The sequence below is a fragment of the Bifidobacterium tibiigranuli genome (genome assembly GCF_022655035.1).
GTDB classification, from domain to species: Bacteria; Actinomycetota; Actinomycetes; order Actinomycetales; family Bifidobacteriaceae; genus Bifidobacterium; species Bifidobacterium tibiigranuli_A.
Window position 1 is genome coordinate 1 of record NZ_JALCUA010000007.1, and the last position, 57,671, is coordinate 57,671.

Below are 57,671 nucleotides of genomic sequence, written 5' to 3' on the forward strand. Positions count from 1 at the left end.
AGCTTGGGAAGCAGATCGGGGTGGCCCCATTTGGCGTCGCGCGCCTCGGCACCGTCGACGCTGCCAATGGTTTCCCAGAGCGCCGCAGCCTCGCGCATGCGCTTGGGCCGCAGCTGCATGCCAAGCAGCGATTCGAAAGTGCGCTCTGCCGGGCCGCCCACCGCGCGCTCGCGCCGCAGCATCTCGCGCAACTGCTCGATATGCGGGATATGGGCCATGCCGGCCTTCCACGTGACGCAGTCAACCCAGCCTTCGACCAGCGCGAGCAGATTCTCCAGGCTCGCCATGGCCTCCTGCTGCTCGGGCGTGTCGGGAATGCCGACCTTGGTAAGATTCACGGCACCCGCGATGGACTCGGGATTCATCGCGTCGGCGTCGCGCAGCTGCTCCTCCACAGCGTCCAAATCGATATCGACGCCCCGGGCGTACTTGCCGATCAGCGCCTCGAAGCGCGGCATCAGCCATGTGACATCGGCGAACAGACGGGCGTGCGCGACCTCCTGCAGCGCGAGGAATGCCAGCACTTCGTCCTGATCGATGTCCAGCTCATTGGCGTATTCCACGGCGTTCTGCGCGATGAGCGCACCCGCGGGGTTCTTCAGCAGGGCGATTCCCTGATCAAAGCTGCCGCGCACTTCGTGGGAGAGGTCGCCAGCCGCATGGCCCAGCTGCATCGCGTATGAGGTGTTGCCCAGCAGCTTGATGAGCTTGACCGGGTCCTTCATGCCCTCGGGAAGCGGAAGGGGCACCGGCCCCGCGAAGACTCCGGCGATCTCGCCGTCCAAGGCTCCGCCGAGCCGTTCGGAGAGAACGGCAGAGAGCGCGTCGCTCATCGACTGCGCGACAGGAGCGGCGAATTTCGCCCAGGCATCCACGGTGCCCTCCACCCAGCCGGCGCGCGTGAGCACCTGCGGCTCGCCCGGCGCTGGGTTGAAGGAGCAGGCCGTATCAAGCCAGAGGTTGGCCTCGCTCATGGCGCTGCGCACGGCCTGCCCATCCTGCGCGGCGACGGTGCGCTGCGAGCTGTCGTCATTGGCCTGCTGCAACGCAATCGACGTCGCCAGCTTGACGTTGATGGGCCCCTCAGCGACGGTGCGCTGCATATCGCTCACCGTGTTCAGCCCGCCGGCGGAGAAGGCCTGCATCAGGGCCTGCACCTCCTGTGGTTTGGGCAGATTGCTGGAATCCTGATTCATGAGCTGTGCGCGGACCTCTTCGGGAAGCTGGGAAATCTGGGTCCAGGCGACCTCGCCCTGAATCGGGCCGAAGCATTCAATCAGCCATTGGTGAATCGCGTTCTCGTCCATGCCCATCCATCCTTTGCTTGCGGCGGTGAGTCGTCGTTCTCCACCATATGTTACGCATTGTCCTTTACGCTTATTGTCCTCTACTTTAGACGTTTCGCTGAGGGAGACATGTGCAGAACCGGGAAAATCCGCCATTAGACGCGGCGGATGGTGTGGTCGCTGGCATGCGGCAAGCGCTTTCGGACGGCAATGCGCGAAATGAGGCGTACATTCGGCTGTTTGAATGAGGCATTTGGGCAGGGGAGCCATCATACTGATGCCTATGTCGGTTATGCATGCACACGAGGAGCAGCCGCAGTCGGGCGACGCGCGGACGCCGGAGCAGTCCCAGTCTCAGCCACGGGACGCAGCCCAAGAGCAGCCGGGGTTTCTCGGCCGTAGCATGCACGCCATGCGCTCGTATTTCGCATCGAGTTCCTTGCGCTATATGGCAGGCCTGATATGTCTGACGTTGTGCGTGATTGCGTTGGTGCTGCCCAGCCCCTACGTCGTGGAATCGCCGGGGCCGACACGCGATGTGCTCGGCACAAGCGGCGGCGAGCCGATCATTACGATGTCAGGCGTGCCGCATGGCTCCGGCGCGGCTGATGGCGACCAGCACCGCGACACAGGCAAGCTGCTGCTGGTGACCGTCAACGCTAACGGGATTCCCGGCTCGCCGGTCACTAATGCGCAGGCGTTGCTGGCGTGGCTGAATGCGCATAAGGAGATCACGCCGAGCGAAGCGGTGTTCCCGGTGGGCCAGGATGCCAAACAGTACAAGAAACATGCACAAGGCGAGATGACCGGGTCGCAGGATGCCGCCAAAACCGCGGCTTTGAACTACGCCAAAGGTCTCGGCATCGACGTCTCGGGAGTGAAGGTCTCGATGCATGTCGATAATATCGGCGGTCCTTCGGCGGGCATGATGTACAGCCTGGGACTGATCGACAAGCTCACTGCAGCGCAGGAGACCGGTGGCAAGACGATTGCCGGCACCGGTACCATCGACACCAAAGGCGAGGTCGGCGCGATAGGCGGCATTCGGCTCAAGATGCTTGGCGCGAAACGCGACGGGGCCACGTGGTTCCTCGCCCCGAAGGCGGACTGCAACGAGGTTGTGAGGCATGTGCCCAAGGGCCTGCGCGACGTGCAGGTGTCCACGCTGGACGAGGCGTACAAGGCCGTAGTCGCCATCGGCCAAGGCAAAGGCGACGCGCTGCCGCATTGCGTGGCGGTCGCCAAGCGATAACCGGGGTATGCGTGCGTCCAGAGTCCGGTCTGGGCCGATGTGGCATGCGAAATTCCATGCTGTACGGTGGCTTGGAAACGCGAGGGATGACCACATGGTGATATCTCGACTGGGCGTGTAACGCAACTGTTCGTAGCGTCTTGCTAAGATGCCTACTGTGAATGAAACGGCATCTCAAAACGCTGAAGAATTCGGTTTTCGCGCTGGCGACATCGTACAGGAATGGCTGTGGGACGATGACGTCAACGACGCGATTCGCACCAAGATCGAAGCCCTGACCGGCGAGGATCTGGTGGATGAGGATTACGATTCCGCCGTAGACGGAGTGATCATCTGGTGGCGCGATGGCGATGACGAAGACGGACTCGCCGATACTATCGTCGACGCCTATGGCGTCTTGGGTGAGGATGGCCCCTTGTGGGTGCTGACTCCCAAGCCCGGGCGGCCTGGCGCTGCCAACCCCAATATCGTGCTGTCCGCTGCAAAAACCGCTGGAATGAATGGCGCCACGCCCCTGACTGTCGCCCCCGACTGGAACGGGATACGCCTGCGTCCCTTCGGCAAAGGCCGTTGAGGCTTCGGGCGCTAAGACTTTGGACGCTGCGTATTCGGCGTCCATCGTTGCTGCCTCGATAGGGCTTATGGGGTCTGAACGGACGTACACGATATGCATTGCTGCGTCCGCAGTATTCATTAGGTGTTTTTTTTGGGAATCTATGGTTTCATACCTTGAGTCTCCTGTATGCAGATTCCTAAGAATGGCGTTATTCTGCCAAAATGCTACATATCACATTCATGGTCTACTTTGCGAAGGGCCTAATGAACGAAAAAAAGACCTAATGAATGGATGCAGCAGCTTTGCTGCTTCAACAGACGCATTCACTCGGTAGCCAGCAGCCGCGCGACCAAAATCAACATTCATTAGGTCTTTTTTTCGTTCATTAGGTTGATGCGAAAGTATGCGTTCACCATACTGTTTGCGAAAGCCTTGCAATTCCGCCGATTCTGAGTGTGTGACAATAGGCGACACAGCCTTGAATGCCCGTGCGCATGCGGAAATCCACCTAATGAACGGCGAGCTCCGTGAAAATGAGGGACCGAGGGGCCTGTCAAGTCCGAGTTACACTCAATGCAAGATAACAAACACGCGGCTCAGCTGCGGCAGAGAATAAACGACATAATGGGCACGTCACAATACGAAGACGCGGCCGCGCGCGCACCCGTGATTGTATGAATACTGGGTGCACACGCGGCTGCGTATATAGGCCACTCAGTCGATCTGATCGAGGCCGGGGTAGAGCGGGAAGTCTTCGGTCAGCTTGACGACGCGAGCGTGCAGCGCCTCGGTGTCGGCGGAAAGACCCTGCGCCAGTGCGGTGCCGATGATGTCGGCCACTTCGCGGTACTGTTCCTCACCGAAGCCGCGCGTTGCCAACGCCGACGTGCCGATGCGCAGGCCTGAGGCGACCGAGGCCGGGCGCGGGTCGAAGGGCACGGTGTTGCGGTTGACCGTGATGCCGCACTGCGCGAGCAGGTCCTCGCCCTGCTGGCCGTCCAGCTCGCTGTTGCGCAAGTCGGCCATGACCAGATGCACGTCGGTGCCGCCCGTGAGCACGCTGATGCCGTTGGCTTTCACATCGGCAGCGCGGAGCCGTTCCGCGAGAATCTTGGCACCATCAAGCGTGCGCTGCATGCGGTCCTTGAATGCGTCGCTGCCGGCGATGGCGAAGGCGACGGCCTTGGCGGCGATCACATGCATGAGCGGGCCGCCCTGCTGACCGGGGAATACGGCGGAATTGAGCTTCTTGGCATACTCCGAGCGCGCGAGAATGAACCCGGAGCGCGGGCCGCCCAAGGTCTTATGCGCGGTTGAGGAGACGACATCGGCGTACGGTACGGGACTGGGGTGCAGTCCGGTCGCCACCAGTCCGGCGAAGTGGGCCATATCCACCCAGAACTTCGCGCCGACCTCATCAGCGATTTCTTTCATCGCCGCGAAATCCTCGATGCGCGGGTAGGCGCTCCAACCGCCGATGATTAGGGCCGGATGGGTTTCCAGCGCGCGCTGGCGGATGGTGTCTGGGTCGATGCGGTAGGTCTCCGGGTTCACGCCATAGGATTCGGCATGATAGAAACGCCCGGAGAAGTTGATCTTCATGCCGTGCGTCAGATGACCGCCGTGGTCGAGCGCGAGGCCGAGCACCGTGTCGCCGGGCTTGATGAGCGCCTGATAGACGGCGGCGTTGGCCTGCGCGCCCGAATGCGGCTGCACGTTCGCGTATTCCGCGTTGAACAGCGCCTTGGCCCGGTCGCGGGCGAGCGTTTCGACCTGGTCGACGACCTCGCATCCGCCGTAGTAGCGCCGCCCCGGGTAGCCTTCCGCATACTTGTTCGTCAGCACCGAACCCTGCGCCTGCAGCACCGCGCGCGGCACGAAGTTTTCGGAGGCGATCATCTCAAGGCCCTCCTGCTGGCGGCGCAATTCGCCGTCGAGCAGCGCGGCGATCTCGGGATCGGCCTGCGCGATCGGGGCGTTGAATATGTCGCTCGGAGTCTGTGCTAGGGGACGCTCAACGAACTGAGCGGATTCGGCGGATCCAGCGGATTGTGTCACAGTGGATGTGGAAGTGGTTGCGGTCATACATGCTTCCTAACGTGCTAGCGGTTTGGACAGTGGTTTCAGTTGTGCTTCCGATATGCATTGTACCGGTTTCGCCGAGGAGGGGAAGGGCGTTGATGGGGCGCATCGGCTGCGGGGGAATCGGGCTAGAGGCGTGCATCCTGCCCTTCAGACAGTACAAACCCCGCACTAACTCGACCTTTATGGCGGGCGGAGGCGTTAGGCGCAGAGCCCTGTGGGCTCTGCGTAGCCGACGCCGAGGGCCCTCCAAGGGCCCGAGGAAACAACGGAGATCACTCTTGGACAGTCGTTGAGTCGGTCATACGTCACAAAACCGTATGAGGGCCAAACTAGTGCAGGAACTGTGACGCATAAACGCTACCCACCACCCAATCACGCAACAACCGGCTCGCGCTTCTTGACGCGCGACACCAGCCAGATGGATACGGCCGCAACCGCATAGAGCAGTGCGAGGATGGGAATTAGCGCGCTGTAGCGATGCGTCTGGTCGGAGGCGTGGCTGACGACGAAGGAGGCCAGCTGATTGCCCGACAGTCCGGCGATGGCCCACGCGCTCAGCGCCAGTCCGTGTGTGGTGGAGACTGCGGTGATGCCGAAGTGCTGGTCGAGCAGCACCGGCAGCGTGGAGAAGCCGCCGCCGTACCCGGCATTGACGAGGAAGAGCATGGCCAGCACGGCCCAGAGCAGCGCCCGGTCGATGCTGTGCGTGCCGATCTGCAGCAGGCACACCGCGATGGACATGGCGAAGATGATCAGATACACGGTTTCGCGCCGCTTGAGGTGGTCGGAAAGCGTGGAGAAGCCGATGCGTCCAAGCGTGTTGAACACGGCGTCGACCGCCAGCACCGTGCCGACGATGCCCGCAATGGCGACTGAGAGCTTGTCTGCGCTCAGGCCCGCGTACTTCGGCATCTGGCTGAGCACATCGTGCAGGATGTCCTTCTCTTGCGAGATCAGCGCCAGCCCGCAGGTGATATTGATGTAGAAGGCGAGCCAGATGCCCCAGAACACGGGCTTCTTCATGATGCTTCGGCGGCTGACCTGCGCCTCGGGATGGTAGACGTAGCCTTGCGGGCGCTTGATGAGCAGGAATCCGGCGAACATCATCACGGCGTAGACGGCTGCCAGAATGTAGAACATCGCGACCAGTCCGACCGAGGCGATGAGATACTCCATCACTGGGCTGGCGATGGCCTTGGCCAGACCGAAGCCCGCCACCGCGATGCCAGTAGCCAGGCCCTTGTTGTTCGAGAACCACAGCATGAGGTTCTTCACCGGCACGAGGTAGCCGATGCCAAGCCCCACGCCCATAATCGCGCCGTAGCAGATGAACACGCCCGGCAGGAAATTCAACGCGATGCTCAGGCCCGTGCCGGCGAACCCGACGACGAAGCAGACCATCGAGACCAGCGCGGACTTCTTGATATCGCGCTCCACCATAGGTCCGAGGAAGGCGGCCGACATGCCCAGGAAGAATATGGCGAGCGAAAAGCCCCATTCGATGGTGCTTGCGGGCGCGTGCATGCGGTCCGCGATGAGCTGCTTGAATACGCTCCAGCAGTACACGGTGCCTATCGAAACGTGAATCAGGAGTGCTGGCGCAATGGCCCGCGTCCAACGATTATCGGCGATACGTGACATGGAATCCTCTCTCTGTTTTCTCTTATTGTGCAGAGGGCGCGCAGCAGGACAGCCGAGCCACGCAGTTTCGCGCAGATTTATGGCGCGGTGATGTGCAGCTCGGTGGTGTGTGATGGTGTATGCGCGAGAGCAAGATTGTTGCTGTGCTCTGGAAACACTGTGTCGTTTGGGCGCAGTGTTTCTTGCTGCATTGTTGAGTGGATTGGCTGATGAATTGGTTGCTTGCGCTCTCTACACGAAACAAAATAACACGACGGCAGTGCGTTCTGCCAGGCCGTTGTTGCGACACGCTGGGGGCTAATCGCGCAGTGTGATGTGGGACACAGGTAAATGTTCGATTGTGTTAGTTTTTACTGTTCTGTTACTTGCTGTTGAGCGTGTGATGTTGTGTGAGAATATGCGTAAAAACATTGCAAATACAGAGTTTTACGTGTGCTATAACTTTTGCTGATAATATTTCCGTATTCTGTAAGCGAACAATGTGAAGGCGTGTCGTGTGAAGTTCTGTCGTGCGGCAGTGCTTCGGATTTTCCCAAATTTTTCCGCCAAATCGAATGTAATGCTTTTACGTATTGAATGGTACAATATTATGTACAAGTACTGTTTTGGAGGCAATCATGGTGCAGGCGGTCGCATACAGCAATTTCCGCAAGGATCTCAAATCGTATATGCGCAAGGTCAACGAGGATTCGGACATGCTGCTCGTGACCAATACGAATCCGGATGACGACGTCGTGGTGATGAGCGCCGCCGATTACGACTCGATGATGGAGACGCTGCGCGTCTATCAGAACCCCTACCTGCGCAACAAGATCACGCATGGACTTGAGCAGGTGCGTCAGGGGCGGGTTCGGGAGCATGTGTTGCTCGATGGTGACGGTTCCGGGGCGTCGGCATGATTATTGCGTGGACGCAGGATGCGTGGGGCGACTACCTGTTTTGGCAGTCGCAGGATCGCAAGACGCTCAAGCGAATCAACAGGCTCATCAACGATATGTGCAACCACCCATTCGAAGGCATCGGCAAACCGGAAGCGTTGCGATGGGGGCTACAAGGCGCATGGTCCCGGCGTATCGATTCGGCGAACCGCATCGTGTACACGGTTGTTGAGGGGCGGTTGTGCATTATTTCCGCGCGGGACCATTACGAGTGAGCGAGTCTGAATGATTTTGTATTTTGGATACTGTGGTAGTGCGAAGTGTTTCAGGAGAGCCGCAGTTCAGAACCTCAGAACTGCTTGAACTCGGGCTGCATGTGCTCGCCGGTTTCGAGCCAATGGGCAAGGTCATCGGGACCGGCGAACACCTCGCTCACTGACTGCGCGATCATGAGATTGATGGTGTCCGAAGGCTTGACGCCTTCGTAGTAGCCGTAGACCGGCATGCCGCGGCTGTAGGCATAGCCGATTTCGAACATGGTGCCGGTATCGCCGTCGATGAGGTTGGCGATGACCGCGTCGGAGTCGTGGATGCCGTCGATATCCTGTTCGAAGCAGAACCTGGGCCATGCGGCGTCGTGCTCGCGCTTGTCCGCCTCGCCGAACCTGGGCTTGAACAGTTTCCTGCCGCGTGATTCAAGGACGGCTTCCAACCGCTCCATGCTGTGGATCTCCTCGTCATTGAAGAATGGCCCTGCGACATAGAAATCGTAGTGTTCGTGGGCTTCTTGAGGTTCTTGGGGTTTGGCTTGTGCATCGAGGGTTTGGTCATCGGTTGGGACGGGTGCAGCGGCTGCGGTCATCGGCAGGCCTTTCGTAAATGCGGAAGATGAAATTACTAGCTGGGTATCAGTATGCCGCAGGGTCACGTCGGTTGCGTGAGCTGTAGCGGCGGTCGCGAAATGAATAATGCATCCTGAAATCACAGCAATTGGGAATCGCGTCAGATATTGTAGGCTGTGCTATGGGGTTCCATACTGGTCGGGGCAATCGTAGTCTGGTTGCCCTTATTGCTGCCTTCGTGCAAGACAGCATGCAGAACTCATTCGTGAGCGACCAGTATTCGACTCGATCGATTATCTACTAGCAAGGGGCATGAAATGAGCACTCTAGTCATTGTCGAGTCGCATTTCAGCAATACGTGGAGCATCGGCGAGGCCATCGCCGGTGCGCTTCCCGATGCGACGCTGCTCCGGGTTGATAATGCGCCCAAGCGGATTGACCCCAGTGTGGAGCTGCTGATTCTTGGGGCTCCGACGCACGCGTTCACGCTTTCCAGTAGCGCAAGCCGGACCTCGGCGCTGGAGCGGAAGACTGCCGGGGCGCAGGCGGCGAGAAGGGGTGGCTTCCATGCCAGCTCGATTGGGCTGCGCGAGTGGATTGCTGAGGCCTCCATCCCGGGTACGACCAAGGTGCTTACCTTCGACACGTGCGTTGCAGGGGCAGGAACGCTGTTCGGGCAGGCGGCCAAGAAAGCCGTCGCAAGACTCGTTGCGAACGGCGTGAATGCACAGTATGGGTCGACTTTCTGGGTCACTGGCGCCGACCAGCTGCGCGCAGAAGAGACGGAGCGCGCAGCCGCATGGGCGCGAGGCTTTAAGGCGGGGGAGTGAGACGGCTTGGCAGCGTACGTTTCATGTCACGCAAGCGTGTGCCGTATTGGAAAACGTACACTGAGCCGACGTTATCGTACGTTTTCCGATACGGCCTTCGTGAACGTGCGGGAAAACGTACGGTGAAGTTCGCTTGCTGACATAGGACCTTGTAGATGGTCGAAAATGATCGCCGTGCTGGGCTAGCGGGCTCATGAACTGCGCAGGCATGTGCTTAAGACAGCAGTCGGACAATGACCAAGCTGCACGCCAACTCCTGCAGCTCTTTAATGTCTGTAATGTTTCCAAGGTCCTCAGTGGCGTTGCCGTCTGCATCCGCTGACTTCCCATGTGGCTCCATGCCTACAGTGTATTTTCTAGAGTTCACTCTAGGTCAAGCCACTGCAGGAAGCGGGCCGAGCTCATTGGCCATGATTTGCTTGACAATCATTGGCGACACGCCGGTGCGCGGGCATGAGTCATTGAACTGCCGCGAATCACGGAGAGAGTCACGACAGTCGCAGTCGGGTGGTGAGTCGTGCCGCACAACATGCCGATTACCCATGCCTTGGTGCTGTGGACAGAAAGCTTTCTGACTGCGCCAATGCAGATATCCCCATCTGCATTATCTGCACTGCTTTGTGCCATTGGCATAACCGCATTCCAGATAACGCTACACAAAATGTAGTGCTATATTTTATGTAGCGCTACATAAGAAGTAGCGTTGTGACGAGTTTAGGAGGCATATCATGGCTGCTGTAACGAATGTTCAGTGGAAGACATGGCAAGATTGGGTCAATGTGGCTGCTGGCGTGGTGCTGGCATTGTCGCCAGTGTGGGCGTCGTTCAACTCAGCGTCGGCCTGGCCGATTGTCGCAGGCATTGTCATCGCTGTTGTGGGATTGTGGGCGCTGGGCACTTCGGCGTCGAAGACTGCTGAATGGGTACAGGTCGTAGTAGCGGTGATCACCTTCATCCTGCCGTGGATTGGCAAATTCGCGACGGCTACGGGAGCTTGGTGGACATGGATTCTTGCTGTGATCGTGCTCGCTCTCGCACTGTGGTCCATGTATCAATACAACAAAGAGGCGTAACTCTCTAACGAAATACTGTGTGATAACGCATGCACCGTTCCTGGAATCACAGGGGCGGTGCATTTGCGTATCTGCATCGGCGAATGTCCGTGTCGGTGATTATTCATAAGTATCATTATCACAACAGAAAATCGCGTCCAAAGAGGACAATGAAAATCATGACTGAACGGGGCCAGCGTATCCGCCACGAGACGGATGTCAAAATCAAGCGGGCTGCGCTGGATATTGCCCTGTCTATGGGCACCGATGCCATCACCATCAAGGAGATTTCCAGACGCTCCGGGGTGGCTACCACCACTATTTACCGACGTTACGCCAATACGAAGGATCTGCTGAATAATCTGTTCATGCCAGATGTTGTGGAATCGCCATCGTTTGGCGAGTCCACGCCGTCCAAGGCAAGCTTGCGCATGCTGATGGCCGGGCTAGCCGATTATCTCGAAGGCACCGTCGGTCTGAAAACCGTTGGCGCGGTGATGGCTACGGATTCCGTGCTCTTCCGCAGCATCCTGTCGAGCATCATCACGCCCGCCAGACATAAAGTAGAGGAATACCTGCAACGAGGTGTCGCCGAGGGTATTTTTCGTGACGGTCTCAATATGGAAATCGTCCTTGACCTGATCTGGGGATCCACTGTTGCCCATGCGCTGCTGCACGGCGACGTAACCGACAAGTGGACACGCGAGATCACCGATTGCATCTGGACCGCAATCGCTCACGTATAGGTCACGAATACGATGCGCCGTTACCGCGGCATGCCACGGCGGTACCGTCATCGCAGCCGGAACTAACTGACTTTCTTTGACTGATGTGAGCCCCATGCGGTCAAACGCCATGCAACTAATATGAAGGGGCTGTTATCTTGAGGGTTTCGATATCGGCTGGCTGGTGAGGCTGGGCACAATGAACAAAACGAGCGCTGGCAGACAAGCGGCAAGGATGCCGAGCGGCAGGTAGCTGCCGGTGATGCTGACGAGCAGGGCGGCGGCGGATGAGGCGGCGAACTGGGCGAGGTATTGAGCGGAGCCGTTCAGGGCCAGAATGGTGCCGCGGGCGCGGGGGTCGAGTGTGGCGGCCAGCGTGGTCAGGGCCGGCTGCCCGGCCACGATGTCAAGGCTCCACACGAAGTTGCCGATGATGGACAGCGGCAGTGCCGGGCTGAGGCTCATGAGTAGTACGCCGACTGCGGATACGGCAGCGCAGACGATGAGATGTGTGAATGTGCCCCAATAGGACAGGAGTCTGCCGCCGCCGACCGATCCTGCTACGCCGGCGATGCCAGCGGCGAGCATGATGCCGCTCATCGTGGCGGTCGTGACGCCGAATCTGGACTGGTAGAAGGCTCCTATCGAGGTGAACAGGATCGCAAGCCCCGTGTTCCACAGGAATGTCGCGGCCAGAACGAGCAGGGTTGGTCGGCTGGACAGAGCTGTATGCAGCAGCTGCAGCATGCCAGAGCCCGCACGTCCGAGGCTGGTCGATGCCGTGGCCTTGCTTGCGAAGATATTTGTGGCGGGCAGGAGGCAGCAAGCCCCCAGAATCGCGATGGCATGGAACACCCACGGCCAGCCGACCGCCGAGGCAAGTAGTGCGCCCAGCGGCACGCCAATGACGGTGGAGGCGGGCATCAGGCCCATGACCAGTCCGATGTTCGCGCCCCGCGTGGCATCGGTGGAACGCTCGGACACCTCAGCAAACACGCTCGGCATCACCGCGCCAGCCCCGGCGCCCGCCACCGCGCGACTTGCCAAGGCCAGAGCGAAACCGTGCGCGAAGCCCGTCAACGCCGTGCCCACAGCGAACAGCACGATACCGGCAACGGCTATCCGGCGGCGGCCGGACCGGTCAGCCAATGCGCCGAAGAACGGACTCGTCAGCGCATAGGCAAGCGCATACGCGGCCACCAGCAGGCTCGACAATCCGGTCGAGACGCTCCACTGATGAAGCATCATCGGAGCGATAGGCGCAACCACCATCGAATCGCTCCCCACGAGGAAGGCCAGAATGCCGCCGACGATGATCGCCGGTGTCGGCTGCCGGGAGGGAGCGTTTTCTTGAGTGGGAAGATTCACCATAATTGTCTGCTTTCTATCTACTACTTTCGCAATGCGAATCGGCTGCATAGATGTCGGCCGATGGCGTTGTTCGGTGCACGCTACCCAAAATGCGATATCCAATACTTTAAGTTCGATGTTCGACGAATATAGTTTATCTTGATACACTGGGACGACAACCACACAGGAGGTAATGAGCGATGGCGTTGCTCCCGCAACCGACAGCAGACGAACTGGACCTTTCGACGGTGCTTCATGCGCTGAGTGACCGGACGCGGCGTCGCATCCTTGCCGAGCTGGTTTCGGGTCCTCGCCGTTGCGGCAGCTTCGACTTGCCAATCGCGAAGTCCTCCGTGTCGCACCATTTCAAAGTGCTGCGAGATAGTGGACTGATCCGGGTCGAGGCGCAGGGCAATACTCGCACCGCCACATTGCGCCGAGACGATATCGAAGCACGCTTCCCAGGGCTGCTTGCCGTAACGGGCATTCTTGACACTGATCAAACGGCGGCGAATCTACGCAATCGTGATGCGCATTGAAAACGTTGAGGCCCTTGAATCTTTTGCGATTCAAGGGCCTCGTGGTTATTTGGATAGGAGCCACGCATGCATATGTATGTGTGGCTCCGTTAGGATTGGCTTGTTTCCGAACGTCTTAGCGACGGCTGGCTGCTGCTGATGGTGCTACTGCTGCCGGAGTCGTTGCCAAGTCTGCCGCTTATGCGCGCTGCAGCTTCAGGCTGATGGCGGTTCCCAGGCCTTGGACGTAGGCGAGCTGGATCTGCAATTCAGCCAGCGGCTCAAGCAGACGCGCGTTTTCCAGCGGGCCGACGGGCACGGCGTCGAAGCCGAGTGAAGTGAGGTATTCGACGACAGTCTTCACGGCCTCTTCGTCGTCGCCTGCGACCGGCGCGAAAATCGAGCCTGCGGGGAACGCGGCGGGGTCGTGGTTCGGGGCCAGCACGGTGTCGAGCGCCTTGACCACCTTGGCGCCGGCCAGATGCTTGGCGACCTCTTCGCCTCCGGAAGTGGTGAAGCCGACGGTCAGCGCGGTGAAGTCCGGGGTCAGCGGGTTGGTCGCGTCGATGACGACTTTGCCAGACAGCGCCTGTGCCCACTCCTCGGGCAATTCCAGAGCGGCTTGATACGGCAGCGCCAGCGCCACGACGTCGGCGGCGCCGATCGCGGCTACTGCGGTCTCGGCTTCGGTTTTGCTCGTGAGCGTGGTGACCTGGTGACCGGCCTGCTCGGACCGCCGTGCCAGAGGGCCGCCGACGTTTCCGGTTCCGATGATGACGATGTTTGCCATGATGATGCTCCTTGTTGATTGCTTGAACGTATTGCTTGCATTCGGCCCGAGTCGGTTGTTCTTCTCGGGCTGTCTTGGTGACAATGTCAATCCTTGTCGATGCTGCAAGTTTTATCGAGAGCCAAACTGCGAAGGTAATGATCGTGAACTACGATCAGAGCAACGCAATAATTGCAGATCGGTTATTGACAATCGTCGAAAACAGATAGAAACAACAGCTAGAAACAGATGGAGAGGGGCTAGGATGGCTGATTTTGAACTGCGGCAGGTGCGCATCTTCGTCACCGTTGCCGAGGAGCTGCATTTCCGGCGCGCGGCGGACCGCCTGTTCCTGCCGCAATCCGTGGTCAGCGAGCAGGTCAAGCGGCTCGAACATGCGCTCGGCGTGGAATTGTTCGACCGCTCGCGCAGAAACATCGTCCTCACTGCGGCCGGAATGAGCCTGCTGCCGCTTGCCCGCACGCTGTTGGATGATGCGGCCACGCTGAGTTCCGCAGCCAATGAATATCGGACCACGCGCGTGCTGCGGCTCGGCATCGGGTGCGGGATGGGCAGGCGGGTTCCGCTCGTCTTCAAGGATCTCGCCCGCAAAGGCTACACCGTGCGCGCCGTCGAGGTGGCGCCGGAGCAGCGGGCGGCCTCGCTGGCGGACGGCACGATTGACGCCGCGTTCTTCCGCGGGCGCGTCCGGGATATGACGCTGCGCAGCGAGCGCGTCTGGGAGGACAGGCTCATCGCCGCCATGCCCGAGCATCATCCGCTTGCAGGCAAGGACTCGGTGTCGATTCAAGAATTGGCTGGGTCGCCCGTGGCGTTGGCGTCGTATGACGTCAATCCGGCGCTTCACGACGTGCTGAACGAGGCTTACTCGGCTCAGGGGCTGAGACTGACCGTGGGCATGCCGTTCACCAGCGTCGAGGCCACATTCGCCGTCATGGCTGCCAATTCGACGCCGATGTGGACGCCAATCTACGAGACCTACGAGGCCGAGCACCAATATGAAGGCATTCGGGTTGTCAGCATCGAACCCGCAATCACGATTCCCACCTTCCTCGTCGCCGCACCCACCATGCAAAAACACTGGTACAGCGACCTGATAAGCACCTGCGAGACAGTTGCGATGTCGTGTGCCGAGCCAATTAGTGCGTGAATGCGTGAATGTCTTGAGTTGGAGTGTCTTCAATTGTTGAATTGATTTTCAGGGAGCCGGGCCAGGCGTATTCGTATTTCTTGATGAGCATGATATGGTCGAAGCGAGCTTTCGGGTTCAACAAATGGCGGGGATGATCCCCATCACCTTGACCACACCGCGTGGCGACACATGCAGGGGATGCGGTACAGTAGTGCGTCGCGGGCGATTAGCTCAGTTGGCTAGAGCGCCACCTTTACACGGTGGATGTCGGGGGTCCGAGTCCCTCATCGCCCACAGTGCATGTGTAGATAGTTAACCTCATTGCCGTAACGGGTTTCTATGGTATAGGGATTTGCCGGATACATACAAAATGTGTCATTTGTAAAGATTTCCTTCAGTCATGTGCCGCCGATACAGCACAAAATCGCCGATCCAGCCAGTCGAAGATGACCTGATGCGCGAGTTTCAGGTTCGTGACCTGGCAGTGCGCGTCGCCTTCGGCGTGCTCGAATTTGCGAACGGTGATATCCTGATGCCTTGCCTTCATCGCAGCGGCGAGTTCTTGGGTTTGGCGGGCCAACTCCTTGGCTTCGCCGGCTCCGAATATGAACAGGCTCGGGCAGGTGATTGACGATGTGTCGACGATGGGAGCTTCTTTGGGTGCTCTGGCGAGCACTTCGGCAAAGTCCTTGGTGCCGAACTGCCAGGCGTATTTTTCGAGACTGACTTGGAATGCTGAATTCGTTCTGCCGATGATTGCGGCGGCTAAATTCGTCAGCCAGCTCGGAGCCTTTTGCACGCCGCCCATTTCCGAAGAGAACACTTTGCCGATATCCGTGATTGGCGTACTTGCAATCCACGCCGCGACACGGGAATCGGTGGAAGCTGCCTGCGCGGTGAAGTATCCGCCGCCGCTGAGCCCGAACAGTGCGATTCGCGCATCCGGAGTCGAAGCGTTGGCTTCCAGCCAGTCCAGGCACGCCGCGATTGACGTCGAGGAATCATGACGGAAGGTGAATCCGCGATCCGGGGTTTTCCCTTGGCCGGGCAAGTCGACCATAAGTACGTTGTAGCCGTGCTGCCAGCCGGGATGTCCGCCGTAGTAAAAGAGATCTTCGCGGAAGGTGTCGCCGCCTCCGATGACAAGCAAGGTCGGTCTCGGCGCATCGTCGATTTCGAGGTAGTAGCCGGGGAGGCTGCTGCTCTCGAACGGGACTTCGATGGGTCGTATGGGCACATGACTCAGCGCGGCACCGCGCATAAATTCCTGTTCCATTTCGTGGACGATACTATTCCACGCCTTGGTATTGGGACTGGCGAAGCCCAGCGCGAATCTGCGGGCATATGCGGCTCCAAACGCGCTCTGGCCCGCCTGTTCGAGATGCCCCGACTGCACGCAGCTATCAGCTCGGCAAGAAAGAAAGCGCGCCTCGCGATAGAAGGACTCCCGCCAGCTCCTAGGGTCGCCATCCTTGACGGTAGCGACCGCCGCAAGCACCTCGCCGGGGTTCATGCCGACGATCTGGCTCACGCCCAAGGCCAGATTGAACGCGAGGTCCATGTCGGTGTTGTTGAATTTCGTGCGCTGTGACTGCCTGCGCAGTACCTCGTTCCGTCCGCCCATGTCTATTTCCTTTGTCGTATAACGATTCGTCTTGACTGGTGATTGCCGCCACAAGCGCTGTGGCAATATCGCTACTATTGTAGCGCTATAATAGTAGCGAATATATGAATATATGAAGGAGCGCCGTCATGCCGAGGCAAACCAACCGTCGCGAGCTGCTTGCCGATGCGATTATCCGCGTTCTCGCACGCTCCGGAGCGCACGGCCTGACGCATAGGGCGGTCGACAGCGCGGCGCATGTGCCAACGGGCACGACATCGCGCTATTTCCGGACTCGAGCCGCCCTGCTGCTGGCTGCCGCCCAGACCGTTCGCGACCGGCATCGCGCATATATGGAGCGTTTATCGGCAAGCAAACCGGGGCGCCAAGGCGACCTTGTAGGCGCGCTCGCCGAGCTGATTACCGACTCCACCCAGACCAACCGCGACCTCTACATTGCTCGAATCGAACTGTCTTTGGCATCGCTGCGCAATCCCGAGCTTCGCCCGATCCTCGAAGAAATCCGTGCTGCGAGCATCGCAACGGCCCGGAAACTCGCTCGCGAAGCAGGCATCGGACTGACCGAAAGCCAGACCGATGTGCTCGGCTCCCTGCTGTTTGGCCTCGCGCTTGAACGCGCAACCCTTGACCGGCCGCGCCTTACCGCGGATGACCTTGGCGCAGTGCTTGCGCGTGCGATTGCGTCGCCATCTGCTCGGCTCGTTTGATTTACGTGCCAGAGCGATGCTCCATCTCGCCCGCGAACGCATCCTCGCCCGCCCCGGAATCGGGTACAGGCCCCCATTGCGCTGATGACGACTGTTTCGATTGGATTGAACTCATAGCTTACGCGCCTATGCCGTGCGGCAGCGCGCAATCGTGCATAGCAAACTCGCAGCGGATGCGCGATAGCCGCGTGAAGGCTTCGTGCCGGGCGGAAATATCGCCGCGTCCCAATAATCGCGTAGTGTTAGGTTGTTGAATACTTATCCGTAGGAGGTCAATAGCCGATGGCTCAAGAACCTGAAACCGAGCGGGACTCGTCCGGCATCGCGCGTGCCGGCAAACGCAAGTGGGGTTACGACACCGCTCAGGTGGATGCCTTTCTGGAGCGTGCGCACTCACTGTATGAAGGCGAGTACGACAGCGAAGGCGTGCAGCTGACCCAACACGATATTCAGAACGTATCGTTTGATATGCGCAAGGGCGGGTATCTCTTCGAGCAGGTCGACGCGGCGCTTGACCGTCTCGAACGCGCAGTGGTCGACAAGCAGACCTCATGGGAGATCGGCCAGCAGGGCAGAGTGGCGTGGAAGGCGCGCAGCGAAGAGCTGTATCGGCAGATTGCGGAGCATGCCGAACGTGCGGATCGCGAACGCTTCGCGGACGGGGCGCACAAGAAGCCCTCCTATGATCGCAAACAGGTCGATCGTCTGATCGATCGCATCGTGGGCAAGGCGTCCGAAGAGCTGCAGATCGAAAACTCGTCTTTCGCGAATGACGCGAAGGGTGGCGAAGTCGACTCCAAAACCGTTTCGCGCGTGGTATTCACGCAGCGCAAAGGCGATGGCGGCTACGACGAGCGGCAAGTCGACTATTTCCTCAGTTCCTGCGTGCAGCTGCTGAGCCGCTTGGAATCCTATGATCGCATCTCGCAATATGACGACGAGCAGGCCGATTCCGCCCAGCCCGCACCGATTGCGAACAATGCGAGCAACACAAACAGCAATGCGGACAGCATTTTCAATCAGGATCGTGCAGCGTCAGGCGTGACGCCCCTGTTCGCAGCTGCGCCGCAGGAGGAGACGGCGTCGTACGCCCCCGTGCACGCAGGCGAGGAAACCGAATCCTTCGCCGCACTGAACAAGGCCGAGCAGGCTATTTATACGGCCTCGACGGCTCAGGAATCCGCGCCTTCATTCGCTCCTAGTACTCCCAGTGCGCCCAAGTCCGGTGCGCCCAGTGCCTACGGTTACGCCGCTCCGGAAAGTGCGAACGTGGGTGACGCTGCTACGTCCGTTGCTTCAACTTCGGATGCGAGCACGGCCGCACCGGAACCGGACTACGCGACCATTGCGCAGCATGGTGATGCCCATGTGGCATCGACCGAGTTTGCATATGCAGCTGGGTCCTCAAATGCGAATGCAAATGCGCCGGTGGATGCTGCCGAGACCATGTCGATTTTTTCCGGTACTGAGACCGCCGCAGAGACAACAGCCGCAGGATCAGCACAGGCCGAATGGTCCGGTGCGCCAGCAGCCGATGCCGTATCTGCCGCGCCTATTCCGTCCTTCCAGCCCGCGCGTCCGGCCCAATCCGCCGTGCAGAACGGCAATGGCCAGCACGCAGAGGCACACACAGTGGCACACGCAAAGGAAACGGATGCCACGCTTGCGGCGCTGGCTCATATGGCCGAGGTCTCCCAGGAACTGCCGAAGGTGAGTGCCACGGTGCCCGCCCCGAAGGTTCCTTCGCTGCAGACCTTCAGCATGCCGCATTTCGCAGCCGATCCTCTGCCTTCGCAACGTCACGCAGATGATGACGCAGACGATGCTGCGGATAAGAGCAGCATGTTTCCGAAGGCCGACGAGGACATGGATCTGGACATTCCCGATCTTTCTTTCCCCGGCTTTGATGGCGATTCGGGCGATTCCAACGGCACGGATGCAGTGCGCTGAGCCTGTTAATGTGCAGTGATGTCGGTGGTGTTGGGAAAGTCGATGATGCCGCGCAGCAGATGTATCGCTGGATAGGATGAAGCTCGTGTCTGATCAGAACCAAACGAACGCGCGTGAGCCGGACGCTTCACAGTCCCCGAAGATCCTGGCGAAGGCTCCGGAGAATACGGAAAATGCGGAGAGTACGGAAGGTACAGAGCGGTCACCGGCCTCGCAGATGCCGCAAACTGCGCAAATTCCGCAGGTGTGGGGCCGTGGCCGCCGGCTGATGGTGAGCGTGCCTATTTTCATTATTCTGATCGGCATCCTCGTCACGGTTTCGAATATCACCGCCGTGCCGTGGAACAAGGAACCCACCGGCCAGACCATCGAGACGCTTTCGCCGAACACCGCCGTCACCTTCCACAACCCGACCGGCACCCCGCTGCCTGGGCGCGGAAGCTACAAGGTCGTCAGTCACCACGTCACCATCAAGGCGAAGCGCCCTTCGACCGGTGAAATCCAGAACATTCGCGTACTGATCCGCGAGCCGCAGGGCGCTCCATCCGGCCGCCCCGGCGTGGTGTTCATGCACGGAGCAGGCTATGGCACCTGCGACAACTCCTTCGGCGATGTGGCCTTCGACCTGGCTTCGGCAGGGTTCGCCACCGCCGTGCCCGACAAGCCGGTGTGGTCGACCGGCAACGTGAACCGCGATTATCCCGGCTCCGCAGCCGCCTACGATCAGATCATCAATTATCTGCGCTCGCTGAGTTCGGTCGACGCCAGCAATATCGGCATCTATGCCACGTCGGAGAGCACGTGGATTTCTCCGTATCTGCTGCGTATGGACAGGCGCATCGCCTTCCAGGTGCTGCTCAGTCCTATGGTGTACTCGCCGCGCCAGTCGCTCGGGTTCATGGTCGCGCAGGACTTCGCGTTGACTGGGGCGCACGCCGGGTATCAGTCCATTGTGCGCAGGCTGTTCCACGTCGATTCCTCGATGCTTGGGCTGCAGAATCTCGATGTGCCCACGCAGTTCGACGTCGGCTACTCCATCCCGACCTTCGTGGCTTATGGTTCGAAGGACGTGATGACCGCGCAGGTTGACGGCGTGCGCAAGATCCTTGATATGGCCCACCACGCTGGCAATTGGGATATCACCGTGCGCAGCTATCCTGTGGCGAACCATGTGCTGCGGCTCGGTGATGAGGCTGACGAGGGCACGGCGCTTTCCGACAATTATGTCACCGACATGGTCAATTGGAGCCAGGGCACCGTGCGCGGGCTGAAGCAGACCAGCGAACGGGTGGCCGGCACGCGCATCTACCAATCCATCGTGGTGCCTTCCGAACTTGCGGGCGATAGGCCGCTGACGGTGTACGGCGTGGTGCTGCACATCGCTACGGTCGTGCTGCTGCTGGCAGCTGCGATTACCGCGCTCATCGCCCTGGGACTCAAGCTTCGGCATATGATTCGACGGCAGGAAGGGCGGACTCTGGGCTTCGCGCGCGGATTCGGCAATGCGCTGCTCATGCTCACCGTCACGACGATGGCCACCGTAGTGCTCTTCGTGGCAGGCTTGGGCCAGGTGATCATGGCCGTGGTCAAGCTCGGGTGGGGAGGGGCGCCGGTCGAGGATCCGGGCATGATGTATTGGAGCTGGCCCGTCATCCAGATTGTGTGCACGCTCGTGGTCTGGGCGTGGTCGCGCGTGCTGACCCGTGTGATCGAGGAGGCTTCGGCGCGCGGACTGGCGCAATTGCCGCCTCGCACCGGGGAGCTCAAGGCCGTGGTGACGGGCCGCAAGCCGGTCGTCGCCTCCACGCGGCTGGGTCGCGTGCTGTTCTGGATTACCACAGTGGCGATGCTGCATGTGCTGCTGTTCTTCGCCTTCTGGGGGCTGTTCATTTACTAATGGCTCACACTTTTTCGGCGGACCCAAAAAAGTGTGAGCCAAATGAACAGGCAAGATGGTAGCTTTCGGGTACCATAATGGCGGATTCTCAAGGTTTCATATGAATGGATACTGAACATGAAATGTTCGTTTCGCTCACACTTTTTCAGTAGCGCCGAAAAAGTGTGAGCCGTGTTCGCCGGGACAACGCGAAAACGACGTATAGTCGTGCATGATCGAGAGGAGCGCGCATGGCCTTATACCGTGATGAAGGCGTAGTGCTGCGCACCGTCAAGCTCGGCGAGGCCGACCGCATCATCACCGTGCTCACCAAGGAGCATGGCAAGATTCGCGCGGTGGCCAAGGGCGTGCGCCGCGTCAAATCGCGTTTCGGCGGGAGGCTTGAGCCCTTCATGCGCGTCGATCTGCTCATCGCCGAAGGCCGTTCGCTCGATGTCATCTCCCAAGCGGCGTCAATCGGCGCGTACGCCGCCGAGATATGCCTCGATTTCGAGGCCTACTCTGCCGCCAACGTCATCGTGGAGACGGTGGACAAGCTCGTATCCACCGAGCACGAACCCTCGCGCGGGCAGTACATGCTGCTTATCGGGGCGCTGAACGCGCTCGCCAGGCATGCGCACGATGCGCTGACGATAGGGGAGTCCTATGTCATGCGCGCTCTGGCCGAGGCTGGCTGGACGCCGCGCATGGAGTCCTGCGTGGTATGCGGTCGGCACGATGAGCTGGGCTTTTTCTCAGTGCGTTCAGGCGGCATAATGTGTGCCGCGGATCGCACGCCGGATGCGGTACGGCTCGATTCCGGCGCTCGCGAGCAGCTCTCAGCGCTTGTTGACGGCGCTTGGTCGGCTCTTGACGGCGAAGGTCTGCGGCCCGAAGTGAGCCGAATTGTTGAAGATTGGGGAGAATACTACTTGGAACGACCTATTCGTTCGTTGCGCTTGTTACATTCGTAGCTATGACTTTCGAACATGTCGACTACACGTCGCTGGACGTTCCCGCGGCCCCCTTCTCCGACCCTTCCATCGTCCCGGACTATCCCAAGGGCAAGGTGCCTCGGCATGTCGGCATCATCATGGACGGCAACGGGCGCTGGGCGCAGCAGCGCGGACTGGTGCGCACCAACGGACATCAGGCGGCGGAGCCGGTGGTGTTCGACACCATCGCCGGAGCCATCGAAGCGGGCGTGCGCTACCTGAGCCTGTACACCTTCTCCACGGAGAACTGGAAGCGCAGCCCCCAAGAAGTGCGCTTCCTCATGGGGTTCTCGCGCGACATCATCCACCGGCGAGTAGCGCAGATGGACGAGTGGGGCGTGCGCGTGCGCTGGTCCGGTCGGCGTCCGCGCCTGTGGAAATCGGTGATCGACGAGCTTGAAGTCGCGATGGAGCGCACCAAGAGCAACAAAACCATCGACGTGGTCTTCTGCATCAACTATGGCGGGCGCTCGGAGATTGCCGACGCCTGTGCGGCCATCGCCCAGGAGGTGCGCGACGGGGAGATCAGCGGCGACAGGGTCACCGAGAAGATGATTGCCCAGCATCTCTACAATCCCGACATCCCGGACTGCGATCTGGTGATTCGCACTTCGGGGGAGCAGCGCACCTCGAACTTCCTGCCGTGGGAGGCCGCCTACGCCGAACTCGATTTCGCGCCCGAACTGTTCCCCGACTACGGCCGCGAGGCCCTGTGGCGCTCCATCGACCACTACGTGCACCGCGACCGGCGCTTCGGTGGCGTGAAGAAGTAGGCGGGGGCCTAGCCCGGTATACACAAGTCGGGGGATAGCGATTTTCATGGGCGGAATTCCAACGCCGAAAATCGCTATCCCCCGACTTATGCGTGGGGTCTCGGGCGTGTCGCCGCGCGCGTGATTCCGCGCATGGGCGACGCGCCCGGACAATGCCGCCTACTCCAATCCAATGCTCTTAAGCTGGTGAATCTTAAGCGCATCGATGTGGGTCGTCCCTGACTCCGAGGTGAGCTCGATCGCGCGCGGTCCTTCGGACGGGTAGCTGTAGGAGCTGAGTACCTGTCGACCGTCATTGACGTAGACCTCGATGGAGCCGCGGTCGATGAAGATGCGTAGCTCGAGTTTGCCGCTGGCCAGCTCCGCGTCCGACAGCGGCGCAGTGCGGTAGCCACGATCGCCGCGCGCTGCGGCCTGCCGGTCGATGGCGACGCGCCCAAGCTGGTCGTCATAGGCCACATACGTATAGGAGCCATCGTTGGTGGCATGGAGCTTCAGCCCTGCGCGTTCTGCAGTGGATTGCGCAAGATCAATGGTCAGTTCGATTTCCACTGCTGCGGCGTCGTCAAGGATGACATGTTCCTCGTTATCATTGAGGTCAAGCGCACCCAGGTCGGTGGTATCCATACGCAACTCGTCGGTTTCCCTCACCGGCGCAGTGTGCAAATCGCCATCAGCGCCGAGCGTTATCTCGCGCGGCAGAGTCAGCTGGCCGCACCAGCCGTCCGACTGCATAGGCGCGGATTCACGGAATGGGCTCATCCAGCCATACATGATCTGGCGTCCGTCTGGCGCGGTGAATGATTGTGGAGCATAGAAATTGTGCCCGCAATCCCACAGACGAAATTCGGTTTCCGGTTTGAAGGGTTCGCCCGGTTTCCAGGTGCCGATCATATAGCCGGCGTTATCAGCGTTGCGGTTCATGAAACCGCGCGGCTTCGAACCCATGGCGGAGAATCCTATCACCCATTTCTCATTGCCGTCGCGGTCTGTGACCGGGAAGAAGTCAGGGCATTCAAGCATGAAGACATCCGGATCTGGATGCTCAAACAGCACGCGTTCAAAGGTCCATTCGACCATATCGGTGGAGTTGTAGAGCCACATCTGTCCGCGTTTTTGTGCCGAGGACACGCCGAAGGTCATATACCAAGTGCCCTCGGTCTTCCACACCTTAGGGTCGCGGAAGTGGGAATCTACCTTGTCTCGCGGGCAATCGACGACCATGCCACGCTTGGTGATATGGGTCAGCTCGTCGTTGTCCGGAGTGGCGAGCATCTGTACCTGCCATTCCCCTCCGGAGCCATCGCGGCCATTGGCCCAGCGGTGGCCGGTGTAATAGAAGCGCAGTTCGCCGTCGTCGCCGATAGCTGCGCAGCCGGAGAACACGCCGTTCTTGTCCTGTTCGAGGCTTGGAGCCATCGCAATCGGCTCACGTCGCCAAGCGACCATATCGGCGCTGGAGACATGAGCCCAGTGGCATTGGCCCCACTGGGTGCCGAAGGGGTGCAGCTGGTAGAACACATGCCATCGGCCCTTGTAAAAGCACAGTCCATTCGGGTCGTTGATCCACCCGCCGTTCGACGCGATATGGAACTTCGGATACCAGCGGTCATTGCGCGTCGCAGCCAGCCCCGTAACGCCAGCCTCAGCCTTGGCGAGCTCGACGTCATGGTCGCGGATAGGAGTAAGTGTCGGGTTGAAGTCGCTCATAGGTGAATCCTTCCGCCTCAGGACTGGAGTTGCGTCCGTTTTGTAGCGACAGCCTTGAGAAAATGGAACGAAAAGACCGCTGACGGCTGGTCAGCGGCGTTTTCGTACCAGAAGGCACGGGATACTGGAACGGAACGCCCGCTGACTGATTCTTAGTGGGCGTTCCGTTCCATTCTGGCTGTCTGGCGGTCAGTCTTGTTCGAGGATCTTGTCGACCAGCTCGGCTTTTGCGTGCAGCTGGCTGGTGAAGCCGGGGCGGATGTCGAGCTTGAGAGTGACGCCGGTGCGGTAGCCTTGCGAGGCGAGCTTGTAGGTGGCGTTGCGCACGACTTGCAGCACTTCGTCGAGGTCGCCCTCGATGTTGGTGAACATCGCGTTGGTCTCGTTCGGCAGCCCTGATTCGCGGATGACGCCGACGGCCTGGGCGACGTACTCGCTCAGCTCCGCACCGGTGCCGCTCGGCGCGATGGCGACGGCCGCAAGCGTGTTGATGTATGGCTTGCCGGTTTCGGGGTCCACGGGGACTTCCTGGCGGTCACTGTTGCGATCAATCATGATTCTCTTTCCTGTAATACGTGTTCCTGTAATAAGTGGTACATATAAAATGGTAGCGCCGCGATGCTGCTGCCTGAACGCCGGGAAACCGCGACGATGATGCGCATATATCGCATATATATTGTGCGCACTGGCGTCTGTGGATTCCCGGCGTTCAGGTGAATTCGTTCCTTATTGTGATTATGCCATCGCAGCGACCGCCTACTCCTTGCTGTTGGCGGCACCAGCGGCGGCTCCGCTGATTGCCTCGGTCACGGCGTGCGAGCCGGCGATGATCTGCTCGGCCTGCGAGACGACACGACGCTGCTGCGACGCGCTGCCGAACTGCTTGCGGATGTTCTGCGAGATGGCCATCGAGCAGAACTTCGGCCCGCACATCGAGCAGAAATGCGCCATTTTCGCCGGTTCGGCAGGCAGCGTCTCGTCGTGGAAGGCGATGGCGGTGTCCGGGTCGTACGACAGGTTGAACTGGTCGAGCCAGCGGAATTCGAAGCGCGCCTTGGAAATAGCCAGGTCGCGGTCCTGCGCGTGGGGGTGATGCTTGGCGATGTCGGCTGCGTGGCAGGCGATCTTGTAGGCGATGACGCCTTGCTTGACATCATCCTTGTCGGGCAGGCCCAGATGCTCCTTCGGCGTGACGTAGCACAGCATCGCCGTGCCGTAGCGCGCGATCTCCACCGCGCCGATGGCCGAAGTGATGTGGTCGTAGCCCGGCACCGTGTCGGTGGTCAGCGGCCCGAGCGTGTAGAACGGCGCGTTCTTGCAGATGGCCTTCTCCATCTCGATGTTCATGCGCACCGTGTCGAAGGGGATGTGGCCCGGCCCCTCGACCATCACCTGCACGTCGTGGTCCCAGGCGCGCTGCGTGAGCTCGCCCAGGGTCATGAGCTCAGAAAGCTGCGCGGCGTCGTTGGCGTCGGCCAGGCAGCCGGGGCGTAGTCCGTCGCCCAGCGAGAAAGCGACATCATAGCGGGCGAAGATCTCGCACAGCTCGTCGAAATGCGTGTACAGGAAGCTTTCCTGATGATGCTGCAGGCACCATTGCGCCATGATCGAGCCGCCGCGCGAGACGATGCCCGTCACTCGATCCGCCGTCAGCGGCACATAGCGCAGCAGCACGCCGGCATGAATCGTCATATAGTCCACGCCCTGCTCGCACTGCTCGATAACCGTGTCGCGGAACAGCTCCCACGAGAGCTTCGTGGCGTCATCGTCCACTTTCTCAAGCGCCTGATACATGGGGACCGTGCCGATCGGCACCGGCGAGTTGCGCAGAATCCATTCGCGCGTGGTGTGGATGTCGTTGCCGGTCGACAGATCCATCACCGTGTCCGCGCCCCACTTCGTGGCCCAGGTCAGCTTCTCGACCTCGTCGTCGATCGAGGAGGTCACGGCGGAATTGCCCATGTTGGCGTTGAGCTTGACGAGGAACCGTTCGCCAATGATCATCGGCTCGCTTTCAGGATGGTTGATATTGCACGGCATCACCGCACGGCCCGCAGCCAGCTCGCTGCGCACCAGCTCGACATCGCAGCGCTCGCGTTCGGCGACATAGCGCATCTCCGGCGTCACGATGCCATGCCGCGCGTACCACATCTGCGTCACCGGATGGTTGCTGCCCCGCATGGGCTCGTGATGGCGGCCGCGCCATTCCTTGGTGGCCTTGCCGCGTTTGATAGCGGTTTTGCCGTCATCGGCGAGGTTGCGGCTTCGCCCTGTGTACGTCACCGTGTCGTTGCGGTCATGAATCCAATCCAGGCGCAGCGGGTCGAGACCGACCTTCGGATCGCATGCGGGTCCTTCGGTGTTGTAGTCGCGGAAGGGCTCGTTCGGCCCCTGGCCCGGCGTGTCCTCCAATACGATTTCGGTGTATGGCACTTGCAAGTCATAAGTGCCGTGCTGGTTCTCGAAATGCACGTCCTTGATCTTTCGGACATGCACCTTGTCGCGCTGCTTCGAGCCGCGCGCGGCGATATCGACGGCCTGCTGCTTGGCAAGTCGGGCCGCATCCTTGGCCTCCTTTGCATTGAGGAAGCCGTGTGCCTCCTTGCGCTGCTCATGCACTTTGGGCGCGGCGGCCTGTGATGAGTCGTCGGCTGGTCGTGTGGCATAGCCGTGCTTGGCTTCCCCGCGCACGCCGCGCCATGCGTCGAACATCGCGCGGGTGGCGGCCTGCGGGTCGTCGGCGCCCGCGATGGCGGAGACGACGAACCAGCCGGCCGCCTTGGTGCTGGCGAGCGGGGCGATATCCTGCAACTTGACGCCGCCGCCCACGACCACCGGGTAGTCGCTGGCCTCGCAGATCGTGTTGATCAGGTCCAGGGTGAGCAGGTGCTTGCTGCCGTCATCCTCGACCACGATTGCCTCGGGCTTGGTCGTGGAGCGGTGCAGCGGGCCGGCGCCAATATAGTCAATGCATCCGGCGGGCAGTTCATTGATGAGGCTGACGAGGCTTTCGGTTTCGGCGGACAGGCCGATGATGGCGTCCGGGCCCAGCAGCGTGCGCACCTGGCGCGGCTCCATATCGGTCTGCCCGATATGCACGCCATCGACTTTGACGCCTTTGCTGCGGCACTGCCAGACCACGTCGGCGCGGTCGTCGATCACGAAGGCGACGGTATCGGCGCGGTCGTTGTCTTCGATGATCTGCGCGATGTCCTGCGCCATCGTCGTCAGTTCCTTCGCGTCGGCGTTCTTGGCGCGCAGCTGGATGAAGGTCGCGCCGCCGCGCAGCGCCTCCTCGACCACGTCGGCTATCGGGCGGCCTTTGGTGTCTTCGGGGCCGACGACGAAGTAGACGGAAAGATCGAAGTTGTCACGCATCGATGCGTAAGGGTATGGGGCACTCATGGTGTTTCTCCTTGGTGGCGGAGTTTCCGCCGGGTTGGTTTACATGAAGAGATGAATTGGGCTGGTTTGGGGAAAAGAGACGAATCGGGTTGCGATTGTGTACATTCCTGAGAATGTGCGATGCAGTATGTGTCCTGTTCCTGCATCGGGAGCACGCTGCCGCACTGCCTGTATACCTGTGTGTGATGAGCCGCAATTGCGCGCGGCCGCTTCGCGTAGGTTTAGCGGTCTGCAGAGGGCTCAGTAGGTTCAGCGGGCACGGCGACAATCGGCGATGCTGCCACTTCGTCGGCGTTGACGGCATACAAGGCGTCGAGGAAGGCGCTTTGGAAGGTTCCCGGACCGTCGCTGGTCCGTTCGGCGCGTTCGGAAGCCCGATTGTAAAGCAGGCTGGCTGCCAACGCGGCGGTCAGCGGGTCGCTGACCGCCAGATAGCAGGCGAGTACGCCGCCGAGCGAGCAGCCCGCACCGGTGATTCTGGTCATCATGGCGCTGCCGCCGGGCAGCCGGTAGGCATGCGTGCCGTCGGTCACCAGGTCGACAGCTCCCGACACAGCCACGGCCGCCTTGCCATCAGGCGCGGCGGCGGCGAGGAATCGGGCCAGCGTCATGGCTGCGTCAAGCGCGTCGTCCACATCATCGACGGACTCCACCCCGGCAGGGCGCGTGGCTGTGGACGTGTCGTCGGCATCATCGTGCAGTTTCCAGATGTCGCACAGCGCCAGAATCTCAGAAGCATTGGCGCGCACGACGGTGGGTGGCGCGGTTTTGAAGGATTCGAGAATCGCGGTGCGCGTAGAGCCTGCGCCCGCGCCGACCGGGTCGAGCACCCAATGATGCGACTGCTCGCGCCAGAACTGCGAAATCTTCGCCAGCTCCTCGCGGTAGAAAGGCTGCAGCGTACCGACGTTGACATAGCTCGCGCCGGCGATTGCGGTCATATCCACGACCTCGTCGTAGATCAGGCTCATCGCCGCGCTGCCGCCAACGGCCAACTGGGCGTTGGCCACGAGGTTCATCGTGACGAAATTCGTAAACGACGGTGCCAAGGGCCTTGTCGTCTTGACCGCCTCGACTGCCTGTCTGATGCGTGTGCGCAGTTCGTCGTGCGGCGGGACATCCGAAAGAATTTGCGAAGCATCGTCGTGGTCGGCAGTGTAACCGTCGTCGTAATCGTCTCGGACAGTATCGTCTCGGTCGATGTCGTCTTGGTCATCAGATGCGTTGCTGTGATTGCGATATGCGTCGTCGGCAATGACGGCACCGCCTGGACTGGATGGGTTGGCTGAATCGCTCATGAATGCGCTCCCTACGTCGGTCTTAGCCAAACAGGTTCGAAGGGTCAGGCACATGCCTATCTCAGCCCCGTACGGGGCACCCCTGCACTTACGAGACACACGCTAGAAGCAAATGCGGACAAGCGCGGGACACGCTCGGGTCGCGCGGCGCGAGTCTCGCGCGGCGAGCCTGAGACGGCCATTGCTCGTGTCATTGTCAGGCATTACACTCTATTCGGTTATCAACGTTGCAAAATGTCTCAAAAGTAAGGTGTGCTGTGGCTGTCTCTAAGCTCGATGAAGTCGTATCGCTCGCGAAGCGTCGCGGGTTCGTGTTCCCCGCCGGCGAGATCTACGGCGGGACCCGTTCCGCGTGGGATTACGGCCCGCTCGGCGTGGCGCTCAAGGACAATATCAAGCGCGAATGGTGGCGCGCGATGGTCACCACGCGCGGCGATGTGGTCGGTGTCGACACCTCGATCATCCTGCCGACGCAGGTGTGGGTCGCCTCCGGCCACGTCAAGGTGTTCAACGACCCGCTGGTCGAATCGACGATCACTCACAAGCGCTACCGCGCCGACCATCTTGAGGAGGCCTTCGAGCGCAAGCACGGTCGCATGCCCGAAAGCTGGGATGAAGTGCCGGATCCCGAAACAGGGGAGCGCGGGCACTGGACCGAGCCGCGCGACTTCAACATGATGCTGCACACCTCGCTCGGCCCCGTCGAGGACGAGAATTCGCTGCATTACCTGCGCCCGGAGACCGCGCAGGGCATTTTCGTGGACTTCAAGAACGTCATGACCTCCTCGCGCTCCAAGCCGCCGTTCGGCATCGCGAATATGGGCAAGTCCTTCCGCAACGAGATCACGCCGGGCAACTTCATCTTCCGCACGCGCGAATTCGAGCAGATGGAGATGGAGTTCTTCGTCGTGCCCGGCACGGACGAGGACTGGCACCAGTACTGGATCGACACTCGCACCCGCTGGTACACGGACCTCGGGATCGACCCGGCAAATCTGCGCCATTACGAGCATCCGAAGGAAAAGCTCTCGCACTACTCGAAGCGCACGGTCGACATCGAGTACAAGTTCGGCTTCCAAGGCTCCGACTGGGGCGAACTGGAAGGCATCGCGAACCGCACCGACTTCGACCTCTCCGCGCACGCCAAGCATTCGGGCGAGGACCTGAGCTACTTCAACCCGACCAGCGGCGAACGCTATGTGCCGTTCGTCATCGAGCCCGCAGCCGGCCTGACCCGCTCGCTTATGGCCTTCCTCGTTGACGCCTTCGACATCGACGAGGCACCGAACACCAAGGGCGGCGTCGACAAGCGCACCGTGCTGCGGCTCGACCCGCGTCTGGCTCCGGTCAAGGCCGCGGTGCTGCCATTGAGCAAGAAGCCTGCGCTGCAAGGCATCGCGCATGATCTTGCCGCTGAACTGCGCCAGCACGATTGGATGATCGACTACGACGAGGCCGGTGCCATTGGCCGTCGCTACCGCCGCGAGGACGAGATCGGCACGCCGCTGTGCGTCACCGTCGATTTCGACACGATTGACGACCATGCCGTGACGATTCGCGAACGCGACACCATGCAGCAGGAGCGCGTCAGCCTTGACAAGGTCGCCGGCTACGTGGCCGAGCGCGTGGCCGAGCGCCGCGTGCGCTACCCGGAGGGACCGGTCAGCATCGTCGGCACCACTGCGGCTGACGGCGGCACGGATGTGACCAAGGAGAGCGGCGAGGACCTGAGCGCTCCGGTGAAGGTCGCCGAGGCCGGCGGCAAGTACTGATCGCCGATTGCGGCTTCGGTGCGACACTACCATCAGAACATAGTGATGTTGGGATGAACTGTGACAGAAACTGCTACTGCTGCTAGGGGCGATGCTTCGGCGATGACCGCTGCTGCGCCGGCCATCGAACCGGTGGACTTGGGGCCGATTCATATCCCCACCCCGGTTGTGCTTTCGCCGATGGCCGGCGTCACCAACTGGCCCTTTCGTGTGATCTGCGAGGAATACGGCCCCGACGGGCTGTATGTGGCCGAGATGATCACCGCACGGGCTTTGGTGGCTCGCAATCCCAAGGCGCTGCGGCTGTGCCGCTTCGCGCCAAGCGAGAAGATACGCTCGTTGCAGCTGTACGGCGTGAACCCGGCCATCGTGGCACAGGCCGCGCAGATGGTGGTCGACGGCGGCATGGCCGACCACGTCGATCTGAACTTCGGCTGCCCGGTGCCCAAAGTCACGCGGCGCGGGGGAGGCTCGGCGCTGCCTTGGAAGATGGATATCTTCCGCGATCTGGTCTCTCGTGTCGTCGCGGTCTGCTCCAAGGCGAATATCCCGGTCACGGCGAAGATTCGCGTGGGCATCGACCATGAGCATGAAACCTATCTCGAAGCCGGCCGTATCGCCCAGGAAGAGGGCTGCGCGGCCGTGACGCTGCACGCGCGCACGACGGCCGAGTACTACGGCGGGCATTCAGACTGGCATCGCATCACTGAATTGGCGCAGACTTTAAGCATTCCGGTATTCGGCAACGGCGACATCTGGGGCGCGGAAGACGCGCTGGACATGGTGCGCCAGACCGGATGCGCCGGCGTCGCTATCGGGCGCGGCTGCCAAGGTCGGCCGTGGCTGTTCGCCGACATCAAGCACGCCTTCCAAGGCAATTCGGAGCGCATCAACCCGAATCTGGGGGAAGTCGGGCGCGTCATCATGCGCCACGCCCGGCTGCTCGTGGAGTTCTTCGACGGCGATGAGCATATGGCCGTGCACGATCTGCGCAAACATATCGCCTGGTACCTCAAAGGTTTTCCAGTCGGCGGCTCGACCCGCAAGGCCTTCATGGAATGCGAAAGTCTGGCGGATGTCGAGCGCGAAATCGCCCGGCTCGATCCCGCGCTGACGCTGCCCGAACGGGTGATCGATGCACCGCGCGGGCGCGTTCGCTATGCGAAGAAAGTTCACCTGCCCTATGGATGGCTGGACTCGCGCAGCACGACGCATGACGAGCGCGAGGCCCTGTTCGGAGACGACCCGATGGACGCGGGTTACTGAGCATCCGATTTCGTTTGCGAAGTGACGGCATGTCGTTCTCGTAGGCGAAAGTGGAAAAAAAGATGGATACACGCGCGAAAAAATGCCGATACGGCCCGATTCTGCGCTAGAGTAAGGCATAACCGTGAATGACAGGAGACTATGGTGAGCGAGATTGCCCAGACTGACAATTTCAACGACAAGACCAATATTAAGGTAGTCGGTGTCGGTGGAGCCGGCGGCAATGCCGTCAATCGCATGATTGCCGAAGGTCTGCAGAACGTTGAATTCGTAGCGGTCAATACCGATGCAAAGGATCTGCTGAGATCCGATGCGGATGTGAAGATTTCGCTTAACGACGCTTCCAGCCGAGGCCTCGGCGCCGGAGCCGACCCCGAGAAGGGCGCGAAGGCGGCGCAGGATCATCAGTCGGATATAGAGGAGTCGCTCAAGGGCGCCGATATGGTGTTCGTGACCTGCGGCGAGGGTGGCGGCACCGGCACCGGAGCCAGCCCCATCGTTGCGCGCGCGGCTCATCAGCAAGGGGCGCTCACCATCGCCGTGGTGACTCGGCCGTTCTCCTTCGAAGGCCCGCAGCGCGCCGCTTCGGCGAAGATGGGCATCGAGAATCTGCGCAACGAGGTCGATGCGCTTATCGTCATCCCCAACGACCGGCTGCTTGAGCTTTCCGACCGCACCATCGGCATCGTCGATGCGTTCAAAACCGCTGATACGGCCCTGTTGGCCGGCGTGCAGGGCATCACCGACCTGATCACGATGAACTCCTACATCCATGTCGATTTCCAGGACATCTCCTCGATTCTGCGTGGTTCGGGCACGGCGCTCTTCGGCATCGGCTCGGCGCGTGGCGAGGACCGCGCCGCCCAGGCTGCCGAAATCGCCATCAGCTCGCCGCTGCTTGAGGAAAGCGTCGAGGGCGCGCACGGCGCGCTTATCAACATCGCCGGCCCGACCGACCTCAAGCTGCAGGAGGCTTCCGCAGCTACCGAGCTGGTGCGCAAGGCGATTCACCCCGAGGCGCAGATCATCTGGGGCCTGGCGCTGGACGACGCCTATGGCGACGAGGTGCGCGTCACCGTCATCGCAGCGGGTTTCGATGCGAACTCGAAGAAGCCCGAGGCATCGGCTGCTGCGCCGCTTGGCGGTCAGCCCGCCGCCCAGGCCGCGCAGCCTGGGGCATCTGCCCAGCCGAGGGAAAGTGCCCAGGTGCCGCCGCTCGTGCAGGGCCGTACGCCCGATTTCACGCCGGGCAATGGCGACGCCGCCTCTCAGTCTCTTGACGACATCACTTCCAATGGACCGGTTCCCGACGACGCGACGAATGATGATGGGTTCTCCGCAAACGATCCGGGCGATCTCGACATCCCCGACTTCCTGCGGTGATGGTCGCAATGGTACTGATGATGATGCGTAAGGCTGAACGAAAGGAATGTGCATGGCGGGCTTAATGAAAAGCGCGATGTCGTATCTTGGCATGAGCGATGTGGTCGATGAAGAGGATGACTTCGCCGTGCCGAACGACGACGACGTTTCCTCCTTCGATTCGGATCACACGGTCGCGCCGGCGAGCCAGTCAGCGGCATCCGCGGCTCTGCCGCAGCGCGAGGCAAGCCCGTTCCCCAGCAGGGTCAGCCGCATCACGACGATTCACCCCAAAACCTATGAGGACGCGCAGCTTGTTGGCAGGGCCATACGCGATGGCGTGCCCGTAGTGCTCAATCTGACCGGGGTTCCTGAGGCCGTGGCGTATCGCATTGTGGACTTCTCTGCAGGCGTTGTTTTCGGCGTGCGCGGGTCGATCGAGCGCGTCACCCCGCGCGTGTTCCTCTTAAGCCCGGCGCAGGTCAATATCAAGGTCGAGGAGCCGAAGCAGGCTAATTCGGCGCGGGACCTGTTTTCGGAATAATCTCTGGGAGTAATTGTCTCTGGGAATAATTGCAGTTTTGTCTATGCATGTGCCTCGGCCATAAGCGCCGAGGCACATGCATAGCCGATGGGACGCACTGTGCTCATGCGGCGGTGCTGAGCTGCATTCGCATGGCATTATTCATATGGCATTCCGCGCCGCGCTGATTATGAGCCTGTTGGTAGGGTTGGGCACATGCTGACTTTATTGCTGAGCCTCATTGATTGGCTGATTGGCGCGTACATCACCGTGCTGTTCATTCGCATGATTCTTGACTGGGTGTCGATCCTCGCCCCTCGGTGGCGTCCGCGCGGCGTCATCGCCTCGCTGGTGTACGCCATCTACTGGCTTACCGACCCGCCGCTGCGTTGGTTACGGCAGTACATTCCCCCAGTGAGACTGGGGGCGTTCTCCCTCGATGTGAGTTTCATCGTGCTCTATTTTGCGCTGATTGTGCTGCAGATGATCATTTGAATGGCTCAAATAGCGCCATGACAGGGCCTAAAACTACGTAAAGGCGCGAAGTCCGTGATAGCATCGGTGTGATAGCAACACATCGAGGCTTCACGCCCAAAGCGAGGTGTAGGATTTATGGCTCTGTTGACGCCCAAGGACATACGGGAGCATACCTTCCAGACGGTCCGATTCAAGGAAGGCTACGATGTCGACGAAGTTGACGACTTTCTCGATCAAGTAACCGAAACCGTCGAGGCACTGGGGAAGCAGGCCGTACAGGCCGGCGGCCAGTCCACACAGGCGCTGGGGCCTGATGTGGCGAACCTCAACGCGAAGATTTCCGAGCTGACCGCGCAGGTGCAGTCGCTGCAAGGCGATAATGAGAACCTTCGAGCTGCAGCGTCGCAGCAGGGGCCTCAATCCGCGCAGGTCGATGCTTCGAAGCTGAGCGAGGCTGAGGAAAGCAACCGCGCTCTGGTCTCGCAGAACGAGCAGCTCAAGGGGCAGGTGGACCGCCTGACCGCTCAGGTCGACCAGCTCACCGCTCAGGCGGCAAAGGCTTCCGGCAATGAGCAGCTGGGAGAGCAGCTGGCAGCGATACAGCATGAACGCGATGAGATCCGGGCGAACAATGATTCGCTCAGCCATGAGGTCGCGACCTATCAGGAGCAGCTCGCCGCCTGCAAGCAGGATCTCGCCGTCACGCAGAACAAGGTTTCCGCGTATGAGCAGCAGATTCCTCAGTTGCAGCAGCAGGCTTCGCAGCTGCAGGATATCTCCCGCCAGCTCGAAGAGTCCAAGCAGCGCGAAGAGCAGCTGCGCACCCAGGTCTCGAAGATCGAGCCGAATACTGAAACCGGAAGCCTGCAGAAGATCGCCGGAGCCGCGTCAGGCGCTACGAGCGAACCCGAGCGGGCCACCGCGATGCTGACGCTCGCCATGCAGCTGCATGACCAGTATGTGGACAAGGGCAAGGCTCAGGCTCGTGAGATCACCGAAGCCAGCCAGGCCAAGTACGAGGAGCTCGTCTCCCAGGCCAACAGCTATTCCAGCAGGACTCGCGACGAGGCGGACGAGTACGGACGACAGACTCGCGCAGACGCTGAGGCTTACTCCGATCAGACCCATGCGCAGGCTGATGACTACTCGAACAAGACCCGCGCCCAGGCCGATGAATACTCGAATCAGACTCGCGCCCAGGCCGACGAGTACTCCGACAAGACGCATGCCGATGCGGACGCATATGCACAGGAGACGCATCGCGTCGCCGACGAATATTCGGACAAGACCCGTGCGGACGCGGACAACTATTCGGCGCAGACGCATCAGGCCGCCGACGAGTACTCCGACAAGGCCCGTGCCGATGCTGAGGGCTATGTCAAGGACAAGCACGTCGAGGCGGACAACTACGAGGCCGAAGTGCAGCGCCGTTCCGCGGAATACGATTCGAAGACCCGTGCTGCCGCCGAGGACTACGCAAAGCAGGTGCGTGGGAATCTCGAGGCCCAGTCGAAGGTCATCGAAGGCAATATCCAGGGACTCAAGCAGTTCGAAACCGAATACCGCACCCGGCTCACCGACTTCCTCGGCCAGCTGGTCTCGCAGGTCTCGGATACGGACAACTACGGTCACCTGGATCAGTCCAAGGACTGACCGGTAGTTCTGCAAGATGACTGATATGCATCACGGACGGCTGCGCATTCGCGTAGCCGTCTTTGCATGTGTCGCACTCATGGCACTTGCTCTTGACCAAGGCACCAAGGCCTGGGCGCAAAGCAATCTTGGCGATGGACGCAGCATCGAGGTGGTTCCCCATGTGCTGTCGCTGACGTTGATTCATAATCCTGGTGCCTCCTTGGGGCTTGGCTCCTCGCGGACCTGGCTGATTTCGTTGCTCGCTGCGGCCGCTTGCATCATGCTGGTGGTGCTGGCGATCAGAACCGATTCCATGCGTTGGACCGTCGCCTTCGCGCTGGCCTTCGCCGGCGCGGCGGGCAATCTCTATGACCGCATCGCCTATGCTGACGGATTCCTGAACGGCAAGGTCGTGGACTTCCTCAATTACGGATGGTCCATAGGCAATATCGCCGACATCGTGCTGATGGTGGCTGGTGCGTTCATAGTCGTGCTCATTCTGCGCGGCGTGCCGTTTGGCAAGCATTCGCTGAACAAGTGGGTTCCCGTCGGCGCAGACCCCGCTGCTGCCCAAGGCATTCAGGGGTCTGGGAAAGTGCAGGACCTCCGGGAGCCTCAGGGTTCTCAGATGTCTCAGGGGAGCGAACACAGTCAGCAGGTCGACGCGGAGCATGATGGGGGAGCCCTCGAAGCATGAGTTCGTTGGTTCCTGCTCCCGATGGACTCGTCGGCGGGCGTTTCGATGTTGCCGCGGCGAAAATGCTGGGAGTTTCGCGCGCGAAGGCCGCAGAGCTTATCGAGGCTCAGCAGGTGCGCCTTCTCGGGCGCACGGTGCACAAGTCCAGTGCGCTGCTGTCCGGCGATGTCGTCGAATTCGACATTGCCGAGGAACAGCACGAGGCTGAGCCAATCGCCGACGATATGGCCATCGCCTACGAGGATGAGGACATCGTCGTTGTGGACAAGCCTGTCGGCGTGGCTGCACATGCCTCGGTGGGCTGGGCTGGGCCTACCGTACTCGGCAGTCTTATCGGGCGTGGTGTGCATATCACCTCCTATGGTGCGCCGGGGCGGCAGGGCATCGTGAGTCGGCTGGATGTGGGGACGAGCGGACTGATGCTCGTGTGCAAGTCTGAACTGGCCTACAAGGAGATGCGTCGGCAGTTCGCGCAGCATGAAGTGGTGAAGATATATCACGCGCTGGTCCAGGGCAACCTCACCGAGGACCGGGCCACCGTCGACGCCCCCATAGGGCGGGCGAAGGTCAGCGATTTCCGTTTCACCATCACGCCTGCAGGCAAGCCGGCCATAACCCACTGGGATGTGCTCGAACGCTTCGGCAAAGCCACCCTCGCCTCGGTGAATCTGGAAACAGGGCGAACCCATCAGATTCGCGTGCATTTCTCTTCAATCGGGCATCCGCTGGTAGGGGACGCGATGTACGGGGCCAATCCGGTCCTCGGGAGCAAGCTGGGACTGGACCGCCAGTGGCTGCATGCGATGCGACTCGAATTCCGACATCCGCGCACGCATGTCTGGACGACGGTCGACTCCCACTATCCGCCCGACCTGCAGCATGCGCTTGATGTTCTGGGTGCCGAGCGCACTGATCGTGACAGTGCTGATCGTGACCATGCAGATCGTAATCGCGCAGATTCGGACACAGCAGAGTCTCACGCGCAAATCGTGTGACAGGCCTGTGCACTCTATGCAATGGATGCGTGGGCATAACGCGTGCGATACGTACGCCTACCAGGGTCCGAGCATGATAATTCCAAAGGCAACCAGCGGCAGCAACGCCAGCACCATAGCGATGGCCGTCATATTTCGATCGTGCCCTGCTCGCGCCATGGCTTCCGTTTGATCTCGGATGGAGGGTCGCTGTTTCCTTGCTATTACAGCAAAGATCAGCGCTGTGACTGCGCATGTTATGCACGCAGGAATAGCCAGGGCAAAGCCCAGCAGCACGATTACATCGGCCGGATCATAGCTTCCCCGATGCAAATAGGCGAGTCCGCCCCACACCGCGAAGGCAAGCAGCGATGCTGCTGCGCCCAGCGCCAAGGAAACGATGGCAGTCGGCGAGTAACGAGAGTGTCGCTTTGGTTTTGGCTGCCCGTAGGGGCGGTTCAAGCCACTCGGATGTGGTTGCTTATGCACAGTGTTTTCCGCTTGCTTGGTGCCGCCAGCAGGTGTCGTCTGCGCAGGATCAGGGCGGATTCGCTGGGTGTCGTCGGGTCTCATAGCCACTCCTTCATACGGGGTTCGTCATGCTCGTTGTCTCAGGTCTGCCTAAGAACCGTTGCTGCTGTGCTGCGACAGACCTGATACCAGTGTCATCGATAACCAACCATGAGCGCCACCCCGATCGACCAATGTGGTCGAACGCTTCGAGTTATCCACATTTCGGCGTGTCGAGCCGTGAAGCGAACAGCGCAGTGCGCTGTTCGTAGGCTCGACCGAGCGCCCGCGAAGGGCGCGAGGAGCGAGGCTGAAGGCCGGGCTACGACTAGTTAGCTACCACATCGGGCCAACGGACTGAAGGCTCCGTCAGGCTGAAGGCCGAGCTACGGTTAGAGTGCTATGCGACCGGTCCTACGGACTTGAGGATATGAGTCACTGTCGGCTCGTTAAACAAACAGTGCAGTGCCAAGCCCTAAGCCAACCACTCACATCGAAGTCACATTCCATAGCTATCGTGGAGACATGGCAAATTCCGGAAACTTCGTGCAGCTGCACAATCACACGCATTATTCGTTGCTTGACGGCGCTTCGAAGATTCCCGACCTTGTGGCGCGCGCCAAGGAGCTGGATATGCCGGCGGTGGCGATTACCGATCACGGCAATATGCACGGTGCCTACGAGATGTGGAGCACCTGCGTCAAGGCTGGTATCAAGCCGATTATCGGCATTGAGGCCTATGTGACTCCGGAGACCGCGCGTCAGGACAAGACGCGTGTGCACTGGGGCAACGAGTCGCAGCGTTCTGATGACGTCTCCGGCGGCGGCCTGATCACCCATATGACGATGTGGGCGCAGGATGACGAAGGGCTGGTCAATCTGCTGCGCGCGTCTTCGGTGGCGAATCTGGAAGGTCGTGTCGCCCGCTATCCGCGTATGGATTATGAGGTGCTGGCGCAATATTCCAAAGGCGTCATCGCCTCCTCGGGCTGCCCGTCGGGCATCATCCAGACGAGGCTGCGCCTGGGGCAGTTCGATGAGGCGCTGCGTGCCGCCGGGCAGCTGCAGGACATCTATGGCCGCGAGAACTTCTACATCGAGCTCATGGATCACGGGCTGGGCATCGAGAAGCGGGTCACCAATGATCTGCTGAAAATAGCCAAGCTGATCAACGCGCCGTTATTGGCCACCAACGACTCGCATTACGTGCATGAGGAGGATCGCAGCTCGCAGGACGCCATGCTGTGCATCAACTCCGGCTCGCGGCTCGACGACCCGAACCGCTTCAAATTCGACGGCTCCGGCTATTACCTCAAATCCGCCGAGGAGATGCGCGAGCTGTTCAAGGACCACCCCGAGGCATGCGACAACACGCTCGAAATCGCCGAACGCTGCAACGTGATGTTCGACGACAGCGAGGACGGCGCGTTCATGCCGGAGTTCGACTGCCCCGACGGCTGGGACGAGACTTCGCTCTTCCTCAAGGATGTGCAGCAGGGCTTGGAGCGTCGCTACGAAGGCAATGTGCCCGAGCATGTGCTCAAGCAGGCCGACTACGAATGCGGCGTCATCTGCCAGATGCAGTTCTGCGGCTACTTCCTCGTCGTCGCCGACTACATCAACTGGGCCAAAACGCACGGCGTGATGGTGGGGCCGGGCCGAGGCTCCGCGGCAGGCTCGATGGTCTCCTACGCCATGGGCATCACCGAACTCGACCCGCTCAAGCACGGCCTGATCTTCGAACGCTTCCTCAACCCCGAGCGCGTCTCGCTGCCGGATATCGATGTGGACTTCGACCCCGACGGCCGCGCGAAGGTGCTGGATTACGTCGGCGAGAAGTACGGGCGCGACAAGGTCGCCCAGTGCGTGATCTACGGCACTATCAAAACCAAGCAGGCGCTCAAGGATTCCGCCCGCATCATGGGCTACGAGTTCTCCGTGGGCGAGCACATCACCAAGGCGCTGCCGCCGAGCAAGAACGGCAAGGACGCGAGCCTCAAGGACATCTTCGACCCGACCTCGAAACGTTTCGCTGAGGCGCGCGAATTCCGTGAGCTCTACGAATCCGACCCGGACACGAAGCGGATCACCGAGCAGGCCAAGGGCATCGAGGGCCTGATCCGGCAGACCGGAGTGCATGCCTGCGCCACGATCATGGGTTCGGAGCCTATCACCGACACCTCGCCGCTGCTAGAACGCACCGATGGCACGGTCACCACGACCTTCGAATACCACACCTGCGAAACGCTCGGCCTGGTCAAGATGGACTTCCTTGGGCTTTCCAACCTCACGGTCATCCGCGACACGCTGCTCAACATCGAGCGCAACGGCAAGGACAAGATCGACTATACGAAGATTCCGCTGGATGACAAGGAGACTTACCAGCTGCTCTCGCGCGGCGACACGCTGGGCGTCTTCCAGCTCGATTCCGACGGCATGCGCTCGCTGCTGCGCCAGCTCAAGCCCGATAACTTCAACGACATCTCGGCACTGATCGCCCTGTATCGCCCCGGTCCGATGGATATGGACTCGCATACCAACTATGCCAAGCGCAAGAACGGCTTGCAGCGCATCACCCCGATTCACCCCGAGGTGGCTGAGCCGTTGGCCGCCGTGCTTGACGAGACCTACGGCCTGATCGTCTACCAGGAGCAGGTGCAGTCGGCGGCGCGTATTCTGGCCGGCTATTCGCTGGGCCGAGCCGACGTGCTGCGCCGCGCGATGGGCAAGAAGAAGCCCGAGGTGCTGGCCAAGGAGCAGGTGCCGTTCTTCGAGGGCATGAAGGAGCATGGCTACTCGGAGGAGGCCGCACAGGCGGTGTGGGACATCCTCGTGCCGTTCTCCGGCTATGCGTTCAACAAGGCGCATTCTGCCGCCTACGGTCTGATCTCGTACTGGACCGCCTACTTGAAGACGCACTACCCGGTCGAGTTCATGGCCGCACTGCTGCAGAACGAGCGCACGAACAAGGACAAGACCGCGCTGTACCTCGGCGAGGCGCGGCGCATGGGCATCCAAGTGCTGCCGCCGGACGTCAACGAGTCGATTCTCGAGTACTCCGCAGTCGGCGACGTCGTGCGTTTCGGCCTAGGCGCTATCCGCAACGTCGGTGACAAGGCAGTAGCCGACATCATCGCCGAACGCGAGACCGGGCGTGGCCGCTACGTCAATTTCATGGACTTCGTCCGACGCGTGTCGCTGACGGCCCTGAACCGGCGTTTGGTGGAATCGCTTATCAAGGCAGGTGCCTTCGATTCCATCGACCCGAACCGCAGAGCGCTCTTCCAGATTCACGAGGCGGCGCTCGATTCGGTGATCAGCCTCAAACGCAAGCAGGCCGAGGGCCAGTTCGACCTGTTCGCCGACATGGATGGCGACGGCGACGCGGAGGCGATGGGCGATGCTTCGGTCATCGTGCCTGATATCGAGGAATGGGACAAGAAGACCAAGCTGAACTTCGAGCGCGAAATGCTGGGCCTGTACGTCTCCGACCATCCGTTGAGCGGCATGACGGCGGTGCTGGGGGGGCTGCGCGAAATGTCGATCGCGCATCTCATCGACCGCGCGAAAACCATGGACGACCGGCAGCAGGTCACGCTCGCCGGGCTGATCACGAGCGTCGACCGGCGCGTCTCGCGCAAGGGCAACCCGTGGGCCATCGTCACCATCGAAGATATGGAGAGCTCGATTCAATGCATGTTCTTCGGCAAGGTCTACGAGGCAGCCTCGCAGGATCTGGCCGTTGACGAGATCGTGCAGATACGCGGCCAGGTCGAGGTGCGCGACGAGTCCACGCCAAGCCTGCGCGCCACCGAGCTGCAGGTGCCGACGCTGGAGGCAGCCGACGAGCGCCCGGTGATGATAACCTTGCCGACCGTTGCGTTGGACCGCAGCCGCATCGGCCAGCTCGGGCAGGTGCTCCACGAGCATCCGGGCTACTGCGAGGTCAAGCTCGCGGTGCTCGATGAGCGCGGCAACGCCCGCGTGCTGACCTTCGGCGACCGCTTCCGCGTCAAGCGCGACACTTCGCTCTTCGCCGAGATCAAGATCCTCTTCGGCCCCAGCTGCCTGCCCGCTGCGTGAGGGTGGCGGACGCAGTCTTCACAGCAGGCATAGCGAAATAGCCATAATTAGCGTCGAAAAGACACAGCATTCGTGCTGTGTACGGGGTGTGGCTACCATAGGTGGGTATGAGCGATAACACCATGCGAATCATCGACCTGCGCGGCAAGCGCCTGACCCGTGCCGAGATGCTTGAGGCGATGCCTCGGGCCGAAATGGGGACCAGCGAGGCGAGCGAACTCGTCCGCCCGATTCTCGACGACGTCAAAGCCAGAGGCGCTGCGGCCCTGCGCGATTTCGGCGAAAAATTCGACCATATTCGTACCAAGAATCTCCGCGTGCCGGCCGAGGCCATGCAACAGGCCCTTGACGAGCTGGACCCCGAGGTGCGTGCGGCAATCGAGGAATCGGTGCGCCGTTCTCGCGCGGTCGCCGCATCGCAGGTGCCCAAGGACTTCCACACCGATCTGGCCGAGGGCGCGCGCGTGAGCGAACGCTGGATTCCTATCGATCGCGTCGGCCTGTACGTGCCGGGAGGCAAGGCCGTCTACCCGAGTTCGGTGATTATGAACGTGGTGCCGGCACAGACCGCCGGCGTGCGCTCCCTGGCGATTGCGACGCCGCCGAGCAGGGATGGCGATGATGGACTGCCGAGCAAGACGATTCTCGCCACCTGCGCGATTCTCGGCGTCACGGAAGTCTATGCGGTCGGCGGGGCGCAGGCCATCGCCATGTTCGCCTATGGCGCGCGCGGATCAGAACCTCAGGACGGCGAGATCCTGTGCGATCCGGTCGACAAGATCACCGGCCCGGGCAACATCTTCGTCGCCACGGCCAAAAGCATGGTCTCCGGCATGGTCGGCATCGACGCCGTAGCCGGGCCCACTGAAATCGCGATTCTCGCGGATAAGGACGCCAACCCCAGCTGGGTGGCCGCCGACCTGATCGGCCAGGCCGAGCACGACGAGCTCGCCGGCTCCGTGCTCATCACCGACAGCGAAGAGCTTGCCGCCGCAGTGCAGAAGAATCTCGACTACCGCGTGCCGCGCACTGAACACGCCGAGCGCGTGGCGACCTCGCTGACCGGCCGCCAGTCCGGCATCATCCTCACCGACGATCTTGACCAGTCCGTGGCGGCGGCGAACTCCTACGCCGCTGAGCACTTGGAAATCCAGACCGCCGACCCTGACGCCGTGGTGCCGCGCATCATGAACGCCGGAGCCATCTTCCGTGGACCGTATTCGCCGGTGCCGCTGGGCGACTACATGTCCGGTTCGAACCACGTGCTGCCCACCGGCGGCACGGCGCGCTTCAACTCCGGTCTCGGCGTGCATACCTTCCTCAAGCCCGTGGAAGTCATCGAATACGACGAGCAGGGTCTCAAAGCCCTCGCCTCCCGCATCAACGCCTTCGCGGTCTCCGAGGATCTGCCGGGGCACGGCGAATGCGTGCTCAGCCGCTTCGTCGATGACCCGTACGACAAGGCGACGCTGCAGGAGCAGGAACGAAAGGCAGGACTGCGATGAGCGCATCCGACCAATCAGGCAGCGCCATACCGGCCACGCTGCCGCTGCGCAACGATCTGATCGGGGAGGAGCCGTACGGCGCCCCGCAGCTCGATGTGCCGGTGTGCCTGAACGTCAACGAGAACCCGTACCCGCCAGATCCCAAGGTGGTCGCGGCCATCGCCGAGCGTGTCGCGGCCATCGCGCCGACGCTCAACCGCTACCCTGACCGCGAGCATATCGAGCTGCGTCAGGCGTTCAGCGACTATCTGGCCCGCGAATCGGGCGTGCGGCTGAAGATCGAGCAGCTGTGGGGCGCGAACGGCTCCAATGAGATCATGCTGCAGCTCTTCCAGGCTTTCGGCGGCCCCGGGCGGATTGCCCTGGGCGCGGATCCCACGTACTCCATGTACCCCGAGTACGCGCGCGATACCTTCACCACATGGCAGCTCGTGCACCGCAACGAGGACTTTACGCTTGACGCCGATGCGACGATCGAGGCGATTCAGGACGTCAAGCCCTCGATGGTGGTGCTCACGAGCCCGAACAATCCGACTGGAACCAGCCTGCCGATAGGCGACTTGGAGCGGATTCTCGCGGTCTGCGAGCAGGTGCCGGTCACCGGCGCGAACGAGGGCGTGCACCCCGTCGTCGTCGTGGACGAGGCCTATATCGAATTCCGCGATCCGGACGTGCCCACGGCGCTCCCGCTGATTGGCGGCCATGCGAACCTCGCGGTCAGCCGCACCATGAGCAAGGCCTTCGCCTTCGCGGGCGCGCGCGTCGGGTATGTGGCGGCTTCGCAAGGCATCATCGACTGCCTGCGTATCGTGCGTATGCCGTATCATCTTTCGGCCATCACGCAGGCGGCGGCGCTCGCCGCATTCGATCACACCGACGAGCAACTGGCACGCGTGGCGCATCTGCGCGAAACCCGCCAGCAGACCGCGCAGTGGCTTGAGACCCTGAGCTATAAGGGCGAGAGCATCAAGGTCGCGCCTTCGGCTTCGAACTTCCTGCTTTTCGGCGGCTGCTTCGACAACCGCCAGGGCATCTTCGACGAGCTGCTGAACCGAGGCGTGCTCATCCGCGTGGTCGGTCCGGACGGTTGGCTGCGCGTATGCATGGGCACCGACGAGGAGATGGCGCGCTTCCGCGAGGCGTTGACCGAAGTCCTGCCTATAGTGGAACAAGCAGAGTAGTTGAAATAAGCAGAGTGTTGAAACAAGTACAGTAGTTACAACAAGTTACAACAGACAGAGCAGTTGCAATACGTACCAGCAAGTACAGCAACAGCAGCGAAACAGGCACGACAGCAGGCATGTTTCCCTCATCTGGATGCGCCACAGATGGCATGTGGGTGAGGGGAAGCATACGACTGCGAACGGGGGAGAGGTATCCATGGCACGTACGGCCACGATCACACGAGCAACCAGCGAATCCAATATCGAGCTCAGTCTCGACCTCGACGGCACCGGCGCGACTGACATCGACACCTCCGTGCCGTTCTTCAACCATATGATGACGGCGCTGGGCAAGCACTCGCTCATTGATCTGCGCATCAAGGCCTCGGGTGACACCGACATCGACGTGCACCACACCGTCGAGGACACCGCCATCGTCTTCGGCGAGGCGCTCAAGCAGGCGTTGGGAGACAAGCGCGGCATTCGCCGCTTCGCCGATGCCACCGTGCCGCTGGATGAGGCGCTGGCCAAGGCCGTCATTGATATTTCGGGCCGCCCTTATGCCGTGTGCACGGGGGAGCCGGAAGGATTCGAGTTCGCCATGATCGGCGGGCACTTCACTGGGTCGCTGGTGCGTCACGTCATGGAATCGATTGCTTTCCACTCCGGCATATGCCTGCATATGCAGCTGCTTGCGGGGCGTGATCCGCACCATATCGCCGAAGCGGAATTCAAGGCCCTCGCCAGGGCGCTGCGCTTCGCCGTCGAGCCCGATCCGCGCGTCACCGGCATTCCCAGCACCAAGGGCGCGCTGTGATGGCTGACGGCAACGAGAACGGCGAGGACTTCGATTCCCGGGATGAGCGGCCCGACGACCTCCATTTCAGCGATGCGGAGCTTGAGGCGGCGCTCGAAGGCTTCGAACAGGAATTCGAGTGTGATGACAGCGCACATCCAGCGTCATCCGAACCGGGGAGCGACGGCGTAGCGTCTGCGACACCCGATACGGCTGATGCGTTCGGCGCAACGGCTGAGAGTGACGCAGCTAACGCAGCCGAAGGGCCGAATGCGCCTGCATCAGCGTCTCCGGCAGTGCCGCAATCGCCGTCGGATGCGGCTGCTTCCGCACTCGACTTCGATGAGGAGCTGCGCGGGCTGGTCGGCGACAAGGCGAAAAGCGCCGCGCTCATCACCCGGCTCGCTTCGGACCGTCTGCTCGCCGCGTTCTGCCAGATTTCCGACATCTCCGCCGACTGCATAGGCTCCGACCAAGGAGCGGTGGCCGTGCTGCGCAATCTGGACGGTGACGCCCCCGAGGCCGCAGCCAAGGATCTCACCACCGTGGTCTCCGGCATGGCCGTCGTGCTGGCGGTGAATCGCGCTGATAAGCTCGATTCGACGCTGTATTTGCACGGCGAGGCCGGGCAGACCTTCGCGCCGCCAATTCTCTTCGCCTCGGCTCCGGATTTCGTAGAGGATCTGATGCTGGGCATTGCGACGCTGGCTGATCTGCGTAAGCAGGGGCTGCATATCATCGATTCGGCGAGTCTCGACCACGATGCGGCCATGTCCATCATCGCCGAGCATACGCGCTTCGGCCGCGGCGCCTCGCATATCCGATGACGGTGCCGTGCCCGCCAGCCATCATGCCGCAGCATCGCATATGCTGCCCGACGCCAGCAATACATACGGCATATATACTTTCGCATAGATTCACCATCCAGACAGGCAGTGCACACCAAGGAGCTTCCCTATGACCTCAGCCGTGGTATTCGATTACGGATTCGGCAACGTGCGTTCGATGCTGCGCGCGCTCGCCAACATCGGGCTTGACGCGACCCTGACCTCCGACTATCGGCAGGCGCTTGAAGCCGACGGCCTGGTGGTGCCTGGCGTCGGCGCATTCGCCGCCTGCATGCAGGGGCTCAAACGAGTCGGCGGCGACCGCGTCGTCTATGACCGGCTGCGCGCGGGCCGGCCGGTGCTCGGCGTGTGCGTCGGCCAGCAGATTCTCTTCCAAAGTGGCGACGAGAACGGCGTGGAGGCGCAAGGGCTGGGATTGATCGGCGGCTCCATCGACAAGATCGACGCCGACGTGACGCCGCATATGGGATGGAACACAATCGAGGCTTCGCAGGGCACGGTGCTGCTCAAGGGCGTCGAGGAGGAGCGCTTCTACTTCGTGCATTCCTACGCAGCCACCCGCGCCGAACCGGCCGATTGCTCGGCGCTGCATATCGACTTCGGACCGGCACAGCAGCAGGTCACCTGGTGCCAGTACGACCGTACGCGCTTCGTGGCGGCCTACGAGCGCGGGGCCTTATCTGCTACCCAATTCCATCCGGAAAAGTCCGCCAAGGCCGGCGAACAACTGCTGCGCAACTGGGTTGCGACATTTTAACGAATCTGCAAGAAAGGACATCCATCATGCTGACACTTCTTCCCGCTGTCGATGTGCGCGACGGCAAGGCCGTACGACTGCGACAGGGCGAATTAGGCTCTGAAACCGATTATGGCAGCCCGCTTGAGGCCGCGCGTACCTGGGTCGAGTCCGGTGCCTCGTGGATTCATTTGGTCGATCTGGACGCGGCCTTCGGCACCGGTGATAATCGCGCCCAGCTGCGTGAAATCGTTGCCGAGCTCGGTGATACGGTCAGCATCGAGATGAGCGGCGGCGTGCGTGACGACGAAAGTCTCAAAGCTGCGCTCGATGCCGGCGCGGCGCGCGTCAACATCGGCACCGCAGCGCTTGAAAACCCGGAGTGGACCAGGCGCGTCATCGGCGAGTACGGCGAGCAGGTGGCCGTCGGATTGGACGTGCGCGGGCATACTTTGGCAGCTCGTGGCTGGGTCAAGGAGGGCGGCGACCTCTTCGAGACCATGGATATGCTCAATGCGGCCGGCTGCTCGCGCTATGTGGTCACCGACGTGACGCGTGACGGCATGATGAGCGGGCCGAATCTCGAACTGCTGCGCGAGGTCGCGCAGCGCACCGATGCCAAGGTCACCGCCTCGGGCGGCATATCGTCGCTGGACGACCTGCGCGCGATAGCCGAACTCGCATCCTTTGGCGTCGACAGCGCGATTCTGGGCAAGTCGCTCTACGCCCGCGCGTTTACGCTTGAACAGGCCCTTCGCGTGGCTGGCTGAGCCGTTTCTCGTCGGGACCTTAACGGACAATCGTGGGCGGACGACACGCCTGTAGCGTGGTTAAGCAGACGTAATAATCGCATGGGAGCATGTGGCATATGGATAAGCAGCAAGAGTTTGCGTTGCGCACGGTCGAGGAACGCGACGTGCGCTTTATTCGGTTATGGTTCACCGATGTGCTGGGGACATTGAAGTCCGTCGCCATCGCACCTGCCGAGTTGGAGGCGGCATTCGAGGAGGGGCTGGGCTTTGACGGCTCGGCCATCGAAGGCATGACGCGCGTATCCGAGGACGATATGATCGTGAGCCCGGATCCTTCGACCTTCCAGATTCTGCCGTGGCGCGACGGCCCGCAAGGCACCGCCCGCATGTTCTGCGACATTCTCACGCCCGAAGGCGAGCCTTCGCTCGGCGACCCGCGCCATGTGCTGAAAACCACACTGGCCAAGGCCAAGGAGAAGGGCTTCACCTTCTACGTGCACCCTGAGATCGAGTTCTACCTCTTCGAGCATCAGGAGGACTGGTCCAAGGACCCCACTCCGATCGACGAGGGCGGATACTTCGACCATGTGCCGCGCAGCCCGGGGATGGACTTCCGCCGCGCCGCTGTCAACATGCTCGAGCAGATGGGCATTTCGGTCGAGTACTCGCACCACGAGGGCGGGCCCGGCCAGAACGAGATCGACCTGCGGTACGCCGACGCGCTGACCACGGCCGACAACATCATGACCTTCCGCACGGTGATCAAGGAGATCGGCCTTGAGCGCGGCATACACGCCAGCTTCATGCCCAAGCCGCTCACCGATCAGCCAGGATCGGGCATGCATACCCACCTGAGCCTGTTCGAGGGTGACGCCAACGCCTTCTACGAGGCCGGTCAGGAGTTCAACATGTCGTTGATCGCCCGGCAATTCGCGGCGGGCATCCTGTATCATGCCTCCGAGATCAGCGCGGTGACCGATCAGTACGTCAACTCCTACAAGCGGCTGTGGGGCGGTGCCGAGGCGCCGAGCTACATCTGCTGGGGGCACAACAACCGCTCCGCGCTGCTGCGCGTACCGCAGTACAAGCCCGGCAAGGGCAATTCCTCGCGCATGGAGTTCCGCGCCCTCGACGCGGTCGCCAACCCGTATCTCGCTTATTCCGTGCTGCTCGCAGCCGGACTCGACGGCATCGAGCAGCAGATGCAGCTCGGCGACCCGACCAGCGACGACGTTTGGGAGCTCACCGATGCCGAGCGCAAGGCCATGGGCATCCAGCCGTTGCCGCAATCCTTGGACGAGGCGCTGAAGGTCATGGAGAAGTCCGATTTCGTGGCCGGAGTGCTGGGGGAGCATGCCTTCGAATACTTCCTGCGCAACAAGCGCCGCGAATGGGAGGACTACCGCCGCCAGGTCACGACCTACGAGCTCAAGAAGTTCCTGCCGAGACTGTAAGGGTTTCGCACGCTAAGGGTCTGAAGGCTTTACAGTCTTCAGGCGCTAATCAGACCCTAAGACTTATTGCCGAACCAGCCACGGTAGATGATGGAGAAGTTGCGGTTTCCGTAGCTTGAGCAGGCGTCGCCTTCGCCATCTCCTGTCTGCAGCGCGGCCGCGTTCGGCTGGTAGGGCGTGTAGATGTACAGCAGCGCCGTGGCTTCGTTCTCGATGTAGACCGGGCTGCCGCCGCAGGATGCATTCGGATGATAGGCCACGTAGTTCAGCGCCTTGGCGTGGTAATGGTAGTCGGCTTCATGGGCGCGGTAGTACTGGTAGCGTTTCGCCGCGCCGTACACCTGATTGAAGAATCCTGCATACGCCGGGTTGCAGCTGGCATCGTCGGGGCAGTTCAGCCCCATCGCAGCCTTGTACTGAAAAGCGGTGGGATTGCTGGCCGACACGAGCTGCTGCTCCTTCTGCAGCATCGTCAGCAGCACTTTCTGACTCAGGCCGCAAGCGCGCGCAGATTTGTCGATTATCGCGGCCGCAGACTCGCCTTTGACTCCCGCATATGCCGAGCACAGGCCGTCGGCGGGCCGGTCCGCAGTATCGAAGGTCATGGATTTAAGGCAACGACTGCCCGAGCAGGATGCGCCCTGCTCATCGATGAAGGACTGGACCTCCGCCTGACTCATCGCATTGCTGTTGAAGAACTGGCCGTCGGAGATGATATCGCCGGGATTGAAGCCGTATTGGCGGGCTGCCGCGGCCTGCTCACTCTGAACCGTGCTGATCTCATGCTGCCACTGCACGAACCGCACCAGCCCCATGATGAGCACCAATGCGCAGAACGCCGCGACGATGCTGACAATAATCTGCGCTACGCTGAGCTTTCTGCGTTTGCCGTCATGGGGTCGATTGCCATGTGGGCGATTGCCATGCGGACGTCGTGCTGTCTGCGGTCGCTTTGAAGAAATGCGTGCCATCAGGCTTCAAGCGCCTTTCTGATGCGCTGCAGGCTGACGGGCTTCGCGGTGCCGAGTTCCTGCGCCCACAGGGAGACGTAGAACTCTTCGAGCATCCAGCGGGCGACGGTGTAGCGCTTGCCTAGCGACTCATGCCGTGGCCCGGCCGGCTCGGCCTTCGCCTTGACGTGGAAGCGCTCGACGAGCTGACGGGCCTCGTCGGCCTCCCACGCCCAGCGCACATCGCGGTTCTTGTCGGTTTTCGCCTTGCTCAGGCGCACAATGTCACTGTGCAGATAGCGTTCGATGGAGGCCAGCGCGTCCGGGGGAGCGGCGCCGATGAAGCCCTTGCACACCAGCGATGCGATATGCTCGCGCACCGATTGCAGCACGGAGAGCATCGGCAGATCTGCGGGGCCGGACACTGCCTTGTCTACTTCGGCATAGCGTTTCAGGATGGCGATTACGTCGCGCGCCACCGCATAGACTGTGTCCTCGTACACCTGCTCAACGCCTGCTACAGCCTGCGCCAAAGCGGCATCGTCATCCAACTGGTCGATGTCGGGCAGCAGCCGCTTGACGGCGGCCAACTGCAGGTCCTCGCTCAGCGCCTTGGTCGAGGCGTACGGTGCCGAGGCAAGCATGAGCGCCTCGGTTCCCAGCCAACGCGAGGAGATGCGTTCGCTGGGAAGGCGCAGCTTGTCCAGCGCCCCCTGCCAGAGCATCGTCGCGCGAGATTGCGTGGTGGCCCCGGCCTTGTGCAGCAGATTCGCCTGCTCGACCAGTTTGCCCTGCGCCCCGGCCGACTGGGCCTTGCCGCGCACGACCTGCCGCGCCGAAGCTTCGGCCTGCGCCGCGAAATGGCGCTGCAGCTCGACCAGCGAGCGCCCGGTGCCCAGTACGGTTGCCGCGTTGCGACTGACATGGCCAGACCTGTTGCCGTGGCGGCCCCGTGATTTGGCAGGATTCGGCTTCTCGATGATGAAGTTCATGCGCAGATATGGCGGCAGCTTCGACCACTGGTCGCCTTCGAACACCTGCGGGTGAATCTGTGCGCCGACCACGTGGATCGCCGCCTGCGTAAACACATGCGTGAAATCAGGCCAACTGGCAACGCCGGTCTGCTCGTTCTCCGGCGGCAGATTGGGACGTCCGTTTTCGCCCGATCCGGGCAGATCAGGATAGTGCTCGGCGATGTACGCGCGTATTGCCCGCGCCGTGTCGGGGGCGGGCACGAACTGCACGCGCAGGGCCTTGGGCAGTGATTTGATCATCGCCACGATCAGCTCGTCCAGCAGCCCGGGCACATTCCACGTGAACTGCTCGGGGCGCAGTCGGGAGAGCACGGTTATGGGGATATGCGCGCTCACCCCGTCGGCCGGGTCATGCGGATCGTAGACATAGCTCAGCTTGAGATCCAGCGCGGTGCCATCCATACCCAGCGCATGCCAATGGTCGGGATAATCATCCAGGCTCACGCTGCCTTCGTTTTGCAGCCGTTCGACGGCCTCGGGGTCGAAATCGAGCAGCTGCGGATGCGCGTCGTGCTCGATCTTCCACCATTTCGCCAGATCGGCGAGCGAGGTGATATCGGCGGGAAGCACCGTGTTGTAGAAGTCGTACAGGTCTTCGTCGCTTACGCTGGCCGCCGCCTGGCGGGTACGGCTCGTGTCTTCGGCGGCGTCATGCAGCACATCGAGATTGCGCGTCACGAAGTCGTCATAGGAGAACTGCTGCTGGATATCGCCTTCGACCAGCCCTTGACGAATCAGGAAGTCGCGCGCCTCAAGCGGATTGATGCGCCCCCACTGCACGGTGCGGTCCTGCACGATGGGCAGTCCGTAGAGCAGGACCTTGGCCTTGGCGACGGCTGAGCCGCGCGAGGCCGACCAGTGCGGCTCAGCATAGGTGGTCCGTGTCAGGCTTCCGGCCAGTGGCTCGGCCCACGCGGGGTCGATGGCGGCGGAGTACCGGGCCCACAGGCGCGAGGTTTCGACCAGTTCGGTGCTCATAACCCACGGCGGCGTCGTTTTGGCGACGGCCGAGGCTGGGAACAGCGCGAAGCGCGTGCCACGGGCACCCTGATAGTCGTTATGCGATTGCTTGGCGGCGCGCTTCATCGCCCGCGCCTTCGCCGCGCCTTTCAAGCCGGCAAAATCTGAGGCTTTGGGCTCGCGCACCACCTGCATGCCCATCATCGAGAGCAGTCCGGCGAGCATGGCGGTGTGTATGCCCTGCGCATCCCAGCTGCAGCACATGCTGTGCGCTGCCTGCTGGTTGAGCGGCAGTTGGCGAATGTCCAAGGGTGGCCGCGACGCAGGCTGCGGCTCGCCGACCTTGAATTTCAGCTCGTGGCACATATCGCCTAGCTGTGAGACGAGATCGCGCCACTGCTTGAGGCGCAGAAAGCTCAGGTATTCGGTTTTGCACAGGCGCCGCAGCACGCCGTTGCTGGGGCTGCCGTCCGCTTGGAACACCCGGTCCCAGAGGTTCAGCGCGGTCAGGAAATCGCTGGATGCATCGGCGTAGCGGTTATGAATCCTATCGGCTTCCTCGCGGGCCTCGTCGGGGCGTTCGCGCGGGTCCTGCAGGCTCAGGAACGCCACGACGACCAGCACGGCCGCCAGCGTATTTGGTGTCGTAGTGTGCGCAGCCTCGACAACCATACGACCCAAACGGATATCGATGGGGATACGTGCCAGCTGGCGTCCTGTGCGCGTCAGCGCCATCTCGCCGTGCTTGCGGGCGACCGCCTGAAGCTCGGTGAGTTCGTTGAAGCCGTCGGAAACCGCCTTGACGTCCGGCGGGTCGATAAAACCGAAATGCGTCACATCATGGGCGTTCTTCGCCACGCCGACCGAAAGCATATGCAGCACGACGGCTCCGAGCGAAGTGCGCAGGATCTCCGGCTCGGTGAAACGCGGGCGGGTCTCGTAATCGTCGCTGTCGTACAGCCGTATCGCGATGCCGTCCGCCACGCGCCCGCAGCGGCCCGAACGCTGGTCGGCGCTGGCCTGCGAGATCGGCTCGATAGGCAGCCGCTGCACCTTCGCGGATTTGGAATAGCGCGAGATTCTGGCGGTTCCGGGGTCGACCACGTAGCGGATGCCGGGCACGGTGAGCGAGGTCTCGGCCACATTCGTGGCGATGACGATGCGCTGGTGCGCATGTGATTCGAAGACCTTGTGCTGCTCTTTTGAGGACAGCCGCGCGAACAGCGGCATGATCTCGATGGCGTCGCCCCGGCGCATATCGTCGGCCCGAGGGCCGAAATGGCGGCGCAATGCGGTTTCGAACTCGCGGATATCGTGTTCGCCGGAGGCGAAGACCAGAATGTCGCGGGCCCCGCGCTCGTGGCTGGCGTGGATGACCAGCTCGGCGCAGGCCCGGGCCACAGCCGTGGCCATATCCGCATCGGCGGCCCGGCCGGAGCGAGGCATGTCACCGTCCGTATTCCGCGCTGCGCTGCTTTCGAACCCGGGGACATAGCGCATCAGCGCGGGTTCGGAGCCCAGTGGCTCATAGACGATCTGCACGGGGTAGGTGCGCCCCGACACTTCGATGACCGGAACAGGCCGGTGCAGCGCCTGCTCGAAATGATGCTGGAACTTGACCGAATCGATGGTCGCGGAAGTGATGACGAGTTTCAGATCGCGGCGCTGCGGCAGTAGGGAGGTCAGATAGCCGAGCAGAAAATCGATGTTCAGGCTGCGCTCGTGCGCTTCGTCGATGATGATTGTGTCATACTGGCTCAGGCGCGGATCGCGCTGGATCTGCGCGAGCAGAATACCGTCGGTGACTACGCGCAGACGGGTTTTGGGCGAGCTGGCGTCCGTGAAACGCACCTGATAGCCGATTTCATCGCCCAGCCGCACGCCCATTTCCGAGGCGATGCGCTCCGCGACCGTGCGCGCGGCGATGCGGCGCGGCTGCGTATGCACGATCTGATGGCCATGCGTGCCCCGGCCCATTTCCAGCAGGATCTTCGGAATCTGCGTGGTCTTGCCCGAACCGGTCTGGCCGGAGACGATTACGACCTGCGAGGAAGCGACGGCTGCGGCGATGTCGTCATGCGCCGCGCTGACCGGCAGCTCTTGGGGATACTCGTATTTCATGCCTGACGCAGCACCTCGATCACGCGATAGCCCTTTGCACTAGCGTATTTCGACACCGCGTAGCCTTCGCCCAGCGTCGCCGCAAGCCACGGAATCAGCGAGTCGGCCCCGAGATTGCGTTGCACCACCAGATAGGCGGCGCCATGGTCGGATAATCTCGGCAGCCAGCGCATAAGCATGTCGTGCAGCGCCTCCTTGCCGACGCGAATCGGGGGATTGGACCAGATCGCATCGAAACGCACGTCGGCGGGGACATCGTCAGGTTCGGCGACGCGGATATTGCCCAGATTCTGGCTGTGCGCGTTGTCGCGCGTCAGATCGAGCGCGCGCTGGTTGACGTCCACGGCCCAGACGGTTGCCTCGGGAGCGAGCAGGCCCAAGCTCAGCGTAATCGGCCCCCAGCCGCACCCCAGATCGAGCAGATTGCCGCGTTTCGGCGGCTCGGGCACGCGGCGCAGCAGCACGGAGGTGCCCAGATCGAGGCGATTGCCGGAGAACACGCCATGCGAGACCGCTACGGGCACCTCGCGCCCGGCCAGCTGAACGGTGATGGTGCGCCGAACGTCGGGAGAGGTCGGCGCAGACGAGAAATACTGCTCTTGGCGCGGTTGCTGGTCCTTGTCGTTCATTGCTCTGCCTATCTCCCTGGCCTGCCTTGTTGCGGCCCACATATTCGCCCACGGCTCAGTTGCGTCGTCTGCCGCAGCGTTGTCTTCCAGAATGATGATAATGGAAAACCTTAGTTCCAACGTGAGAGGTGTCATTGACCCAACAGTTTGAAAGCGGCAGCAACAACGACATAAGCAAGGCGGTCGACGTGCTGGCCGACCGCTCCGAGGTCCTGCTTGACAAGTCCTATGATATTCCAGATGTCGACCAGGGCGGCGAGGAGTGGGCCGAGCGCGAATCGCGCAATGCACTGAAGCATGTGGCAGGCCTAGGCGAGCTCGAAGACATCACCGAGGTCGAATACCGCAAGGTCCGGCTTGAGCGCGTCGTGCTCGTCGGCGTATGGTCGAGCGCCACCGGCACCCAGTCGCAGGCCGAGGAATCGCTCAGAGAACTTGCCGCATTGGCGCAGACGGCCGGAGCCGAGGTGTGCGAAGGCATGCTGCAGCACCGGCTCAAGCCGGATCCGGCGACCTATATCGGCTCCGGCAAGGCCAAGGAGCTTGCAGGCATCGTGGCTCAGCATGAGGCCGATACGATTATCGTCGACGATGATCTGGCGCCTAGCCAGCGTCGTGCGCTTGAAGACGTGGCCAAGGTCAAGGTGGTTGACAGGACGGCTGTGATTCTCGATATCTTCGCGCAGCATGCCACCAGCCGCGAAGGCAAGGCGCAGGTGGAGCTGGCGCAGCTGCAATATATGCTGCCCAGGCTGCGCGGCTGGGGCGCGGCCTTGTCCCGGCAGGCGGGCGGTCGCGCGGCAGGTGCCGACGGCGGCATCGGCTCGCGTGGCCCGGGCGAGACACAGCTCGAAATGGACCGGCGCGTGATTCGTACCAGGATCGCGAGATTGCGCCGCCAGATCGCGCATATGGCTCCCGCACGCGAGGTCAAGCGCGGCGCACGGCAGCGCTATGGACTGCCCACGGTCGCCGTGGTCGGCTACACGAATGCCGGCAAGTCCTCGCTGACCAATCGCCTGACCGGTTCGAGCGAACTGGTGGAGAACGCGCTGTTCGCCACGCTCGATACCGCCGTGCGCTCGGCGAGGACCAAGGACGGGCGCGTGTACGCCTATGTCGACACTGTCGGATTCGTGCGGCGGCTGCCGACCCAGCTGGTCGAGGCCTTCAAATCGACGCTGGAGGAGGTCGCGCAGTCCGATCTCATCGTCCATGTGGTCGATGCCTCATACGGCGACCCGCTGGCGCAGATCGACGCGGTGAACACGGTGCTGGCGGATATCAACGGTGCGCAGGACATCCCGCGCATTCTGGTGTTCAACAAGGCCGATCATGTCGACGAGGCGACTCGTGCGCGGCTTTCGGCGCTGTATCCACAGGCTCACATCGTGTCGTCCTTGAGCGGCGAAGGCATTGACGCGCTGCGCGGGGAGGTCGAGGCGCTGCTGCCGGTGCCCGATGTGCATGTCGAGGCGCTGCTGCCCTATACGCAAGGCTCGTTGCTGTCTCGAATCCGGGAGTACGGCAGGCTTGAGACGGCGGAATACCGCAATGACGGGGTTCGCATCGAAGCGCAGGTGGACAGCCGCCTGGCTTCGCAGATCGTTGACGCGTCTGTTGATTGAGATGTGGGTTTGCTGAGATGTGGGTTTGTCTGAGCAGTGGAATTTGACCGGGATGTGAGTGTGCTGAGCAGTGGATGTGACATGGCAGTGGATTTGGCTGTAATCGAGGGCATTGTGGCGAAGTTCACTGTGCAAAGGTCGTCGCCCGACGCAGCTGCGTGAATCGACCATGGTGCGCTTGCTGCGGCGAATCCGTTGGGATTGCGCCATTTGCAAGGGTTCTCGCCGTATTATCGCGACGGGTTGTCGCTCGGTAAGCAAGCCGAAAACGTCAAAGTCTATGGATAAAGTAGTTACTGAGAATTGTGGCGTGATGAACAGAATCGCGCCGAATATAGAGAGGTTCAACACATGGTTGATTTCACAAATAAGCCCACGAAGCTTGCCATCATCGGTGCTGGCGCCGTCGGCTCCACATTGGCCTTCGCCGCAGCACAGCGCGGCGTCGCCCGCGAGGTCGTGCTTCAGGATATCTCCAAGGAGCGCGTCGAGGCTGAGGTGCTGGATATGCAGCACGGTTC

The 57,671-nt window shown here is 61.4% G+C and carries 47 protein-coding genes, 1 tRNA gene and 1 riboswitch (1 of these 49 running past the window's edge); of the genes, 33 read left to right on the plus strand and 15 right to left on the minus strand.

All coding sequences use genetic code 11. From position 1 onward, the window contains the following. Positions 1-1,307 (minus strand): zinc-dependent metalloprotease (locus LKK40_RS07635; protein ID WP_304310122.1); only part of this gene is annotated, 1,307 nt, incomplete at its 3' end. 391 nt (positions 1,308-1,698) lie between these two features. On the opposite strand from LKK40_RS07635, the gene LKK40_RS07640 reads away from it, so the two are divergent. Together LKK40_RS07640 and LKK40_RS07645 are read left to right on the plus strand one after the other, a co-directional pair. Next, a complete protein-coding gene (locus LKK40_RS07640; protein WP_304310205.1) occupies positions 1,699-2,538 on the plus strand; it encodes a S16 family serine protease in 840 nt (279 codons plus the stop codon). Between the two features lie 148 nt (positions 2,539-2,686). Continuing rightward, on the plus strand, positions 2,687-3,112 hold the full coding sequence (locus LKK40_RS07645) for a DUF3052 domain-containing protein (RefSeq protein ID WP_162000712.1): 426 nt from the start codon (positions 2,687-2,689) through the stop codon (positions 3,110-3,112). A gap of 696 nt (positions 3,113-3,808) precedes the next feature. Here the strand turns inward: LKK40_RS07645 and glyA are convergent. Both glyA and LKK40_RS07655 read right to left on the minus strand, forming a co-directional pair. Beyond that, on the minus strand, positions 3,809-5,179 hold the full coding sequence (gene glyA, locus LKK40_RS07650) for a serine hydroxymethyltransferase (RefSeq protein WP_368491397.1): 1,371 nt from the start codon (positions 5,177-5,179) through the stop codon (positions 3,809-3,811). Between the two features lie 372 nt (positions 5,180-5,551). Beyond that, positions 5,552-6,820, minus strand: coding sequence for an OFA family MFS transporter (locus tag LKK40_RS07655; RefSeq protein WP_304310123.1), 1,269 nt, complete (start codon positions 6,818-6,820; stop codon positions 5,552-5,554). A 617-nt stretch (positions 6,821-7,437) separates the two neighbouring features. On the opposite strand from LKK40_RS07655, the gene LKK40_RS07660 reads away from it, so the two are divergent. Together LKK40_RS07660 and LKK40_RS07665 are read left to right on the plus strand one after the other, a co-directional pair. Next, a complete protein-coding gene (locus tag LKK40_RS07660) occupies positions 7,438-7,719 on the plus strand; it encodes a type II toxin-antitoxin system Phd/YefM family antitoxin (protein WP_304310124.1) in 282 nt (93 codons plus the stop codon). After that, a complete protein-coding gene (locus LKK40_RS07665) occupies positions 7,716-7,973 on the plus strand; it encodes a Txe/YoeB family addiction module toxin (protein ID WP_152580732.1) in 258 nt (85 codons plus the stop codon). The genes LKK40_RS07660 and LKK40_RS07665 overlap by 4 nt, the downstream gene beginning before the upstream one ends. Positions 7,974-8,047: 74 nt before the next feature. Here LKK40_RS07665 and LKK40_RS07670 read toward each other — a convergent pair whose 3' ends face one another. Continuing rightward, positions 8,048-8,560, minus strand: a complete 513-nt coding sequence (locus LKK40_RS07670) for a nucleoside 2-deoxyribosyltransferase (protein ID WP_304310125.1) — start codon at positions 8,558-8,560, stop codon at positions 8,048-8,050. Positions 8,561-8,857: 297 nt separating this feature from the next. Here LKK40_RS07670 and LKK40_RS07675 point away from each other — a divergent pair, with 297 nt between their 5' ends. The 3 genes from LKK40_RS07675 (at position 8,858) to LKK40_RS07685 (ending at position 11,168) form a co-directional block, all read left to right on the plus strand. Further along, complete coding sequence (locus LKK40_RS07675) at positions 8,858-9,370, plus strand: hypothetical protein (protein ID WP_304310126.1); 513 nt, start codon at positions 8,858-8,860, stop codon at positions 9,368-9,370. 728 nt (positions 9,371-10,098) lie between these two features. After that, positions 10,099-10,443 (plus strand): SPW repeat domain-containing protein, encoded by a 345-nt coding sequence (locus LKK40_RS07680; protein ID WP_304310127.1) that lies wholly within the window; start codon positions 10,099-10,101, stop codon positions 10,441-10,443. 149 nt (positions 10,444-10,592) lie between these two features. Further along, positions 10,593-11,168, plus strand: a complete 576-nt coding sequence (locus LKK40_RS07685; RefSeq protein WP_304310128.1) for a TetR/AcrR family transcriptional regulator — start codon at positions 10,593-10,595, stop codon at positions 11,166-11,168. 132 nt (positions 11,169-11,300) lie between these two features. Here the strand turns inward: LKK40_RS07685 and LKK40_RS07690 are convergent, their stop codons facing one another. Then, the gene (locus LKK40_RS07690) at positions 11,301-12,518 is read right to left on the minus strand and encodes an MFS transporter (protein ID WP_304310129.1); all 1,218 of its coding nucleotides are present in this window, start codon (positions 12,516-12,518) and stop codon (positions 11,301-11,303) included. A gap of 179 nt (positions 12,519-12,697) precedes the next feature. Between LKK40_RS07690 and LKK40_RS07695 the strand changes: the two genes are divergently transcribed. Continuing rightward, a complete protein-coding gene (locus LKK40_RS07695) occupies positions 12,698-13,036 on the plus strand; it encodes an ArsR/SmtB family transcription factor (RefSeq protein WP_304310130.1) in 339 nt (112 codons plus the stop codon). A gap of 178 nt (positions 13,037-13,214) precedes the next feature. Here LKK40_RS07695 and LKK40_RS07700 read toward each other — a convergent pair whose 3' ends face one another. Continuing rightward, positions 13,215-13,805 (minus strand): NADPH-dependent F420 reductase, encoded by a 591-nt coding sequence (locus tag LKK40_RS07700; RefSeq protein WP_304310131.1) that lies wholly within the window; start codon positions 13,803-13,805, stop codon positions 13,215-13,217. A 244-nt stretch (positions 13,806-14,049) separates the two neighbouring features. Here LKK40_RS07700 and LKK40_RS07705 point away from each other — a divergent pair, with 244 nt between their 5' ends. Further along, complete coding sequence (locus tag LKK40_RS07705; protein WP_304310132.1) at positions 14,050-14,955, plus strand: LysR family transcriptional regulator; 906 nt, start codon at positions 14,050-14,052, stop codon at positions 14,953-14,955. 202 nt (positions 14,956-15,157) lie between these two features. Then, positions 15,158-15,231, plus strand: a tRNA-Val gene (locus tag LKK40_RS07710). Between the two features lie 100 nt (positions 15,232-15,331). Here the strand turns inward: LKK40_RS07710 and LKK40_RS07715 are convergent. Then, complete coding sequence (locus LKK40_RS07715) at positions 15,332-16,561, minus strand: alpha/beta hydrolase family protein (protein ID WP_304310133.1); 1,230 nt, start codon at positions 16,559-16,561, stop codon at positions 15,332-15,334. Between the two features lie 128 nt (positions 16,562-16,689). On the opposite strand from LKK40_RS07715, the gene LKK40_RS07720 reads away from it, so the two are divergent. From LKK40_RS07720 to LKK40_RS07740, 5 genes are all read left to right on the plus strand, one after another. Continuing rightward, positions 16,690-17,268, plus strand: a complete 579-nt coding sequence (locus tag LKK40_RS07720) for a TetR/AcrR family transcriptional regulator (protein ID WP_304310134.1) — start codon at positions 16,690-16,692, stop codon at positions 17,266-17,268. 282 nt (positions 17,269-17,550) lie between these two features. Beyond that, on the plus strand, positions 17,551-19,218 hold the full coding sequence (locus LKK40_RS07725) for a DivIVA domain-containing protein (protein ID WP_304310135.1): 1,668 nt from the start codon (positions 17,551-17,553) through the stop codon (positions 19,216-19,218). A gap of 268 nt (positions 19,219-19,486) precedes the next feature. Further along, the gene (locus LKK40_RS07730) at positions 19,487-21,115 is read left to right on the plus strand and encodes an alpha/beta hydrolase (protein ID WP_304310207.1); all 1,629 of its coding nucleotides are present in this window, start codon (positions 19,487-19,489) and stop codon (positions 21,113-21,115) included. Positions 21,116-21,345: 230 nt separating this feature from the next. Continuing rightward, positions 21,346-22,068 carry a DNA repair protein RecO gene (recO, locus tag LKK40_RS07735; protein WP_304310136.1) on the plus strand — a complete coding sequence of 241 codons (723 nt, stop codon included), beginning with the start codon at positions 21,346-21,348 and terminating at the stop codon, positions 22,066-22,068. A 2-nt stretch (positions 22,069-22,070) separates the two neighbouring features. Further along, the gene (locus LKK40_RS07740) at positions 22,071-22,862 is read left to right on the plus strand and encodes an isoprenyl transferase (RefSeq protein ID WP_304310137.1); all 792 of its coding nucleotides are present in this window, start codon (positions 22,071-22,073) and stop codon (positions 22,860-22,862) included. 159 nt (positions 22,863-23,021) lie between these two features. On the opposite strand, the gene LKK40_RS07745 is transcribed toward LKK40_RS07740, so the two are convergent. The 4 genes from LKK40_RS07745 to LKK40_RS07760 form a co-directional block, all read right to left on the minus strand. Beyond that, entirely contained in the window at positions 23,022-24,572 is a 1,551-nt protein-coding gene (locus LKK40_RS07745; protein WP_304310138.1) for a glycoside hydrolase family 32 protein, read from the minus strand. A gap of 189 nt (positions 24,573-24,761) precedes the next feature. Next, a complete protein-coding gene (locus tag LKK40_RS07750) occupies positions 24,762-25,127 on the minus strand; it encodes a thiamine-binding protein (protein ID WP_304310139.1) in 366 nt (121 codons plus the stop codon). Positions 25,128-25,328: 201 nt separating this feature from the next. Further along, positions 25,329-27,977, minus strand: a complete 2,649-nt coding sequence (gene thiC / locus LKK40_RS07755) for a phosphomethylpyrimidine synthase ThiC (protein WP_304310140.1) — start codon at positions 27,975-27,977, stop codon at positions 25,329-25,331. A 221-nt stretch (positions 27,978-28,198) separates the two neighbouring features. Then, the gene (locus LKK40_RS07760; RefSeq protein WP_304310141.1) at positions 28,199-29,275 is read right to left on the minus strand and encodes a hydroxyethylthiazole kinase; all 1,077 of its coding nucleotides are present in this window, start codon (positions 29,273-29,275) and stop codon (positions 28,199-28,201) included. Then, a riboswitch (TPP riboswitch) is annotated at positions 29,267-29,369 on the minus strand. Its footprint overlaps the gene before it by 9 nt. 163 nt (positions 29,370-29,532) lie before the next feature. Here LKK40_RS07760 and LKK40_RS07765 point away from each other — a divergent pair. From LKK40_RS07765 to LKK40_RS07800, 8 genes are all read left to right on the plus strand, one after another. Beyond that, entirely contained in the window at positions 29,533-31,047 is a 1,515-nt protein-coding gene (locus LKK40_RS07765) for a glycine--tRNA ligase (RefSeq protein ID WP_304310142.1), read from the plus strand. Between the two features lie 60 nt (positions 31,048-31,107). Further along, positions 31,108-32,313: a tRNA dihydrouridine synthase DusB gene (gene dusB, locus LKK40_RS07770; RefSeq protein ID WP_368491398.1), complete on the plus strand. Its 1,206-nt coding sequence runs from the start codon at positions 31,108-31,110 to the stop codon at positions 32,311-32,313. Positions 32,314-32,457: 144 nt separating this feature from the next. Beyond that, entirely contained in the window at positions 32,458-33,696 is a 1,239-nt protein-coding gene (ftsZ, locus tag LKK40_RS07775) for a cell division protein FtsZ (protein WP_304310208.1), read from the plus strand. A gap of 52 nt (positions 33,697-33,748) precedes the next feature. Beyond that, a complete protein-coding gene (locus tag LKK40_RS07780) occupies positions 33,749-34,219 on the plus strand; it encodes a cell division protein SepF (protein WP_304310144.1) in 471 nt (156 codons plus the stop codon). A gap of 195 nt (positions 34,220-34,414) precedes the next feature. Beyond that, a complete protein-coding gene (locus LKK40_RS07785; RefSeq protein ID WP_304310145.1) occupies positions 34,415-34,693 on the plus strand; it encodes a YggT family protein in 279 nt (92 codons plus the stop codon). A gap of 117 nt (positions 34,694-34,810) precedes the next feature. Then, entirely contained in the window at positions 34,811-36,328 is a 1,518-nt protein-coding gene (locus LKK40_RS07790) for a DivIVA domain-containing protein (protein ID WP_304310146.1), read from the plus strand. 25 nt (positions 36,329-36,353) lie between these two features. Continuing rightward, entirely contained in the window at positions 36,354-37,007 is a 654-nt protein-coding gene (locus LKK40_RS07795; RefSeq protein ID WP_434735133.1) for a signal peptidase II, read from the plus strand. Then, positions 37,004-38,002 (plus strand): RluA family pseudouridine synthase, encoded by a 999-nt coding sequence (locus LKK40_RS07800; RefSeq protein WP_304310148.1) that lies wholly within the window; start codon positions 37,004-37,006, stop codon positions 38,000-38,002. Before LKK40_RS07795 ends, LKK40_RS07800 begins: the two co-directional genes overlap by 4 nt. Positions 38,003-38,059: 57 nt before the next feature. On the opposite strand, the gene LKK40_RS07805 is transcribed toward LKK40_RS07800, so the two are convergent. Further along, a complete protein-coding gene (locus LKK40_RS07805; RefSeq protein WP_304310149.1) occupies positions 38,060-38,554 on the minus strand; it encodes a hypothetical protein in 495 nt (164 codons plus the stop codon). Positions 38,555-39,016: 462 nt separating this feature from the next. Here LKK40_RS07805 and dnaE point away from each other — a divergent pair, with 462 nt between their 5' ends. From dnaE to glnA, 8 genes are all read left to right on the plus strand, one after another. Next, positions 39,017-42,574 carry a DNA polymerase III subunit alpha gene (dnaE, locus tag LKK40_RS07810; RefSeq protein ID WP_304310150.1) on the plus strand — a complete coding sequence of 1,186 codons (3,558 nt, stop codon included), beginning with the start codon at positions 39,017-39,019 and terminating at the stop codon, positions 42,572-42,574. A 107-nt stretch (positions 42,575-42,681) separates the two neighbouring features. Then, on the plus strand, positions 42,682-44,079 hold the full coding sequence (gene hisD / locus LKK40_RS07815) for a histidinol dehydrogenase (protein WP_304310151.1): 1,398 nt from the start codon (positions 42,682-42,684) through the stop codon (positions 44,077-44,079). Then, a complete protein-coding gene (locus tag LKK40_RS07820) occupies positions 44,076-45,260 on the plus strand; it encodes a histidinol-phosphate transaminase (RefSeq protein WP_304310152.1) in 1,185 nt (394 codons plus the stop codon). Before hisD ends, LKK40_RS07820 begins: the two co-directional genes overlap by 4 nt. A 199-nt stretch (positions 45,261-45,459) precedes the next feature. Next, positions 45,460-46,059 carry an imidazoleglycerol-phosphate dehydratase HisB gene (gene hisB, locus LKK40_RS07825; protein ID WP_304310153.1) on the plus strand — a complete coding sequence of 200 codons (600 nt, stop codon included), beginning with the start codon at positions 45,460-45,462 and terminating at the stop codon, positions 46,057-46,059. Beyond that, positions 46,059-46,865 carry a hypothetical protein gene (locus tag LKK40_RS07830; RefSeq protein WP_304310154.1) on the plus strand — a complete coding sequence of 269 codons (807 nt, stop codon included), beginning with the start codon at positions 46,059-46,061 and terminating at the stop codon, positions 46,863-46,865. The genes hisB and LKK40_RS07830 overlap by 1 nt, the downstream gene beginning before the upstream one ends. 130 nt (positions 46,866-46,995) lie before the next feature. After that, complete coding sequence (gene hisH, locus LKK40_RS07835; protein WP_273191992.1) at positions 46,996-47,643, plus strand: imidazole glycerol phosphate synthase subunit HisH; 648 nt, start codon at positions 46,996-46,998, stop codon at positions 47,641-47,643. A gap of 23 nt (positions 47,644-47,666) precedes the next feature. Further along, a complete protein-coding gene (gene priA, locus LKK40_RS07840) occupies positions 47,667-48,392 on the plus strand; it encodes a bifunctional 1-(5-phosphoribosyl)-5-((5-phosphoribosylamino)methylideneamino)imidazole-4-carboxamide isomerase/phosphoribosylanthranilate isomerase PriA (RefSeq protein WP_304310209.1) in 726 nt (241 codons plus the stop codon). 98 nt (positions 48,393-48,490) lie between these two features. Beyond that, positions 48,491-49,828: a type I glutamate--ammonia ligase gene (gene glnA, locus LKK40_RS07845; protein WP_152580698.1), complete on the plus strand. Its 1,338-nt coding sequence runs from the start codon at positions 48,491-48,493 to the stop codon at positions 49,826-49,828. 56 nt (positions 49,829-49,884) lie between these two features. Here the strand turns inward: glnA and LKK40_RS07850 are convergent, their stop codons facing one another. From LKK40_RS07850 to LKK40_RS07860, 3 genes are all read right to left on the minus strand, one after another. After that, on the minus strand, positions 49,885-50,643 hold the full coding sequence (locus LKK40_RS07850) for a hemagglutinin (RefSeq protein WP_304310210.1): 759 nt from the start codon (positions 50,641-50,643) through the stop codon (positions 49,885-49,887). A gap of 155 nt (positions 50,644-50,798) precedes the next feature. After that, positions 50,799-54,893 carry an ATP-dependent RNA helicase HrpA gene (gene hrpA, locus LKK40_RS07855; protein ID WP_304310155.1) on the minus strand — a complete coding sequence of 1,365 codons (4,095 nt, stop codon included), beginning with the start codon at positions 54,891-54,893 and terminating at the stop codon, positions 50,799-50,801. Then, on the minus strand, positions 54,890-55,522 hold the full coding sequence (locus LKK40_RS07860) for a class I SAM-dependent methyltransferase (RefSeq protein ID WP_304310156.1): 633 nt from the start codon (positions 55,520-55,522) through the stop codon (positions 54,890-54,892). The genes hrpA and LKK40_RS07860 overlap by 4 nt, the downstream gene beginning before the upstream one ends. Positions 55,523-55,650: 128 nt before the next feature. On the opposite strand from LKK40_RS07860, the gene hflX reads away from it, so the two are divergent. Together hflX and LKK40_RS07870 are read left to right on the plus strand one after the other, a co-directional pair. Continuing rightward, positions 55,651-57,150, plus strand: a complete 1,500-nt coding sequence (hflX, locus tag LKK40_RS07865) for a GTPase HflX (protein ID WP_304310157.1) — start codon at positions 55,651-55,653, stop codon at positions 57,148-57,150. Between the two features lie 351 nt (positions 57,151-57,501). Next, a protein-coding gene (locus LKK40_RS07870) for an L-lactate dehydrogenase (protein WP_304310158.1) crosses the window boundary here: on the plus strand, positions 57,502-57,671 show its 5' portion. 793 nt of this gene lie beyond the right edge of the window; only the first 170 of its 963 coding nucleotides appear in the window; the start codon lies at positions 57,502-57,504; its stop codon lies off the right edge, out of view.

Coding starts and splice junctions, on each gene's coding strand:
- LKK40_RS07760 (WP_304310141.1), bottom strand. CDS start 29,275: ATGAGCGATTCAGCCAACCCATCCAGTCCAGGCGGTGCCGTCATTGCC.
- hisH (WP_273191992.1), top strand. CDS start 46,996: ATGACCTCAGCCGTGGTATTCGATTACGGATTCGGCAACGTGCGTTCG.
- hisD (WP_304310151.1), top strand. CDS start 42,682: ATGAGCGATAACACCATGCGAATCATCGACCTGCGCGGCAAGCGCCTG.
- recO (WP_304310136.1), top strand. CDS start 21,346: ATGGCCTTATACCGTGATGAAGGCGTAGTGCTGCGCACCGTCAAGCTC.
- LKK40_RS07715 (WP_304310133.1), bottom strand. CDS start 16,561: ATGGGCGGACGGAACGAGGTACTGCGCAGGCAGTCACAGCGCACGAAA.
- LKK40_RS07750 (WP_304310139.1), bottom strand. CDS start 25,127: ATGATTGATCGCAACAGTGACCGCCAGGAAGTCCCCGTGGACCCCGAA.
- LKK40_RS07660 (WP_304310124.1), top strand. CDS start 7,438: ATGGTGCAGGCGGTCGCATACAGCAATTTCCGCAAGGATCTCAAATCG.
- LKK40_RS07820 (WP_304310152.1), top strand. CDS start 44,076: ATGAGCGCATCCGACCAATCAGGCAGCGCCATACCGGCCACGCTGCCG.
- LKK40_RS07665 (WP_152580732.1), top strand. CDS start 7,716: ATGATTATTGCGTGGACGCAGGATGCGTGGGGCGACTACCTGTTTTGG.
- LKK40_RS07695 (WP_304310130.1), top strand. CDS start 12,698: ATGGCGTTGCTCCCGCAACCGACAGCAGACGAACTGGACCTTTCGACG.
- LKK40_RS07795 (WP_434735133.1), top strand. CDS start 36,354: ATGCATCACGGACGGCTGCGCATTCGCGTAGCCGTCTTTGCATGTGTC.
- LKK40_RS07645 (WP_162000712.1), top strand. CDS start 2,687: ATGCCTACTGTGAATGAAACGGCATCTCAAAACGCTGAAGAATTCGGT.
- LKK40_RS07800 (WP_304310148.1), top strand. CDS start 37,004: ATGAGTTCGTTGGTTCCTGCTCCCGATGGACTCGTCGGCGGGCGTTTC.
- LKK40_RS07690 (WP_304310129.1), bottom strand. CDS start 12,518: ATGGTGAATCTTCCCACTCAAGAAAACGCTCCCTCCCGGCAGCCGACA.
- LKK40_RS07790 (WP_304310146.1), top strand. CDS start 34,811: ATGGCTCTGTTGACGCCCAAGGACATACGGGAGCATACCTTCCAGACG.
- LKK40_RS07700 (WP_304310131.1), bottom strand. CDS start 13,805: ATGGCAAACATCGTCATCATCGGAACCGGAAACGTCGGCGGCCCTCTG.
- LKK40_RS07670 (WP_304310125.1), bottom strand. CDS start 8,560: ATGACCGCAGCCGCTGCACCCGTCCCAACCGATGACCAAACCCTCGAT.
- LKK40_RS07685 (WP_304310128.1), top strand. CDS start 10,593: ATGAAAATCATGACTGAACGGGGCCAGCGTATCCGCCACGAGACGGAT.
- LKK40_RS07705 (WP_304310132.1), top strand. CDS start 14,050: ATGGCTGATTTTGAACTGCGGCAGGTGCGCATCTTCGTCACCGTTGCC.
- glyA (WP_368491397.1), bottom strand. CDS start 5,179: ATGACCGCAACCACTTCCACATCCACTGTGACACAATCCGCTGGATCC.
- LKK40_RS07850 (WP_304310210.1), bottom strand. CDS start 50,643: ATGGGGCTGGTGCGGTTCGTGCAGTGGCAGCATGAGATCAGCACGGTT.
- LKK40_RS07720 (WP_304310134.1), top strand. CDS start 16,690: ATGCCGAGGCAAACCAACCGTCGCGAGCTGCTTGCCGATGCGATTATC.
- LKK40_RS07680 (WP_304310127.1), top strand. CDS start 10,099: ATGGCTGCTGTAACGAATGTTCAGTGGAAGACATGGCAAGATTGGGTC.
- LKK40_RS07805 (WP_304310149.1), bottom strand. CDS start 38,554: ATGAGACCCGACGACACCCAGCGAATCCGCCCTGATCCTGCGCAGACG.
- LKK40_RS07830 (WP_304310154.1), top strand. CDS start 46,059: ATGGCTGACGGCAACGAGAACGGCGAGGACTTCGATTCCCGGGATGAG.
- LKK40_RS07730 (WP_304310207.1), top strand. CDS start 19,487: ATGGTGAGCGTGCCTATTTTCATTATTCTGATCGGCATCCTCGTCACG.
- LKK40_RS07675 (WP_304310126.1), top strand. CDS start 8,858: ATGAGCACTCTAGTCATTGTCGAGTCGCATTTCAGCAATACGTGGAGC.
- LKK40_RS07740 (WP_304310137.1), top strand. CDS start 22,071: ATGACTTTCGAACATGTCGACTACACGTCGCTGGACGTTCCCGCGGCC.
- LKK40_RS07655 (WP_304310123.1), bottom strand. CDS start 6,820: ATGTCACGTATCGCCGATAATCGTTGGACGCGGGCCATTGCGCCAGCA.
- LKK40_RS07640 (WP_304310205.1), top strand. CDS start 1,699: ATGCGCTCGTATTTCGCATCGAGTTCCTTGCGCTATATGGCAGGCCTG.
- LKK40_RS07860 (WP_304310156.1), bottom strand. CDS start 55,522: ATGAACGACAAGGACCAGCAACCGCGCCAAGAGCAGTATTTCTCGTCT.
- LKK40_RS07725 (WP_304310135.1), top strand. CDS start 17,551: ATGGCTCAAGAACCTGAAACCGAGCGGGACTCGTCCGGCATCGCGCGT.
- LKK40_RS07780 (WP_304310144.1), top strand. CDS start 33,749: ATGGCGGGCTTAATGAAAAGCGCGATGTCGTATCTTGGCATGAGCGAT.
- thiC (WP_304310140.1), bottom strand. CDS start 27,977: ATGAGTGCCCCATACCCTTACGCATCGATGCGTGACAACTTCGATCTT.
- LKK40_RS07745 (WP_304310138.1), bottom strand. CDS start 24,572: ATGAGCGACTTCAACCCGACACTTACTCCTATCCGCGACCATGACGTC.
- dnaE (WP_304310150.1), top strand. CDS start 39,017: ATGGCAAATTCCGGAAACTTCGTGCAGCTGCACAATCACACGCATTAT.
- hrpA (WP_304310155.1), bottom strand. CDS start 54,893: ATGAAATACGAGTATCCCCAAGAGCTGCCGGTCAGCGCGGCGCATGAC.
- LKK40_RS07785 (WP_304310145.1), top strand. CDS start 34,415: ATGCTGACTTTATTGCTGAGCCTCATTGATTGGCTGATTGGCGCGTAC.
- glnA (WP_152580698.1), top strand. CDS start 48,491: ATGGATAAGCAGCAAGAGTTTGCGTTGCGCACGGTCGAGGAACGCGAC.
- hisB (WP_304310153.1), top strand. CDS start 45,460: ATGGCACGTACGGCCACGATCACACGAGCAACCAGCGAATCCAATATC.